Genomic DNA, 57,671 nt, shown 5'->3' on the forward strand with positions numbered 1-57,671 from the left:
CCGGTTTTTGGCGGAACGAGAGCAAATTGCCGCGCAATTGAACATGGAGAGGGAGCTCCCCTTTAGCGGCAGTTCGAATATTTAACGGACTATATCAACGGGGTACGTATTGAATACCGCATCCTGCACAAAAGGAGCTGCATTAAGCATGAAGCAGCTCCTTTTTGTGTTCGTAGATAGGACACATCGGTCTGGAGAAACGCTCTAAAACCAGCTTCGTAGCTGCTGATCAGGCGGGTTTCCGTAGATGGGTGTACGCACTGACGAATAAAACCGGATGAACAAGGAGCGTAAAATCAGTCTAAGCAGCAAAATAGGGGACCCGTGGCAGCTCTTAACGGAAGCGGATACAGCACAGCAGGCCAATTTATTAGTACGGCTTGGTAAGGATGCTCTTCCGTTTAGCGAGAGTGTCAGTAACGTCTTAGGGGTAACAGATGCTTAATTAGATGTTTAGCGAACGCGCTGCATTGTCGGTCAGCTTAAGTTGAATCGTACCTTTGTACTGGCCGACTTGAACCGCAACCTCTTTCATGCTAACCGCCGCTTCCGTAATTTCCTGCGCGCCTTGAATGACATCCTCATTAATTTGCATAAAAAGGGAAACCTTGGATAACCTACGTTAAAGATCAACCTTTTTCGAAAAAATTCATCTTCTGGGGGAGCGCCGCTTGATTAAGAGCCTGTTAAGGCTGCTCATCACAAAACAATTAAACGATCATTCGCAGCCGCAACAGCAGCAGCAGGAGCAGCGTGCCGACATCCTTCAGCAGCCTGAACTTTATAAGGACTTGCAGCAAAACGTGGAGCTGCTTCATACGATTTATGCCCATTGCTCGGACGTTGTTTACCGTTCCTTGCTCATCGGAGGACAAAGGAATGCCATTCTGATCTATATCGAAGGCTTGTCCGACTGCGACCGAATCGAGGATTATGTCATCGCCCCCTTGATGCGGGAGGATACCGAACCATTTACCCAGCTAGGACAGCTCGTCGAACGGAAAATCAACGTAGCGCAAGTGTCGCAATTCACTTCATTTGCCGAGTGCGTTAACTATCTTTCAAGCGGCAATCCCGTCCTGCTATGCGACAATGAGACGATCGGACTTGCTTTAGGACTCGCCAAATGGGAGAAACGCTCCATCGAAGAGCCTGCGGCCGAAACCGGAATCAGGGGGCCGCGGGAAGGCTTTACCGAAACGCTGCGGACCAACACCTCCCAAATACGCCGCATCATCAAGAGCCCTCTGCTCAAAATGGAACCGATGAAAATAGGCGATTACACCCAAACAAATGTCGTCATTGCCTATATCGAAGGGCTCGCGGACACGGCGTTAGTGGAGGAAGTCAAAAACCGTCTGCGCCGCATTCGAATTGACGGTATTCTGGAAAGCGGTTATATCGAAGAAATGATCGAGGACCAGCCTTACTCTCCGTTCCCACAGCTGCTTAGCACGGAACGCCCTGATGTGACCTGCAGCAGTTTGTTGGAAGGGCGGGTGGCGATTTTGGTGGAAGGAACGCCGTTTGCGTTGGTCGCCCCCATAACTTTTTTCTCTTTATTGCAGTCTGCGGAAGATTATTACCAACGCTTCTGGGTCAGTTCCGTTATACGCTGGCTGCGTTATGGATTCGCCTTGATTTCCCTTTTGCTTCCATCGTTATACGTAGCGATTTTGACTTTTCATCAAGAGATGGTGCCGGGCTCGCTGCTCATCAGTATGGCCATTTCGCGGGAAGCGGTGCCCTTTCCGGCATTGTTCGAGGTGTTGATTATGGAAGTCACCTTTGAAGCGCTGCGAGAAGCGGGAGTACGGCTGCCCAAGCAGGTCGGCGCCGCCGTCAGCATTGTCGGGGCGCTCGTCATCGGTCAAGCGGCGGTTCAAGCCGGTCTGGTCTCGGCGCCGATGGTCATTGTCGTGGCCATTACCGGCATTGCCTCCTTTATGATTCCGCGCTATGTCGCGGGGATTGCCATTCGGATGCTGCGATTTCCGATGATATTGCTTGCAGGGACATTGGGACTGCTCGGCATCATGCTCGGGATCATCGCCCTTGTCCTCCATATGTGCAGCTTGCGTTCTTTCGGCGTACCTTTTCTGTCTATCGCAGTTCCACAAAAGAGGGAGCTCAAAGACATTTTGTTCAGATCTCCATGGTGGATGATGGATACGCGTCCGCACCTGACAGGAGAATACGACCGTTACCGTCAAGCATCCGGCCAAAAGCCGGGACCTGAACGAGTAGACAAGGCATAATCCAAGGTGGTGAATAGGTTGGACAAAGGACGAATATCGGCCTTGCAAATGGGGCTTATGCTTTATCCTACGGTGTTAGCCACAGGCTTGATTACGCTGCCGAGCATTTCGGCCCAGTATGCAAAAAACGATCTTTGGCTGCCCCCTCTTCTTGCAACCTTAGTCGGCTTATTAACCATCTATTTGGCGACCCGGTTACACGAGCTTTATCCAAAGCAGACCGTCATCCAATACAGTGGACAGATACTCGGAAAAATACCGGGGAAAATCGTCGGTGTCGTTTACTTTTGCTTTCTTGCGCAGATTACGGGGGTCATCACGCGAGAGTATGCGGATTTTGTTTCGGGCAATTTTCTGTTCACGACTCCCATCCTGCTCATCATTTCCACGATCCTCCTGCTTGCGGGCATAGCTGTCCGCGGCGGGGTGGAGATGCTGGCAAGGAACGCCGTCATTTTCACACCGATCTTTATACTGCCTTTCTTCATTCTGCTGCTTCTCATCCCCGATCTGGATGTGAAAAATATATTTCCCGTTCTGGAACATGGGGTTATTCCTTCAATCAAAGGAGCCGCCATGCCGCAGGCATGGTTCAGCGAATGCATGCTGATGTCCTTTTTCCTTCCCAGCTTGGTAGACCCGCAGAAAGGAAGGAAAGCCGCCGTGCTAGCGTTGATCGCGATCGTGGCCAGTATGATATATATCAACCTTTTTTTATTATTTTTGCTTGGTCCGGATACAGGGGTCAAAATGTACCCGGTACTGGTCGCTTTCCGGTACATCAGCGTGGCCAATTTGGAATCGCTGCTTCTGGCGATGTGGGTCGTCGGAAACTATATTAAAATCGGGGTATTTTACTACGCTACGTCGATTTCGTTCGGGCAAATGATGAACCTGTCGGACTATCGTCCCGCGGTCTTTCCGATCGGGCTTCTTATTGTCGTGTTCAGCTTATGGGATTTGCCCAATTTTCCCCGTTTAGGATTATTTTTAAGAACGGTAGTTCCGTTCGAAATCCCGACCGTCCTGTTGCTGATTCCGCTTCTTTTGCTTGTCGGCGCCCTAATACGCAAAAGAAAATCCTCAGTCCAAGGAGAGTCGTCCCGATGAAGAGATGGCTCGCGTTATTGATCCTGATCCCCCTCCTCACCTTGTCCGGCGGCTGCTGGGACCGTACGGAGCTTAACGATATGGCTCTTATTACCGCGCTTGCCTTCGACAAAGGGGACAACAATCAAATCAAAACCACCATTCAATTTATCATGCCGCAAAATCTCTCTGCAGGGGGAGCGATGGGAGGTGGAGGGGGTAGCGGCGGAGCGCAAAAACGAACAACCGTACGATCGGAGCAAGGATATGATGTCGCCGACGCATTGTCTAAGCTACAGCGGAAAATGCCCCGCAAACTGTTTTGGGGACAATGCAAAGTGTTCATCTTCAGCGATGCGGTAGCAAAAGAGGGGATCCGGCAGCACTTTGATTTTTTGACGCGCCATCCCCAGCCGAGAGAGAGAGCCAATATGTACGTCAGTAAAGGAAAGGCATCAGAAGCGCTTGAGTTGTTCCCTTTCATCGAACGGTCCTCGGCCGAAGTGCTGCGGGAGCTGTCCGATCTCCAGATTGGAATCAAGGTGACGATGGAGCAGCTGAGCATGATGTTGAAAGCAGATTCTCAAGGGGCTGCGCTTCCGCTCGTTTCTATTCTTCCTACATTGAAATCAGCGGAACCGTTTCAGACGATTCCGTATATTTTCGGTACCGCCGTTTTCAAGAATGACAAGATGGTCGGGGAACTTTCGGAAAAAGCAACGCGCGGCGTCCTGTGGGTCAAAAATGAAATCAAAGAATACACCGTAACCTATAAGACGAAAGAAGCGGAGGGACTCGTTTCCTTAAATCCGGTGAAGGCGAATATTAAGCTTATTCCGCAAATTATAGGCGATCAATGGACGATGGTTATCAAAATCAAGACGGAAGGCGATATGGTTCAGAACGGCACCTCGCTTGATCCTATGAATCCGGACTTTATGACCATTTTGGACAAGGCTTTCGGGGATGACGTGAGAGAACGAATAGAATATTCGATCTACGAGTTGCAGCAGCGGTTAAAGGTGGACATTCTTGATTTTGCCAAGGAATTTCACCGAAAATACCCCAAAGAGTGGAGTAAGGCGAAAGATCGTTGGGATGAGCTGTTCCCCCAGGTTCAAACGAAGATTGAAGTGGAAGCGCATATCATCAGACCCGGACTGATCAACACGCAGGGTGGCATACCTAAAGAGGAGGCGAAGGAAAAGTGAGAATGAGTGTGTTCTGGGTCTTTACGATTGCCACGCTACTGATTGTGTGGGTAGAATGGTCGAAGCTGAAACAAAAGCCGTTATGGGACAGAGCGGTATTCGTAGCGCTGCTCCTAGCCGTCTGGCTGTTATCCATGCTGGATTTGCCCCATACGCCAGGCCCTCCTACACTTCTTCAAGCCATCTTTAAACCGTTTAAGCCGTTGGTAGAGCATTAAAAAAAGAAAAAAGGATTGGCTGGATTAAGTTTACAAGACTGCCGAGTTGGAGAAGTACAAAAGTGAAACATCTGCAATCGTAAATGGGAAGGGGTCTAAGCAGAGAGTAGTTTATTACACGATCGTATTTCTCTTGTTATCGTGGAATAGGAGCAGCCTCATTTCCTGTCATCCCGCGGTAGGATGGGAATGGGGATTGCGGCCGTAAAGCCATCTAAATAATATCCTTGAACTGGCTTAGCGTGCGAAATCCGCGTTTTGTTGGCTGAACCCTTCGCGTCTTATAGAAATGGATGCGGATGCGGATTGAGTTGCCCGGCCGTCAGCGGCACTTTCGCATAATCAAGCTCTGCCGGCACCCGAAGTACTCTCTTCAGCCCTGTCAAGCGTTGCAAGTGATGTCCGAACGTCATCGGAAGCATTCCTGGAATGAGAACTTTTACACAATGCAGCCCGTTTCGCAGCGTTTCCAGCGACGACTGATTCACCGCGATCACATCGAGATTTAAGCGGCGAAACACCTCGATCGTATCATTCAGATCATCGGTCAGATTTGCATGACTTGCCTTACGCTTGAACTCCTCGTCAAACGTTCTGAGCGGACGTTGTCCGTCCAGCAAAAAATGTAGCCGTTCTTCTGCTTCCGGAAAACCGTAAAGCATGGCATGATCCTCCATTTGCAATACGAGAAACGGATCGTCGAGCATTTGCTTAAAATGTTCCTGGCCCGCCTCAAATTTTTCTTGCAAGAAGATCAACCTGCCGGCCAATTCGTGAATAGCGCTTTTCGCAGCCCGTACCGGATCCAAATGAGCTCCCGCCGCACAGATAAGATTCATCTTCCCGGGGCTGACGCTTTTCGCGAGCGCCCAAATGCTCGGAATCCCATTCTCCATCGTCATGTTAAACAAATGTACATCGTATCCGGCAACTGCGCGCAGCCTTTCGATCATGAGCCGCAATTCCTGATCGTTAGCGGAATAGGGGTCCAGACGCGGAATAGGCAACTGCGCGTACCAAGTCATCAGGAACGAGTCACGCTCCGCCACTTCTAAAATCCCGTACAAGATGGCTTCCTCCAAGCTTCCGCCTAACGCACACCCGTTGGAGCCTTCCTGAACAAAGCCGCCACCGAATCCCGAACTGTAATAAGCGAGACTCTCCGGAACAAGGATCGGACACTCCCGTACTAGCGAATAGCCCCAGATCCAATCGATCGGGAGGTCTGGATCAAACGGTTCGTACGGGAAATCAGGCTGCGCGTACTGTTTCTTTGAATATAACCCAACCTTGGAGGGGGCGAGCGCTTGATTCGCAATACGGTTGAAACTGTCATATATTACGGTCCGTTTGCCGCGGGGGCTTATACCGCAGAGTCGCTCCAATCCTTCCAAGATCGCGGTCAATTCGCTTTCCGCATAAGAAAAGCTATGGCCTCCCGTTACCTCATCTCCGATCAGAAACGATGGCAGGTTGACCCCCACCCCGGCAAACGGCGACACGAGGTCAAGCATCTTGGCATTAAAAACCCCGGTCCGTGAATCCATATAGTCTTTGTCCAAATGTTGTTTCATGTCGTCTATAGGACGGCAGCGGTAACTGTCGGCGCTTATCTTCGGTCTCGGCTTGAGCGATATGTTGGACGCCGCCGATGAATCGTCTGGCATACGGGCACACACCTGGCAGAGTGGGTCAGGCAGAATGAAATGGAGCGAGCTATTCAGATTTTTCAGGTTAACGATATACATATGCTCCTCCGTATAGGCTCGGCTGCCCTGCAACACTCGTTGCGTCTCGGCAATCAACATGTGAGTTGCATGCCAAAGTCCTGAAGGCGAAGATCTTACGTGTTGTATGTCTCCAGGCGACGCCGTGAAACGCCGGTTATCCGCACACTGGGAGCATCCCGGCGTTCCCGGACGAACCAGAGGCCCGATTATGGCCTCATCCATTGAAATAAAGCCCCGCAACCACGGGATGCCGGCCTGCTGTAGAGCCTCTTCAACCTCGAAGTATCCGGAGGAAGGCCAATCGTCGTGCAGCATTATAACCAATTTCGCCGCTTTCGGTATGTCTGAAGTGAAATCCGTCTGTCGAACGACCTCATAACGATCCAATAGCTCTCTGCATACGTAGTCGGCTAATAAACCTTCTCCGACAACTGATATGATAGCATTCACGCAGTTCACCTCATCTCGCTGCAATACGCACCGCTCGTTTCTGCAGGTTTCTCTACTAATCTCCTCGAGGCTGAAAAGAAGGAACTGCCGGTCGGCAGCTCTTATTATTGCAATTATGGTTTCTTCCCAATAAGATGATTTCATTATATCTTAGTGATGACGCGTATATGCACGTATAGGACAAGGGCTTAAAATTTTTAAATAATAACCATAAAGTCTACTTAACATATTGATCATCAAAAAGGCGGCTGTACCGATTGATTCATTCGGCGCAGCCCCTTTTTATTGAACTTTTATTTAAGGATGGGGTTCCTCGAGTGGGGTTTTTCCTTATGTATAAGACATGAGGGACAAATAGCTGTACATAAAATTACTTGTGAAGAGTTGGGACAGTTCGGGTGTTACGGAGGGGGAATGAAATGAAAAATTTGAACCATTACAATACACATCAACTGCCAGCAGAGATTCTCAAAGAGTATGCTTCTCAAATTGAATTTTTGGACAATTTTGGTAATTTGGGTGCTTACCGGTTTCAGTCCTATCGTCAGGCCAAAGTATTGACGGTCGGCTCTGGTCCATTTTTGATCTCGGTCATTTCTGCGCTGCTTGTATCCGGAATGCCCAAGATTCACGTGCTAGTTTCTGGCTCAGGTCCGACTGACCGGCAACGGATGCTAGAATTGGCGGCACATGCTCGTAAAAAAGACCCCGAGGTGACAATAGAGGAAGTTAAGCTGCAGAAGGAAGGGGTTAGTAGTTGGCGGGAAGCCGTGAGCTCGTTTGATTCAATTTTGTTTGTATCACAGGAGGGTAATATCAAGGAACTGCGAGTTTTTCACACGATTTGTAGAGAGGAGAGGAAGTTGTTTCTTCCCGCAGTATGTCTGCAACAGGTGGGTCTGGCTGGTCCGCTAGTGCATCCGGACTTTGAGGGTTGCTGGGAGTCAGCTTTTCGCAGCCTTCACGAATCTGCAATTTATAAAGACCCTCAGCTGCACACCTTTTCTTCCACAACGGGAGCGATGTTAGCGAATGTGATCGTGTTTGAATTATTAAAAAACATTACGGGAGTGGGCGATGCGGAACAAAGGAATCGAATCTTCCTACTTAATCTGGAGACGTTGGAAGGAAAATGGCATTCGTTCATGCCCCATCCGCTTGTGACCAGACGTACCGCAGCTGAATGGATTCACGATATTGATTCACAGCTCGAACGGAGATCAAGCAAAAGTGAGAACGGATTGCTTCCTTACTTCGGCCGGTTGACATCAACTGAATCAGGGATTTTCCATATTTGGGAGGAAGGAGACTTAAAGCAGCTACCGCTCTCTCAGTGTCGCGTTCAGGCAGTTGATCCGCTATCGGAAGGGCCGGCTGGGCTTCTGCCGGACATTGTTTGTACAGATTTGACACATGAAGGAGCGAGGCGGGAAGCCGGACTGGTCGGGATTGAAGCGTATGTTTCGCGAATGGCCTGCCTGCTCGTTTCTACGCTTCCATCCGATCATGAATCTGAGGGCAACAAGATAGACCAACAACATGAATTTATCGGCGTTGGTGCGGGAGAAACGGTTGCGGAAGGCATCGGACGAGGATTACAACGGACTTTGGCCGAGGTACTGGGCAAGCGAGTTGCAAGTCAGTTGCCTTCTGTCTTTCGAGTACAGTTGTCTACAATAGAAGATAAACACTGCCAGTTTTATTTGCAGGCTCTGACAACGATGAAGGGAGCACCAATGATTGGTTTAGGAGAGGAAGTATCCGGATTCCCTGTGATGTGGGTTGGTACATGTGATCGTTGGTATGGCGGTGTAGGCTTAAATGTGACACTCGCGTTCCGGGATGCTTTGCAGCAGGCTTTGTTGGATGCACAAAACCAACCGGCTGGCCTCACAACGAGAGTGTTGGAGGTATCGAACGTGCATCTAGCTGAACAGTTGCCGCTAATTTGTAAGATCCCTTCATGTGAAGTGACGTTAGAATCGGATGTTCTGCAGTCAGCCTTACAGGTCTTGGAACGTAACCATAACCGACTCTTGGTCTTGGATCTAGCAGTAGAACCGTTTTTGAAAGAGGAAATGGCAGGAGTGTTTGGCGTGTTGCTGCGGCTTCCTTCAGATATCGGAATGTTATAGATGAAGCACGAGAGAGTCCCGTATCACGCGTTCCACTACACGGATGTTTGTATGACGATGATGGCATTCGGCGCGATTCAGTTTCCACAGCTACTCATCTCATATTTCACCCTTCATTTAACAAAAAAGTCACCCTGAGATTAAGATTAAGGGTGACTTTTTCTCTTTGTTCTTTGAATTGGATTAATGTATTACCATACAAATGCTGATGTGATGATAACCAAAAGAATAAAGAGAACCAAAATAGCTGCTGCGCTTGAACCGTAACCTGCACAACTTGCACCATAACCTACTGCTCCCATGTTTACTCATTCCCCTCCGGTGATTTGTCACTACGGTATAAAATATGTTCGTTACATAGTGATTGATTGGACGTATGACCCAAATTGAGTGTTGGAAAAGCCGGCATTCGTTCTACATTTTTCACCCTTCATTTACCATAAAAAGTCACCCTAAGATTAAGGTTGGCTTTTTTATGATTAGAACAACGAAAAAACGGCCCGTATTTATTTCGCGGCCGTTTTTCTCGTTGATTCTTTACGTTAGATTAACGAATTACCATACAAAAGCTGATGTGATGATAACCAAAAGAATAAAAAGAACCAAAATAGCCGCTGCGCTTGTGCCGTAACCTGCACAACTTGCACCATAACCTACTGCTCCCATGTTTACTCATTCCCCTCTGGGTGATTTGTCACTACGGTATAAAATATGTTAGATAATTACTGATTGATTGGACGTATGAACCAAATTTCATTCGCAAAAAAATTCGGATGATCTCTGCAGCAGCTAATTTCGGTATCCGTAGAGAAAGCGGTCAAAATATTTTCTTCACGAAACTTAGCGAAATGACGAAGCTTTCAATTTGAAGCTGTTCATACACGTATCCCAAGCCTGGTTAAATCCTCTCCAGTCTTCTCCTTTCGGTAGAAGCACCGAGCTAATTCCACGTAGCCCCCAATCCTCGTAAATCACGTCTTTGCTTTCTTCCTGGTGATTATTCACGATCAGAAGATGGAACTTGCTATGCGTCAGCCTTTTTAATGCTGCGTGTAGCTCCTGCGCTTCCTTTTTTTTAGAATTGGTTCTAATAAAAAGAATGGGTTGACCTTGAATAGTTCTCAAAAACCGGTCTACGCGTCGATTGAGCTTTTGTTTAAACGCGGGATAAGCTTCCCGCCACCGCTCCGCAGTGAGATAAAGAGGGAAGTCATGGAAAGATATGACATCATTTGTGTTATCTCTTACAACAAAGCATTCATTGGTAGTGCCAATGAGTTCAAGCTGGCTAAGTTCCATAAATCCGTTGAAACGATGATCTATCAAACGAACCACTCCCCTGATCGAATCGGAAACAAACCAATCTAAGGGACCCGCATATTTTCGTAAGCCCAGTCTTTTAAGCTGATATGCTGTTTGACATGTAGAACCCAGACTAATATAGGCCACAGAATCGCGCCATTTCATAATTTTCACTCCCGTTTCAACAACCGATCTCCTCCGCAATGACGAGTAGAATTAAAGTATGCAAAAGTTAAAATTGCGCCTGGGCAAATATACGGCGTAATCCGAAGGTCTTTGCTGACAGACAACTCATATGCAAGTTTAGCCTCAGCATAAGGGTTGAGTAACCGTGGAGTCGCTCCTCTAATCGTTGAGGCCATTCAACGGCTAGCCACCATTGGCTACGTACATGAAGGCGACCTAGGAACTAAGGGACGAGAGGATTTTATTCCTCCCGCAGGCAAATTGGCATCACCTATATGTCTGCAGACCGTTAGGCATACAACGTTGCGGGGTGAAATGATGTGTAGTGCAACCTGTATTATTTCCCTACCTCAGATCGATAATTGAAAAATGAACCCAAAGATAGGCTTATGTCCAATCAATGACTATGTACCGAGCGTATGATTATTTCGTAATGAAATTTTACTTGAGGGGAATGAGCAGATATGAGTGGTGCGAGTTGTGCAGGTTATGGTGTTAACAACGCAGCAGCTGTTTTGGTTCTCTTTATTCTTTTGGTTATTATCTTAATGACTTTTGCAATTTAAACCAACATCACAAAAAAGACAAGAAAAAACGGTCTTATCGCGAAATAGATGCGAATACAGACCGTTTTTTCCTGTTCTTTAAATGAGGGTGATGGGTGAGTTGGATGCGGGCTGGCAATATCCATATAGGGTCAAGTGGATGGTTACGCACTAGGTTGATACCCCTATCGTGATTAATTACCTTCTAGCCAGTTCCAGAGCGCTTTCTTCGATACTTTGGTAACACTCCATTACCGGTCGGAGTCAACGTTATCGTTACGCTAAAGAAAGAAAACGTCATGGCGTGGTCACCAGTAACGTCGGCGCTGGCTCCATTGAAAGATTTAGAGACTTGAGTTGGTGCCATAATTATTAACGATTCACCGTTGATTATGGTCCCTGAGTTAGTGACTACTCTAGAGGCACCGATTATAGAAGCCATCTGCATCCACCCTTATCCTATTGATCTTCCTATTATATGTGGGTCTGACCTTTTTGCTTGGTTTAATGAACATGTCCAGACCCATTTATATGTGGATTTTAGTACAATACAAAAGCCATAGTAATGATTAGCAAAAGAATAAACTGAACGAGAATTGTTGCACTACTAGTGTGATGTTGGTCATAACCTGCAGCTACCTCAACTATAGTTTGACAAAAGCAAGGAGTAGATCTGCTGCATCTGCTATTTGTTTTATTGTAATACAGGAGGATATCTTAGTCGCTTTGTGAATTCTGGCCTCACCCCTTGGACAGGTTGAATGAAGGAATGTGGGAGCGTAGACTCCGTGAGATGTGGGAGGGTTGAACACCATGGGTAAAAGTGCAACCATACTTTACCATACCATCCGTTTTTTACAGTCTACAACTTCATACCATTTAAATGTTATCTGCTAAAAAGTATTGATGGTCAAAAACTGAGAAAACAAGAGTATTTAAGAGCAAAACGTTTCTATTCACGGCCTAGCACGAGAAGGGGTCGATCCCGTATGTTGCGGGCAGCGCTATACCGGGATTTGCGGTCTGCCGCTGCAGCAATTCGAACGGCTGCTGCCGAACATTGAGGAACGACGCTGCTCGGGTTACTTCAGTTCTTGGAGCAGCAGAAGGAACGGATTGAACTTACATGCGAAAGCTCTACTAGTTGAAACGACTTTGGCCATGTGTTATGATGACACCAAACTTAACGATAGGAGTGATTGAATAATGTAATATTTTCTGTCGGTTTTAGAGGATAAAACAAAGCTATTTTGCGTTGTTTTGTTCTTTATTGCCGTAGGAAAAAGTTACTTATTCTTTCACTCTTTTATATACCTGCTTCAGCCCTGAGTAAGGGTTGTCCTGATGTATGTTTTTGAGCTGCGAGAAAAGTAACTTTCTTGCAGCTCATTTATTTTTCTGCAGCTGACAATAGAGTTCCATATTGAATTTTAAAATTATCGCCACCAAAATCGTTGAACTGTAATATAACACAATGCTTATTTAAACTAGGAGGTTGAAAAAATGTTTGAAGTTGTAAATGTTCAGGTGAACCGTTTATTGTCCGTTGGCACGGTTCACGATCATACTAAACGGATGCCGGAGCATTTTCCATCTATTGATAGGTGCACGTAGCGACTATAGCTACAAAGTTCGTGGATTTATATTTAGTTGGTTAATGTAGATTTTAAGCACCCACCCTTTAAAGGTGCTTAAGCCGATTCTCCGGCTTAAAAGGAGAAGACATGAAATCAACTTCGAAATACGAAATGATTCACCACATATTGTCTGAATTGAAACAACCCGCATATCGGTTCCAACAGATCGCGGATGCGATCTTCAAACAACGAATTGGTGAATATGACCGAATGACCATGCTACCCAAGGGTATAAGAAATGAATTAATAAAGAACCTTGGTGAACACGTTTTAAATCTAACTCCTGTCATGCAACAGACATCCAGACAAGTGAATAAAGTGTTATTTTCCATTGAAGGTGGTAACCACATTGAAGCAGTTCAACTAAGCTATGAGCGCGGCTGGAAATCATACTGCATTTCCAGCCAGTGTGGATGCGGATATGGTTGCAACTTCTGTGCTACTGGTACAATCGGACTGAAACGAAATTTAACTACTGATGAAATTACCGATCAACTGTTATACTTTCATTTAAATGGTCAAGCCTTGAATAGTGTATCGTTTATGGGCATGGGGGAGGCTTTAGCCAATCCTACTATTTTCGACACGCTTAAGATTCTAACAAACCCAGGAATCTTTGGCTTGGGGCATCGGAGAATTACTGTTTCTACCATCGGAATTGTGCCGGGTATCGATCGTCTGACTAAGGAATTTTCACAAGTTAACCTGACCTTTTCACTACACTCTCCGTTCGACGAACAGCGAAGTGAATTAATGCCCATTAACAATCGTTTTCCTTTAAAAGATGTGTTGAACAAGTTGGATCAGCATATTCGTGATACAGGTAGAAAAGTATATATTGCATATATATTACTTCGAGGAGAAAACGATTCAAATGAGCATGCGAAAGCTATTGCTGCGTTGTTAAAGCACAGAGGTTCTTGGGAACATTTATATCACGTTAATTTGATTCCCTACAATTCAACCGACGTAGCGCCTGAAAACTTTCATCAATCAGACAAAGATCGGGTTCAAAAGTTTGCCAGTATCTTAAAGTCAAAGGGAATCAAAGTCACTGTACGAACTCAATTCGGAACAGATATTGATGCCGCATGCGGTCAGCTATACGGCAAAAAGCTGCAAATATAAAAATCACTTAAGAATATCTCTATAGAGGAGCAGGGATTATGTCTCAAAACTTTACAGTAACTCATGTTCAATTCCATGCAAAAACAGATATTTGGTGATATTTGCATGGAATAACAAGATCACCAATCATGCTGGCTTTGCTAGTTGAGATATTACATTTATTCAAGGAGTGAGTCTACATGAGATATGTTAATGCTAATGATATTCTCCCAAAAGAACTCGTTGAAAAATTGCAAGATTTCGTACAAGGTGAATACCTTTACATTCCTGCAATAAAAGATCATCATAAAAATTGGGGAGAACTATCTGGTTTTCGGGAAGAGATTGATAGAAGAAACCGTGAAATAATACAAGCATATAAATCTGGTGATTCGATTCAAGAACTTGCAGAATCTTACTACCTTTCTGTTTATGCTATCAGAAAAATAATTTATAACAATAAAAACGGCTGAACTGTGTTCCTTATTACGCTTTAAAAACACTACACTGTCAAAAGGTGATCCCTGTATTCATATGGGATCATCTTTTATTTATTTTAGGGACGTTTATACCAATTATTACAGAACCATATTGTACATAGCTTTATACGATTTTTATCTGATACCATATAACTAAGGGCTCTTCTAAAAAGGAGAAATAATTTATTTGTAAGTGCTCTTGTTCAAATGAATGCGAATCATCTGCTACCGTGTTTTTATTTCAGTGTGTAGAACCCGTGTATACTTCTAAATTTTTATTTGTAGTCGCGGAATAAAATTCACACATTTCAAGCGCCGGTACAGCGCTTTTTTTGTGCTCTTTTTAGTGAGAATCAAGAGTGCAATATGCTGCATCCAGTTAACCATTTAGAAATAATTGAAAATATCCTTAACGAAAGAGGAATATCTATGTCATTTGACGGTTTACTAATGTATCAGCTTGCCAAAGAAATTAAGGCTAATCTACCAATGACAATTATGAAAAAGACAAGTACAACGAGGAGATCATTAATTTCGTAAATCAAAAATAAGTTTTAGCTCACTTTGAGAACCGCTCATTTGAGAAAACGGCGTTTATTTTGAAGAATGGCGGTGCTAGAGATGTTACACCTGTGCCGCTATTGTGTATTCAAGACGGGGATATGGGGCATATGCGCTCACATTAAGAAGAAGCACTTTCGAAGCTTGGTATTAAGGTGGTAAAAGCCTCCATCACGAATAGCTCGGAAGTCAAACAAGCGGCACAAGCTTTAGTCGGGCGAGCCGATGCCATCAAGACAAGGGAGTAAGGTGTTTGATGAAAATGGCGCACTTCATATTTTTAAGCAAAATAAAAGTATAAGCGTCATTTTTGTAGTCGATTGCCAACCACCTAGCTATGAATACGCGTTATCGCATCCTTATGTACAGTTTCAATGGCTACGGCATTGACCGCAGCATGCAGCAGCCCGGAACCGAGCAAACCAGCAGCAACTGGGGGAAGCAGTCAGCCATCCGCATCCGCATCCGCATCCGCTGCTGCCCCAGTAACAATCTCGCTCACACAGCCCGATGGCGGTCGTGTCTGGAAAGACGATAATGCAGCCACCAAAGAAATTGAAAAGAAAGCTAACGTCAAATTGAACGTAACGATGCTTCCCAATAACGACTTTAACAGCAAGTTCAACGTACTCGCTGCTTCTGGCGACATTCCCGACATGAGCAGACTGGGCTCTTTTGACTACCAGAAGTATGTAGATCAAGGCTTGTTCCTAGATCTTACCAAACTAATTGACCAATATGCTCCCAATTTGAAGAAGAACTTGAAGCCGGAACTGTGGGAGTTGACGAAGCACAAAGGCAAGCAGTTCGTCATTCCGTATGAGAATGGCGCTGGTAAGGAAGTACCTGCGGTTCGGAAAGACTGGCTGGATGCTTTGAATATGAAAATGCCTACCAATCTGGACGAGTTCGAGCAGATGCTGAAAGCATTCACGTTCAACGACCCGGATAAAAACGGCAAGAATGATACGTACGGTATGGGCATTGCCAACAGCTTCGCAGAAACTTTCATGCCGATATTTGGAGCGTACGGCATTGCGCCTGGCATGTTTGCCAGCAGTGTGCCTATGAACAGTTATTTGAAAGACAACAAGATTGTACCCGTTGCTGTATCGCCGGAATACAAGGAAGCGCTGGCCTATATCAAGAAGCTGTGGGATGCTAAGGTGATCGATCCGGAAATTTTCATGATTAAAGCAGATCAGGCGCAGCAGAAAATCGCGCAAGGGAAAATCGGCTATTTCACAGCCTGGTGGTCCATCGTTCCGCAAACGCTTACTCAGCAGCTTAAGATGAAGGAGATTGTGCCGAATGTGAAATGGGAGCCTATCGCTCCGGGAATCAAAGGACCGGCAGGACAAAGCGGCATGCTGTCTTTCGGTAACGTAGGCGCGACAATCGCGATTTCAGCAAAAACGAAAAATCCGGAGGCTGTTTTACGCTTCCTAGATTACATGTCCACGGATGAAGGTTGGGAGCTCAACCATTATGGCATTAAGGGGACGCATTATACGAGCATTACGGAAGCGCGTACACCTGAGGGTCAGAAAGCGTTCGACGAGAAATGGCTGGATCCGCTAAGCCAGATCGTGTCCAGAGTAGATATCCAAAACAAAATCAATGCGGCTACGAAGGATCCGATTCAAATTGAAAACAACCGCTATATTGATGCAGCAGCCAGTTATACCTTGATTTCAGACATCTTCTACGGCATCCCGGCAACGGATGAGCAAAATACACTAGGACCTGATGTGGCCAAATATGAAGTTGAGATGTTCCTGAAGTTCGTTACAGGCGGTGAGCCGTTATCTAACTGGGATTCCTATGTGGAGACATGGAAGAAGAAGGGCGGCAAATCATTGTTTGGTATGCGGTGACGAACAGATATCGCCTCATACCATGGACCGTCTAACTTATTATGGCTTGAGCTTGCCCGAAACAGGCTCTTTCATCGTCTTGCTCGTATCCATGGACGAGTACACCAGATTTACCCAGAAAATGCATGAGTCTGAGCGGAATACATTGCTCCTGCGACTGTCTGAAACTCTTCAGGAGGAAGCCTTTGGCAAGATGGGCTATCAAGGCTATCTCGTGGAAGCAGAACCGAACGAAATGGTACTGGCGCTCCATTTGGCGGAAGCGCAAATCGATTCGGAGTTGCTGCCCGACAGTCTTCGCTCCTGGCTGCGTCAACTTCTGACGCTGCTATGCCAGGAATCGACGATGACCTTCACAATTGGCGTCAGCGCTCTGCATACGAGTATCGAAGAGCTCAGTGATTGCTACCAGGAAGCGGGCACTGCACTAAGACAAAAGCTCGTGTACGGGGGCAATACGGTCATTTATTATGAAGCTGTTCGACCGGAAGCTGGAATTGTCATGTACCCGCTTGGTCTGGAGAAGCAAATATTGACGTATTTCAAAACAGGCAACCGCGATGGCCTTGTTTCTGGTTTGAGAGAATTCGAAGCGCATATGATTGCGCATCACGCGAGGCAAATCGAGGTGGTCAGGCATTACTTCCTCCAGTTATTTTCCTCATCGCTGCGCTGTGTTTACGAAATCGACGCCAATCTCGGCTTTCAGCCGGTCATACAGCAGTTGAGACATACCGATCTGCTAGAGATGGAAACGATGCAGAGCATGGTGAGCTATATGCAGGCGCTGTATGAACTTGTGCTCGATCAGCTGGAGCAGAAGCGATCTCTGAAAAATCAGGAGTTGGCGGATAGCATTACGGCGTACATTGACACACATCTTGCGGATGACTTGACTATCGAACGATTGAGCGAAATTTTTGCTATTAGCACTTCTCATATGCGTAAAATTTATAAGGATGAAACCGGCATGACGATTAAGGACAGAGTGTCGGAGAGAAGGATCGCGGCGGCGAGGATGCTTCTTGGCGATCAACGTCTGAAAATCCAGGAGATTGCGGATCAAGTTGGTTATTTGACAGTTCAATCGTTTATAAAAGCTTTTAAAATGAAACCGGAAGGACGCCGGGGGAGTACCGTGCAGAGTTGTTACGTGTCAATGGGTAATGGCAAATCGCGACATGGCTGCCGCACACGATAGGCGATTCATAGTTGGTTGACGATTTTAGAGATCAGTGGAACTAGATAATTAACAGAATAAATATTATGTAAACAATAATAGGCGCTATAAGGTGCTTCTTTTTTTATTGACAAGAAAAGGAAGAGGAGCCGTGCGGCTAGTTAGCGATGTTTTCTCTATTTTAGAAATATTCGGTTAAGTGCTGATAGTTAATATAATACAACAATGGCTTATGGGCTTGATAGGTATAAATTTAAAGAGGTTTGAGATACTGTTATTATATGAAAATTTAGAATATCTGAACTGGGCATGGTCATAAGGGGTAGGTGAATTACGGTGGGAGTTAAATTCTTATGCGTGAATGAGGATAAGGTATACTTAGTTCCAACTTCACAAATTGATAAGAAGCGGAAAATTATATTGCGGGATCTGGCTGGCCGAAACGCACTAAAAATAACTTTAATGTATGAAAGCAAAGGCAGCGTACCAAGTCAGATTATTCTTATTCAATTCACGAGAATATCCTTCGATGAGAACGGAGTTTATGACTTAAGAAAAGCATTAGAATCAGAAGAATCACGTGTCTCTTTTGCGTATGTCAATCGGGAAGTAAACGAAGCGATAGCTAGATTCCAAGGTACACGACCAGATCCGTTACCAATTCCACGTGGCGTAGCAGATCCAACAGAGAATGAGATTCTTTGTATCGAATCTTACTTAAACAGTAATTTTCCTGAGTTGCTTAAAAATTCTCCGGATGCGATCTATCAAGCAATTATTAGGGAGCAACTGGTTCACGATAGGCAAGTTCGTATGATGAAAAACTCATACAAGTCTTGATAATCCAATTACGTCAATTTAGTAGCTCAGATCGAGGTGGGTAATTATTTGGGTTGCGAGGTAAAAATGTCGGTTGTCATTTTAGACATTGAGATTAATTGTAACCTAGGGAAACTTCTAACTTAACATGTCTTTAGTACGTAGATATCATAAAATACGAATCCCCGATCAAAGTCGATCGGGGATTTTAGTATATTAATAATTAAGTACGGTCCGAATACCCGAAATTATTAAATTGGTAAAGAAAAACCCGCTCAATGTACAGTATCTTCTTGCGATTATCGTCATCTGTCGCCCCCAAAACACATGTCCGAGTACTCTTCGTACACACATGATATAATAGAAACTAATTTATCGAGTAGCAGTATGTTTGAAGAAAGCAGCGGCAGAAACCGATCCTAATAATGTGAAGATATAAAACGGAGGGATACATTTCAATGAAACGGAATAGACTTGGCACTTCGGAGCTCGTGGTAGGCGAAGTGGGATTAGGCTGTATGTCCTTAGGTACAGATCAACATCAGGCAATTTCTATGATTCATACAGCGTTGGACCGCGGGGTGAATTTTATAGATACGGCAGATTTGTACGATGAAGGTCTGAATGAACAAATCGTCGGTGCAGCGATTCGTGGTCGTCATCGCGAGGAACTCATTATAGCAACTAAAGTGGGCAATAGACGAATTCCGGGCAAAGAGGGCTGGGTTTGGGACGCCTCCAAAGCGTACATACTATCCGCGGTAAAAGATAGCTTGAAACGGTTAGGTACCGATTACATTGATTTGTATCAATTGCATGGCGGTACGCAAGAGGACCCGATTGACGATACGATCGAAGCCTTTGAACAATTGAAGCGAGAGGGAGTAATTAGATATTATGGTATCTCGTCCATTCGTCCAAATGTTATTCGTGAATATACAAACCGCTCGTCGATTGTTAGTGTCATGAGTCAATATAGTTTGTTGGATCGTCGGCCGGAGGAAGCTGTGCTGCCTTGGCTTGCTGAGCATTCGATCAGTATGATAGCACGTGGTCCAGTGGCGAAAGGAATTCTGTCAAGCGGTGGGGAGAGGAGGCTGCAGGAAACATACCTTGATTACACAGCAGACTCACTTCGTACCCTTTATTCCCAATTACAGAACTTAGCAGAATCAAGTAACCTCAATTTAAGTCAACTTGCAATTCGATATGCACTATCGCATCCTGCTGTAGCTGTGACCATCCCAGGAGCCAGCTCTCTAAATCAATTGTTGGAAAATATTGACGCCGCCGAGGCACCTCCACTAACCGATCAAGAGGTCATTCTGCTAAGGCAGCTGACCCGATCAAATCTATATGTACAACATCGATGAGTGTAGAGAGATATAAGGTAATGACAGTGATATATTACACTTGCATCTATGAAAGTGGACTTGCGGGCACTTGGATTGAGGGGCAGTGAGCAATCCATCCCCCTTGCTCGTTCCCTTTCTTTTATACGATTTTTAAAATAACCTAATTAGAAATGTTGATGATTATGAAAATTGATTTTGAAAACAATACAATAGAATTTAATGTTCTATACGGAGTAAGAAAGAAGATATCGATTCATATTGATTCTGTAGGTTTCATAACGGTTAAAGCTCCTAATAATACTAGTCAGGAGATCGTTACGAGCGTTGTGAAACAGCATGGGAAAAGGATCTTGGAACAATTGCATAAGATTGCTGAAGCTCGGGAAATCCCTAAGACAAGAGAATATCAAGAAGAAGGAAGGTTCCTTCATCTTGGGAGATATTATTTTCTTCATGAGTTAATCGAAACTAATGATCTGAGTGAAGAAGAATTGAAAATTAAGCTTAAGAAGTTTTATTTCGCTAGCTGCAAGAAAATTATTGGGGAACGAATAAAAATATATCAAGCACAACTGAAAGTAAAGCCCAAAACGATTGAGGTGGAAGAATCTAAAACTAAGTGGGGCAGCTGCAGCTCAGATAAAAAAATAACCTTTAACTATCGTTTAGCCATGGCTCCAATTGAAGTTATTGATTATGTAGTAATCCATGAGCTCTGTCATCTCTCTCATATGAATCATGATCGATCATTTTGGAGACTTGTAGGAAGCATTATGCCGGATTATAAAGAAAAGGAAAAATTTTTGGCGAGACATGGTCATGCTATGACACTTTGAGGATCTCACCTCAACCCGAAAGCGGTCATTCCGATTTTTGGGTTCCAGCTGATTTTGAACCGCAAGGGCGGAAACTACCCATTTACTGCTCAAGGGATATCTTAAGTGAAAGCTTCATCTCATACCGAAAAGGAAAATCATAAAGTAATAGGAAATTGTATTTGAATATATTAATGCTAATGATATTGTTGCATCCCCCGATTGTCGTTATGCTTCAAATCAATGTTTACAATACGCTTGTCAAACAGTTGGAAGAAGCTTCAGAAGCATTGGTACAGCTTGATGCACAAATAAAACTGGTCGAAATAATGAATAATATTGAAGATGAATTTACAAAATTGAGTGCGATTACCGAACATTAAGAAAATAGCTGTATTAAAGCAACGGCCATATCCTTCGATGGAGTAAGGATAATTCGGCAGCAGAGGAGCAGGCTGGGGTAGGAAATTTGGCTTCATTGCTAGAGTGGCGAAAGGATTGTTCTGTAGGAATAAAGGAAAGCTGTCCGTGGATCCTCTCCCTGGTCGTCCATGGCCAGCGGAGCCTTGAAGGATAATCAAGCAATGAAAAGTCTTTTCCTGGGTTAACGCGAATAATCCCGATGCGGCTGCAAATTCAACTGCATCGGGATTATCCGTTTAACGCGTACCGCCGGAATATCTTCCGTAAGCAGCTTTATAGATGGACATGTATTGGTCTAAGCCCATTTTATTGACGTTCGCCACATACTTGTCCCAGTCATCGAAGGACGCTGTGCCGTTAATGAGGTTAGCCTCGGTTTCGGTGATGAACTTCTGGATGTCGGCGCCTTTGGAGCTCATGAAAGCCGTTTCCTCTTCCGTAAAGTTAAAGCTGTACCACATCTCTTTAATCAGGTTCTTGGCTGCTTTCTCACCGGCATCGACGGATTCCGGCAAGCTTTCGGAGCCTTTGAAATATTTCTCCTGCACATACCCCGGGTAGCTGCCTCCAGGCCATGTCGTGAATTTGGCCACCGCTTGATCCAGAGTCAACCCGTTCGGATTATTTTTCACTTCGTCTGTGAACTCCAGCTTACCGTCCGGCTTCTGTGTATACGTGACATCTTTCTGACCCATGAAGTAGAAGGTTGCCCCTTCATCTCCGTAGAAATAATCCATCCACCGGAGCGTTGCTTCCGGATTTTTGTTCTTGTCCGTAATGACGAATGCTCCTGGCCATGCGATCGGATTTTTCACAGACACGAATAGCTGATCCCCGTGAGGACCTTTCAGCGCGCCAAGCCCTACATAGCCCTTCTGATTCATGACAGCTTGAGGATGAGGGACGAATGCCGCTCCGAGCAGACCTTTCTCGCCTTTGGCATAGAGCGCCGTATCCTTCAATGTGAAGATTTCTTTATCAATTAACCCTTCCGAATACAGTTTGTTCATGTACTGCAACACTTCTTTGTACTTCGGATCGGTTCTGTAGAACCTCAGATTGTTGGAAGCAGGGTCTACGTCCACGTAAGGATGGGCGACCGCTCCGCGGTTCCCGAAGCCCCATCCGCCGCCGATGTAACGTTGAATCGTTTGGATGCCGAACATTCCGCTTAGCGGAACCTCGTCCTTCTGGCCGTTGCCGTTCATGTCCGCCGCTTTGACAGCCTTCAAATAGTTATAAAATTCCTCTGTCGTCTCAGGCTCTTTCATATTCAGCTTATCCAACCAATTCTTGTTAATCCAGAGCGGCGTGCCGATCAGCATAGGTAAGAATTCGGGACTATAGACGGAAGGAAGGGAATAAATGCCGCCGTCCGGCATGGTCAATCCTTTTTTCAGATCCGGATACTTGTCCAAAAGCTTCTTGAAGTTAGGGGCGTTCTTCTCGATCAGATCGTTCAGCTTGACGAAGACGCCCTGGCTGCCGTACTTCATAAGGTCCGATACAGGAATCCTAGCCGAATAGAAGGCATCGGGATAGTCGCCGCTTGCGAGCGCCAGATTTCGTTTCTCTGTGAGGCTTTCAAACGGGACAAGCTGGAACTCCGCATCGATGTTCGTCATCTTGGCATATTCTTTCCAAACGGTCGTATCCTCGAATTTATTGCCGTTCTGCGGTGATTTACCCGTAAACAGGGTAAGCTTAAGCTTTTCATTCACAATAGGAAAACCGGTGGCATTCAGGTTCTGTGGGGCTTTGTCCTCTGTTTTGGCGGTATTCCCTTGATTGGCGGCATCGCCGCAGCCGCTCAATAATCCAAGCGTAAGTATCGCGGATAGGGCTAAAGCTGTCGTTTTGGTTGCTTTCATATTAGAAACTACCTCCGTTATAATATTATCCTTTGAGAGCGCCGACCATCACGCCTTTGTTAAAATACTTTTGCAGAAACGGATATAAAATAAGAACGGGCAAATTCGCTATGATGACAATCGCGTATTTAATAGATTCCACATCGAGCACGGAGCCCGACAGAGAACCTTCAGATACGTCAACCATATCCTTGGTCTCACCCTGCACCAGAATCTCCCGTAAAATGAGCTGCAGCGGATATTTATCGCGATCCGACAAGTAGATCAGTGCGTTGAAGTAAGCATTCCAGTGGCCGACACTATAAAATAGTACCATAACGGCTAAGATGGGCGCCGATAAAGGGAGCACAATTCTCCACAAAATGGTTAGATTGGAGCAACCGTCGATGGCAGCAGCCTCCTGCAGCTCGAAGGGCAGCCCGTTTTGGAAAAAAGTGCGCACCAGCATAATGTTCCATACCGATACGGCGCCTGGAAGCACCATAGCCCAGTAGGTATTCAATAACCCGAGCTGCTTGATTAGCAGATAGGTGGGGATCAGACCGCCGCTGAAGAACATGGTAAACACCATGAAGCCTGAGATCCAATGCCTGCCAAGGAAATTCCGGCGCGACAGAGGAAAAGCTGCGGCAACGGTTAGCGCAACATTGAGAGCCGTTCCGCTGAGCGTATACAGAATCGTGTTGCCGTAGCCCTGCATGATCTCTTTGTTATCGAACAGCTTCTCGTAGCCCCTCCAGGACAGATCCTTCGGCCACAGCCAGACGTCTCCGTTCAGCACCAGCTGCGGATTGCTGAAAGAGGCGATCAGCACAAAATACAAGGGATACAGCACGATCAGTATGACTACGAGTAAGATGCTATAAACCAACAGGATAAAAATACGGTCCATCAAGCTTTGCTTCATTGATTGTCTCCTCTACCATAAGCTGGTTTCGCTTGTTTTACGGGCAATGGCGTTAACCACAACCAGCATCACGAAATTGATCAACGAGTTAAAGAGGCCGACTGCCGCAGAGAAGCCATATTCCGCTCCGAGAATCCCGCTCCGGTACACATACGTAGAGATTACGTCGGACGCCTGACTATTCAAAGAGTTTTGCAGCAAATAAATTTTCTCGAATCCGACGCCAAGTACCGTCCCCATATTTAGAATAAGTAAAATAATAATAGTGGGTCTGAGTCCCGGCAAATTAATATGCCAGATACGCCGAAGTCTGCCGGCACCGTCCATTTGCGCGGATTCATGCAGATGGGGATCGATGCTGGCCAGTGCTGCGAGATATAGGATGGAGTTCCAGCCCATTTGCTGCCATACGCCGGAAGTCACGTACATGCTTTTGAACCAGTCCGGATTCGTCAGAAAAGCAATGGGTTCGAAGCCCATCCAAACCAGAACGTGGTTGACCAGTCCGTTTTCCTGCGAAAGGAAGATCATCATTAACCCTACCACGATAACGGTAGATAGAAAATGTGGAGCATACAGAATGGTTTGAATCCATTTCTGGAACTTCTTGCGTCCAATCTCATTGACCATCAGCGCTAGCAGAATAGGTACAGGGAATCCTGCGGCTATCTGATAAACCCCAATGGAGAATGTATTGGACAGAATCCGCCAAAAATAGAAGCTTTCAAAAAAGCGCGCAAAATGATCAAGTCCGATCCACGGGCTCCCCCAAATTCCTTTGGTCACGAAATATTGTTTGAAAGCAATCTGCAATCCGTACATAGGTACATACTCAAATAGGACGAAGAAGACAATCACCGGAGAGATCAGCACATATAAATCCCAGTTCCGCGTGATTTCCTTCCAGCGTTTTCTTTGGCGCTGTCCGAGGGAACTTTTTCGCGAATGTGTCTTGCCTACCGGCTTGATGCGATCCAAGCGTCACACCTCCTTTCTTCGTTTTCATGGTTGATCATAGACCGTGGCTGGCAGAAAAGAAATTGACTCTTTTTTAGGCAATAGACTGATTCTTTGATTTCCAGAGCGGAAGAAAGGGGATAGTTCCTTACAGGACTTGGTTTGAACGGTTTTTTTTCAGCGGATGATAAGGTTTTGTAAAGGTGTTGATTGTTGCTTTTACGACCTGCTAGCATGGTGTTTAAGAGATTAAGAGGATAAGGAGGGGCGTCATGGAACTCTTGAATAAGAAGAGCAAATCGTTTCTCGTCCGCATATTTATCAGTTTTTTGACCATCATTATGCTGTTATCGGTTTTTAATTTCGTCCTGTTTTCTTTTTTTAAAGAGAATATCAAGCAGGAAATCATTCGTTCCAATGAGCATATGCTGAACCAGGCTGCGGAGCGCTACAACAGTCATTTCAACCGTCTGAGAACCGTACTCTTCCAGATGTATCACGATAACTCGATTACCAAATTTAACGCGCAGCTGACTGCGGGCGAGAACGGCAACGCCAATTACTATCTTGTAGTCGATATGGTGCGTCAGCTGAGGGAAACTGCCGGTAACCCGCTATTCTACATGGATAATCTGATGGTGCTGTACCGCTCGAATGGGTTCATGGCGGACAAGGAGGGCAGCAGCACGGAGGTTGCCCTGAATTCCCTGACGAACTTTCATGCGCCTTACGACCTCGCTTATTGGAAAGAGGAATTCGAGCGTCCAAGGAACTATTATATGCACCCGGCCGAGGCGTACCCGCTCGATAATTTCAGCAAAGAGAACAAAACTTACATTCCGTTCTCGTTTAAGCTGCCTAATGCGAATTATGCGCTCATCGCGATGCTGGACGCAGACAAGCTGAACCAGGCGCTGCTGGGCGATGTTCCGTTCCTGATTCAAACCGAGGAGGGCGGGAATCTCTACCGCTCAAAATCTTTTGCATCGATAGAGGAAATTCCGGTGTTCGCTGCAGGCGAATCGTACCAGTTATTCCAGAATCGCTATTTCTTCATCCACGAGGACGCGGAAAATCACCTGCGCTATGTGACGGCTGTTCCCTATGCGAACATCGCCGCGCAGATCTATAAGCTAAGGGTTACGCAGATTGTCGTTCTGGTTATTTCCATTGCCATCGCGATGGTGATGTCTTACTGGTTCAGCCGTCGGCTTCAGTCACCGGTGAAACGGATTATCGCTTCCCTGCAGCACCCCGAAGGACAGCCGCTGCGGATGGAATCTCCCATTCATGAGTTTGAAACGATCAGCAAGCACATTGACAAGCTGACGGAAGAACGGACAAGGATTCATGACAAGTTGAGAAACAGTACCTCGCTGCTGACCAATTACGGCTATATCGCGAAGCTGAAATCGCTTCATGTGGGCATCTCGGAATGGCGCGAATTTGCTCAGGCGGAGGGACCCTTCTCGCTCATTCTGTATCAGCTGAATGCGAGAAATATGGAAGGGCTGGGCGAGGATATTAAACGGTATATCGGGGAATACATTGAAATCGTCCTCTCCGAGCATGAGCTGAATGCCTATACGTTCCAAATCGAGAATGATCAGATCATCTCCGTTGTCTTCCGGCAGAATGAGACGGACCGAATGCCGGAGGCGCTGCAGCAGCTCAAGGAAACATTGGATAAAGACCGTCAAACCTGCCTGATCATGATGGCCGTCAGTTCTGTTTTCGAACAGAGCGCCGAGCTGAATACCGCTTATGAACAGGTGTCGGGTATGCTGAAACAGGCCCGTCCGCAGGATGAGTCACAAATTATTCTCAAGCAGGAGGCCGCTAAATTTCAGTATGTTTTTACGACGGAGCAGGAGCAGGAATTGTACGCGCATCTTCAAGCCGGCAATGGGAGAATGTGCCTCCACGCCGTACATCGCATGCTTGAAGCGATGGCGCGAAGTCAGGCGACGTTGGCTCAGTTTCGCCAATTCAGTGAAGCCTGGGCTTCCCGTATGCTGAAATCATTGGAGCAGCAGGAAGCGGAGAGTACAGTCAGGAACGAAGTCGTAAGACTGAGGAAGGAACTGAATACCAGCTTTACGTTAGCGGAATTTAAAGGGATTTTTGACGCGCTTGTGCCTGTTTATGCCAACTGGGTGCAAATGAAGAAGTCGGATAAAGACGACGTGATCGAGTATGTTCTGACAATGACGGAAACCCAATATTCGGAGGACATCTCGCTGGATTTGATCGCGGAGAAGCTGGACATGTCCAGTGCTTACTTGTCGGTATATATTAAGGAGAAGACAGGGGCGAATTTCAGCGAGCATATGAACCGAGTTCGGATTCAGAAGGCTAAGGAACTGCTCGTCGGTTCCGACCTCAGCATTCAGAACATCGGGGAACAGATCGGCTACCGTAACGGCACCTCGTTCATCAGGATGTTTAAGAAAATGACCGGAGAAACGCCCGGAGAGTTCCGGCGCTGCCATACGGTATAAAGGTTCAGTAATCGTATAAACAGGCTGGCGCAGAATTTTGGAGGCAGCCTGTTTTGCATGCCATGCAGGCAAAAAATCATCAAGTAACACAGTTTTCCTGAAAGTTACTCTTACGTGAGAGAAATGCCGATACGAAGGTTCAAACATTCACTGGGGAAGTAAAAGTGGCGCTGTGACGACAGGCAAATCCAATATAGGGCTTGACAGCGAATTCAGATGTGCTTCACAATGAAGATACAACTTGATGTCTAGAGGAGTTGTTCTTTGTTATGCAAGTGAAACATGAATGGGTCAAACAATCCCTCATGGAGATGATGGATTCCGGCAAGCTTCGAATCGGTGAGCGTTTATCTTCCGAGATTTCGATGGCCAAAGAGTTCGGTGTCAGCCGGGAGACATTCAGGAATGCCGTCAAGATGCTTGAACAGGAAGGAAGACTGCTCGTTAAGCATGGCGTGGGGACGTTCGTGATTCAGCCGCTTCCAACGATTCCAAGCTCGCTGGAGCGCCTATCTAGCATTGGGGCAATGATTCAGACAGCCCAATTGGACCAAGGAGAAAGCCGCATTTCATTCACCAAAGAGGGCTGTACGATCGAGGCCTCCGCAGCACTCGGTCTTCAACCGGGCGATCCTGTCGTTAAGATGGAACGCGTCCATACCGCCAACGGCGAGCCGGTTGCTTTTTCCATCAACATGATCCCGAGCGAAATTGCAGGCGATTCCTTTGATCACGATGAATTTCAAGGTAAGCTGCTGCTATTTTTTGAGAAACGGCTGGGTCGTAAAATCGTGACCGCTGACTCTGAAATTTGTGTCCCTCTGCACATCGACCGCAACAGCCAGCGACTGCTTCAGCATCCGCAGACGACCGTATTGCTGCTGAAGCAAGTGCATTACGACGAGACGAATATGCCGGTCCTATACTCGTTAGATTACTTGCGCAACGATGTGTTTACATTCAATATCCGGCGGACGACATGAGCGCACGGGCCATGGCGGAGAACCCCAATCTTTCACAGATTGGGGTTCTTTTCTTTACAAAACTATTATGTCCAGTTGACGATCATTTAACGATAGCCATGTATGATCAGATGAGTAAGATGTCTATACCTCTTAGGAGGCGAAAGGAGCGCATATGAGTTGGAAGCTTAGAGCTGTCTCTTACAAAGCATGGATGGAGTGGGCGATTCTTCTCCTTTTTATCCTTTTTTTTATGGGACCGCTGATTAACTTATTAGTTCTGGCTTTTTCCGGTAAATGGCAATATCCAGCCGTACTGCCTCAGGAGTGGTCATTTACTTGGTGGGCATACGTGTTCAAGCAGAACGAAGTCATTGAATCGATTTCACTCTCGTTCGGTATTGCGACCGTAGTGACGCTGTTGTCCATTGTGATTTGCTTGCCTGCCGCCTACGCATTTGCCCGAATTCGATTTCGGTTAAGCAAGATGTTCCTCTTCTCATTCTTGTTAACCCATGCCTTCCCCAAAATGGGTCTGTATGTGTCCATCGCTGTGCTTTTTTTTAAGTTGCACCTGATGAATACGTTTATAGGCGTTGTTTTGATCCACATGGTCAATACACTCATGTACATGACATGGATTCCCGCAGCAGCGTTTAAGAACGTGCATCAATCCCAGGAAGAATCCGCCCGTGATGCAGGCGCTGGACCGTTTCGGGTTTTCTGGTACATTACCCTGCCCATGGCGCTTCCAGGCATCGTGGTGGCCTCCATCTTTACCTTTCTTTCTTCCCTGGACGAGGCGCAGGGCACTTTCATGGTAGGGATTCCCGATTTCCGTACCATGCCGCTCATTATGTATACAATTGTTCAAAACTACCCGACTACCGCCGGCGGCGTCTTTTCCATCATTTTGACACTGCCGACGATTCTGCTCCTGCTGGCAGCGCGCCGTTTCATCAATGCGGATGTGATGTCCAGCGGATTCACAATGAAATAGGAGGCGCCGGAACGTATGACAATGGAACAACCACAGCTTTCGATTCGGAATTTCCACAAAATATTTAAAACAGGGGATGGCGTGAAGGGGGTAAGTCTGGATGTGTTCAAAGGTGAGCTCGTTACCCTGCTGGGACCGTCCGGTTGCGGCAAGACCACCGTGCTGCGGGCTGTTGGCGGCTTCCTGGAGCCGGATAGCGGCGACATCCTCATTGAAGGCCAAAGCGTCTTGAAGGTTCCGCCGGAAAAGCGGCCGACCGCCATGGTCTTTCAAAGCTATAACCTTTGGCCGCACATGACGGTCCACGACAATCTTGCATTCGGCTTGAAAATCAGAGGCTGCAAGAAGGAAGAGATTCGGTCGGCCGTCGATAAGGTGCTGCATCTAGTTCGCTTGCCCGGCACGGAGAAAAAAATGCCCAGTCAGCTGTCCGGCGGTCAGCAGCAGCGAGTCGCCGTCGCCCGCGCTTTGCTCCTGGATCCGGCAGTGCTGCTCCTCGACGAGCCCTTCTCCGCACTTGACGCCAAGCTGCGTCTGGAAATGCGCGAGGAGCTGCGCGAGATTCAAGCGAGTACAGGGCTGACTATGGTATTCGTTACGCATGATCAAGAGGAGGCTCTCTCCATCTCCGACCGGATCGTCGTCATGAACAGCGGGCGCATCGAGCAGCTGGACTCGCCACAGCGCATCTACGATCATCCCGAGTCGCTGTTTGTAGCGCAATTTATCGGTCGAATGAATTTCCTGTCCGCTCAAGGCGAAGGCGGAGTCGTGGATATTCAAGGCCGGCGGTTTGCCGTCAAGCGTCCGGTCGAAGGGGCCGTTACAGCCGCCATCCGACCTGAAGACATCTGCTTATTGGACGCCGTTCAAGCGCAGCGGCAGCCTTCGTTTCAAGCTTCAATCCGTCAGGTCATGGTGCTTGGTCATTATGCCGAGGTTTCGGCCGATACCATAGCGGGGACAGTCAAGCTGTTCGTACCGAGAGAACAAGCAGCATCCATGGAGCATGGTCAATCCATTCCAATTGGCTTTATGCGGGTAACCGCATTTTAATTTTAAATTCTAAGGAGGCATTATCGTGAAGAAATGGATGAAGAGGCTGTTAAATGGCAAGAAACTGGTGATTGGCGGACTGGCAGTGGCCGTTGTGCTAAGCGGCTGCGGCAAGGCAGCCGAGCAGACAGCATCGGGGTCGGCAACCGGCCAGGCGCCAAGCGCGGCGCAAGGGGACAAGAAAGACGCGAAGCCGGTTGAACTTAATTTTTATTTCTCAGGTTCAGCCAATGTGAAAGAGATGTGGGAAACGCTAACGCCGCAATTCGAACAAGCCAATCCGGGCATTAAGGTGAAGCTGGTGCATCTGCCGGATGGACAAGCGGAAAGCGCGGCGATCGATAAAGTGCTGGGCGCTAAAAAAGCGGGGCAGAAGAGCATTGATATCGATCTGTTCGAAACGGGTCTAAGCAATTTGACCAAAGGGGAAAAAGACGGGGTATGGATGAAAATGGACACCTCGCTGATCCCTAACTTGAGCAAGGTGGATGCAGCCTATATGAACGATGTGCATCAACTGGCTGTGCCTTACCGGGCATCCTCCGTTGTCCTGGCTTACAACAGCAAGAATGTTCCTATGCCTCCGAAAACGGTGGATGAGCTGTATGACTGGATTCGCAAGCATCCCGGCAAGTTTGCCTACAACGATCCGGCAACCGGCGGTTCCGGCTCCTCCTTCGTCCAAACGGCGATTTATAACTTCCTGCCGGCTGAGGCGGTTCATAATCAAGATCCGTCGATCATGAAGGAATGGGATAAAGGCTTTGCACTGCTCAAAGAACTAAGCCCTTATATGTATCAAAAAGGGGTTTACCCAAAGAAAAACCAAGGTACACTCGACATCCTTGCAAGCGGTGAGGTCGATATGATTCCGGCTTGGTCGGATATGGGACTTGAGCAGATCAGCAAGAAAACACTGCCTGATACTATCAAGCTGACGCAAATCGAGCCTGCTTTTACAGGAGGACCTTCTTACATTGCTATTCCGGCTATGTCGGAGAAAAAAGAGGCGGCTGAAAAGTTCGTCAATTACGCGCTGACTCCGGAAGCACAGACGGTCGTGATTAACAAAATGTACGGATACCCGGGCATCAAATGGTCGGAAATGCCTGCGGATCTGCAGAAGAAATTTGAAAGTGTGGCCAAAGGCTACCGTACGTTCACTATTGGCTCACTTGGCGATGAAATCAATAAGCGCTGGCAGCGGGAAGTGGCTGGAGGCAATTAATACCGGTGATGGCAAATAAACAACGTAACCTGTTGGGGATAGCCATGGTTATCCCCTCTTTTCTCATACTTCTGCTCGTCGTTGTGATTCCGATCCTCCTGGCCGTTCAGGAGAGCTTTAAGGACGATAATACCGGAAGCTTTACGCTAAGTAACTATGTGTTTCTATTCACAGATCCTTTCATGCAGCGCAATATAAGCTTTACGCTCAGCCTGACGATCGTATCCATGATAATTGTAATTGTCGTCAGTTACATGCTGGCTATGTACTTGCGGTTCAACCAGGGTAAAATTATGGATTGGATCAAGAGACTGTATTTTATCCCCATGTTTATTCCATCGGTTATTGGAACCTATGGCATGATCTCGATGTACAGCAATCATGGCTGGCTGGCTAGGTTCGTGTTACTGGCGGGCGGGGAGTATTTTCCGAAAATCATATACAGTTACTCGGGGATATTGCTTGCCAACTTGTGGTTTAATATTCCGTTTGCCACCATGATGCTCAGCTCAGCGCTTTCGGGGATACCGAATTCGATCGTGGAAAGCGCCAAGGATGCCGGTGCCGGAAGGCTGCAGATCCTCCTGCGTTTCATTATTCCGCTGTCTTACAAAACGATGCTTGTCACCATGACGTTCGTCTTTATGGGTATTATCGGCGGCTTCACAGCACCGTTTCTCATGGGACCGAATGCGCCGCAAGTGCTGGGGGTTGCCATGGAACAAATGTTCGGCGTATACAAGGAGATTGGCAGAACGAGTGCAACGGCGGTGTTCATGTTCGTGCTCTGCTCGTTCATGGGGTATTTCTACATTCGCAGTATGATTCAAGAGGAACGCTCATAGATTAGGGAACAATGATTTTCGCTATGCTAAGAAAATCCGGGAAAGGACTGCCTAGAATGGAAAGTACGAGATTCCAAGAAGTGTTCCAGCAATTAACACGCCATACACAATGGAAACAGACCGGGCGATTGCGACTGCCGTTTCAGATCTATCATCCCCAAGGCATGGTTTATAGCGGCGGCTTATTTTATTTGTCATCCGTAGAACTGTCAGAAGCTCCTGTTCCAACCGGCGAAGCCGGGCACGGCTACGATCGTACAGCAGGTAAGGGAACAGGGCACCTTTATGTCATGGATGAGCAAGGTCAGCTGCTGCATGACATTCAATTAGGGGAAGGGGCTATGTACCATCCAGGCGGAATCGATACGGACGGACGCCATATCTGGATTCCGGTAGCCGAGTACCGGCCCCATAGTCAATCAATCATTTATAAATTAGACATGGAGACACTGGTGGTTGAAGAGGCTTTCAGGTTCCCTAATCATATCGGCGGCTTGATCTGTAACCGTCACAACGGCACACTAATCGGCCAAAGTTGGGGATCACGCAGATTTTTTACATGGACTCCTACAGGGGACTTGCTGCAAGAGGCACCGAATTCGAGCCATTTTATCGATTATCAGGACGGACAATATGTGGGCGGAGGCTGTATGCTGCTTAGCGGTATCGCGGAGCTGCCCGCGTCTATAAGCCGTAGTGTGACGAAGTATGAATTGGGCGGATTAGCTTTCGTAGATATGCAGACATTCCAACTCATTCACGAAGTGCCGGTAGCGGAATTTTCGCCACAAGGACATGTTATTACCCGGAATCCGGTCTATGTGAAATTGACAGATCAGGTATTGAGGCTTTATGCCGTACCCGATGATGATTTTGGTGATTTGCTCGTTTATGAAGTAAGAATTAGTTAGGGATTCCCATATCAGTAGAACCCCCTTCGACGTTTTAAGAAAACGGAAGGGGGTTCTTTGATGCTGTTTGCGATTTAGGAGCCAGATCCGCTTTACAATTACAAGCCTCTGGATGAATTAACAAATGACGAGATCAATGACTGGCTAGAAATGACATTCATGAACTGAAGATACTCCCCTTATTCGTAGGAATGTATCATCCGAACTGGAAGTTTGCTCAAGATTTGTGCATCAAACTTTCACAACACAAAGACGCCTCGTTGAGAGCAAATGCCATTACCTAATGTTGTAAATGTAGACGTATTCAATCATAATATTGTTGCGAACTAAACTGAATTTTTGAAACTAATCCATATATCCACGTCAATGAATTCGAGTTATTTAAGTCTCTTTAATGAGCAGTTTTGTATGGATAACTGAGTGAAGATTTTGTAAAGCATATTCGTGAATAAGGTGGTTTTAGTATAATTATCCAATTGGGATAATAACAAAGGTTATATAGAGAAAGGTGTATGTGTATGAAAAAAGTTGTTAAATATGCAGTGGCGATGTCAGTATTGTACGGTACGTTCAGTTTTTTAGGCACCTCAGCGAACGCAACAATCGATTTGATGTCGAATAGACAGCTAGTCGTTCTATCCGAGACGAAACTGTTGGATGATTATAGAAATCCAAATTCTATTGCTGGCTCAATTTCCGGTATGCAGATGGTAGAAGTGGCTTGTACTCTGAATGATTCGAATTGTTTAGCAAACATCCAAGGTAAAGAATATATACGTATAAAAACCTGGATCGGAGAAAAATGGATAGAGGATGATAGCAGAATTACTGCTGGCGGCTATTGGGAGGAAGACAGGGACATTACCCTTGTTGAAGATATGAAGTTATATGACCAACCCGATGTCGGTATTTTTTCCAACTCAGAATCACCTAAAGATATAATTTCGCCACAAAAAGTACATGTTACTGCCATTTATAATTATTTATACAAAGGGGCTCATACGGGAAAGGCAATGTTGGAAGCTCCTATGTGGTACCGAATTTCTACAAAACAACAGGGGGAGAAGTGGATTGTCGATCCTTTTATTCCGGAAAACTTTCAGACCAAGGAGAGATCAACCGACAGAGTCATTAAAATGACTGGGAACGAATTGCTTTATGATCAACCCTATGTAGTTCAGGGTAAAGGTGTGAAAGCAACTCCTGGAATAGTTCAAGCGGTTGCAAGTTCCGTTTTTAACATCAAGACTCAAATTTATAGCTGGTTCAAAATTCAAACACATGATGGAACTTATAAGTGGGTTAAATCGTATCCTTTATTTGAATCTGAGAGTGGTCCGTTAATGCAATCCGATTTAGATAACGAAAAAATTATACTCCGAACAGCCACACGTTATTTTGACATCGACGGTGGGTCAAGCATAAGTTTGCAAAATTGGTTGCAACCAGGAACATATGCAGCAGACAGAATAAATGAAGGCTGGGCACGTATTCAAACCCCATTCGGTTGGAAAGTGGTCAACCTTGATAGAGCACCATTGGAAAGACCTCATGGCATTACATTAACACAAGAGAAAATACAATTAACCTCAGAAACAAAAACCTACTTCTTCCCACTAACAGGAGAGGTTGCCCATGAAGCAGGGGCCTTTAAAGATCAGGAAGCCCTTTCTTTTGAAAAATGGATTTCCCCAGAGGGGACCAATTGGTATCATATTTCAACTTACAGTGGGATCGTTTGGGTACCAGATAAACCGTTGTAGAAATCACAGCAGCAGCCGACCCATATTGTGCTCCCCATACAACAAACAGGTTTTATTTTTTCACCTGTCTACCGTAAGGGGAGCATATCAACGATCGACTGCCGTTTCCACGCTAACGGGCAGATTACTTGAATGACCTGTGGTAAATTGATAATATTTCGTTTCTAATTGTTAATAATTAAAAAATTTGCATATTTTCCGATTTCTGAATTACAATTAACTTGGTTAAAATTGGAATGGGGATTTGAGAATCCAAATGTGGCAGACCGTGAAGCCCACTCAATTTCATAGCTGCACTCATAGCGGATTGACTGGAGCAACAATTCATGATTAACGATCCATCCAACGCAGAAACGCATCGTATCAGAAGGATTTGAGACGTTTCGGAGGATGCTGTTGATTCTATCGTTAAGTTATAATGTCTTGTATTAAGCAAAAAAAGAAAAGGAGCCCACTATGAAAGCACTCGTTACTGGCGCAAATAAAGGAATCGGTTTCGAAATCGCTCGAAGTCTTGGTAAGCGTGGCTATGACATTCTCGTTGGAGCGCGTGATGAAGCCCGTGGGCAGGCAGCAGTCGACAAACTTGCCGCAGAAGACATATCAGCAACGTTCATCAAGATTGATTTGAATAATCTTGACAGCTTGCACGCAGCGGCTAAAATGGTTAACTCGCTCGATATTTTGGTCAATAATGCTGGAATTCCTGATAGTGTCAAGCCTGGGCGCGCGGCACTCGACCTCGCAAAGCGCACATTTGACTATACAACTGAGGATTTACGTACGACGATGGAAACGAATTTTCTCGGCACACATGAGCTCATCAAAAGTCTGCTGTCATCTCTGACAGACAACGCGAAAATCGTCAATATCACCGTTCCGATTTCGCCGACTGACTTTTGGCACCCGCTCGCTTACATTACAAGCAAAGCAGCACTTAACGTGATGACACTGACTTATGCTTACGAATTTGAAAAAATGGGCAGCCATCGCCAGATTTTCGGCATCATGCCTGGCGCTGTCGCAACCGACTTGAACGGCATGGAAGCGGGTGCGCACGGCGGATTTGTCAAGTCTCCCGAAGCCGCTGGGCAGAAAAGTACCGACATTATCCTGTCTAATAAGAATCAAAATGGCCAAATTATTCAGTACGATGGAAAGATTGTTACAGATTATGAGATTCAGCTGAGAGGCTAGAAACAACAAGCTCGGTCAGTGGTACTACTTCGACTGGCACTTTAGTTACAAAGGGCTAGTCACAGCCAATAGGACAAAATTTCGTTTCAATCGTCACGTTCGAGCACTTCAATAGGGAATACAAGTTTATCCCAGGCATCACGGCCTCTAGCGCCACGAAGGGACCAATCCTTTCGTGGCGCGTTTTTATGAATGCCCCCCTGGTAAATTGAACGACTATTTCATTGATAGATAAACCATTTGTCTGGATTTCTTCATACAAGTCTGTCAGCGTTAGCCGAGTCACGGATCATGAATTCGGTCGTTACCTTCGCTAACGGAGAACGATAGTGCAAAAATAGGGGACAGATCGCCGCGCTAGGCAGCTGTCCCTTGTTTCATTAAAGTAACGGGCAGCATTACGTTAATGAATAATGCCGTTAATTCCGAACTATTATATGGTTTACAAAAAGATATCCATATGCAAAACACTTTTTTCTAAGTGTCAAGTGTATGTCTCGTGCTTTCCTATAACATTGAACAGATACCTTTTCCGAAAAATGATTATGGTGTAGGACAGTTTTATAACTTTCATACGTACGATGTTGAGTTGGCACATAACCTGCTGCGGCAGCGAGAAGCCAATGTTGGCGAGATTGAGGAGTTCGACGGAATGCGAGGAATTTCAGTTCAGGATCCTGATGGGAACAGATATGGGGTAGTGACTAAGGCATACAAACAAGCTATATTGACGTTCCGTTGAACTAACGAAGGAACGCTTGTTGAATAAACATAATTAGAGAAGCTGCCATAAGGATTGGCAGTTTCTTGGTCTTGTATCAGTCCCAGCTGACCAGGAACCTCCGTATCAACGAGGATGACTTCCTACGTCCCACAGCAATGCCGCGTTAACGGTGAACAGATTCCCATTCACGTCCATATCCCAAATAAGCGGTTGAATGCCCGTTTGATCTGCCATTTATGCACCTCCGGAATATTTGCCTAACCCTGTAATTCCATTGTATGGGCTGACACTGGCAAGAAATAATTTTTACTTAAATTCCACCTTAAGTATAGATCGGATTTATCCCTAAGGATAATAGGTTATCGCAAAGAAATTCGTTACAGTACGTTTATGGCCCCCGATAAGAATATAAAAGGAAGGAATGTTATCATGATAATTCAACCTACAACGACAGCTGACCGGATTTCATTAATTGACATTTTGCGGGGATGGGCTGTGTTCGGGATTTTTTTCGTTAATATTATTTTTATGAGTACTCCTGATTTGTTTTACCAGAAAAATGGCGTGCTGCCGGAGGAGTCGGCGGTTAATCAAGTAGTAAGACTCTTAATCGATATGTTTTTCTCGGGAAAATGTTTTCCGATTCTTTCTCTGCTATGGGATACCGCGAAACATGCTTGACTTGGCGATCATCTTTCAACTCGGTGAAAGCTATTTGCCCGGAATCCCTAAATATGTACAACAGGGACTGTTTGGATTTCTCTATCTGATCGCCAGACGCTTGGGCATCAAAGAACGTCTCTATCAAATTTATTGTACGGAAGACTGAAGCCGCGTTAGATTCCATATCGAAAAACCCGCCATAGAGCGGGTTTTCACCTTATTAAATCTATTTGGCATTCATCCCCCATGTGTCAAATACATTCGAAGTAACTGGGTTCTATTGCTAATTCGGAGTTTTTCGTATACGGATTTAAGATGCTTCTTAACGGTTACTTCAGCTATAAATAGATTTGCGCCAATTTCAGCATTTGATTGCCCTTGAACGACGAGTTGTACAATTTCTTTTTCCCTCGCTGTTAGTATATCCGTAAAATCCGCTTCTTTCAAAGTCGTGGATTGGGTATCAGGCTGTGACGTTTCTTCGTCTGCTGGTGCCAAGTCCTGCATGCCGCTTTTTTGTAATAGGCCCTCCAACAACAACTCAAGCTTGTTTCCCCTTGTGTCTAGCACATAGGTTGATGTTGGTGTCACACCGTCATAATAACAGTGTTTGACGTTGGGAACTTCCTGAAAGCCCATGTCCAGATGCGGCTGGATGAACAACGGATGTGGAGGTGGGGAGGCAATCAAAAAGCCACCGGAAATCATGAATGAGAACAATAAAGAAATGGCTTCCATCGTGAGTGTCGCATCCTCTGAGTTAGCAATATCGATGATCCGAATAAACCATCCAGCTGGCCGATGGGCAGGTACAAGGAAATGTTCCAATTCTGAAGGAGTAAGGCTTTTAAAAAAAGGTGAAGCCAAGGGATCAGCGAGCAGGTAAGGCATTGTTTCTGAATGGATCGGAAAAATCACCGATAATCCGACGATCTGGCCTTCATTCGTCCGAAGCAGTTTAACAATCTCATGATCTATGTCAAGATAACTTCGCAGATGAATCGAATCTAATTTGGATAAATCGAAATGTATGTCCATTTTCTGTTCGATGATTTGATCGGAAACAGGATCAACTTCGGTTCTAACCACCGGAAGAGCCTCGGCATACCTGCGCCTAATGTACCGCTCCCCTTGGATCACATTATCCTCCGTTATTGGTTCCCAGTAATATTGCCCTTTTGCTGAAGGAGAGAGGATCCAGCGAATGGTGGCATTGCCAATGTACCAAAAGAGTTCCCCTAACTCCCATGAAACGCTTCCGTCTCGAGGAGACTGGTTTATTCGCGACTTATAATAAGCCGCGCAGCGTACAAGTAAGCTCTTGTACCGTGAAGGGGATCGTTCCTTTAACATCTTGCATACGGCATCCCTCATTAGGTCATGAAGCATCCATCCTCTAGCCGCTTTGCGGACAAACGATAATCGGCATAATTGGGTAAACATGTCAGATGAAATCGACTTCCCGCTAATGAAAGACAAAGATTCTTGATCGAATTTGCGCAGAACAGAAGCAGACTCGACCCACTGCCGAATGTCCGGATCTGGCACCTCCCTGAACCAAAGCTCTACAAGCTGATCGAACCAGTCTTCCCCGCCAGAGTCCTCCCAATCATCCGTGTTCCCGGAGAACGCCGAGACTGACAATGATAATGCCAGCGGATGTCCTTTCGTGAGGGACCACATTTTCTTTTGCTGATCCAATGAGGAGATTCCGCATTTGCGTAAATAGGCGAACGACTTCTGACGGTCGAAATAACCGAGGGGAATTCGTTTGACCCGCTCTCTCCATGCCGGTGACAATTGCCAATGTCCCTTTAACGGGGTGCGGCCGGCAATAACAACTAAGACTTGATTCGGAAGCCACTGAATCAGCTGTTCCCGCAGCCATGTATCGAGATCATCCATTTCTTCGTAGGTATCAAATGCGATGGTTACCCGAGCGCTCTGCGAGAGCTCTTGTATTGTGGATATAAAGGACTCGCTTGGATTGGCGCCATCCTTATTTTGAGTTAAAAAAGGGGACGGGCATTGCTGCAGCAGTCGTTTACAAAGTTCGTCATGAGTATGATGAAAATCACGGCTATCTAAATATAAAAAAACACAGTCTGGTCGTACGGACATTCTTCGCATGGTATCCAACAGGGTACTTTTGCCTACGCCTCCTGTACCGAAAAGATTCCAAATGTTTTTATCATCTACCGTTTCACCTTTTAAAAAGCGGAGGTATTGCTCGGTTTCGCTGTCACGGCCGACAAGAAAGTCATTCTCTTTTTGTTGAACACGGCTCAACAGATCCTTCATCTTCATCCCTGCCTCAGATGGTAATACGATCAATATTCAACCTAAGTATATACCGTTTTATCCCTAAGGATAATACCTCGCTGGAAATTATTTCGTTATAGTTGCTTTACTGATGCATAGGAGGATTGGTTAATATGTTTCTAAGAAAAAATCAAAACATTCGCAACACGATTATTGGTTCTGTTATGGCTGGATCGTTGTTATTTTCGGGCATCGCCTTCGCATTCGGTGAAACGTCTCCAAGTGGAGTATCCTTCAAGGAGTTCAGCCTGCTCGATACAGCTACAGACGTTGTCGGCAGCGCGGATTTCACACCAGAAGGCAACAAGGACGGCCATTTCCGCCTTAAGCTCAGTCTGACTGAGAAAAAGACGATCAAATCCATCGTCCTTCGTTCGACCGACGCTTACGGCAAAGATAATTATCAAGGGGTTTGGCGGACGAACCGCGCTACCACCGGATGGCTGCTAGGGATCGTGCAGGACAAAACAGTTACGAAATCGTCGGGCACGACCCATGAAAGTGAAATCATTAATCCGGGTTTTCGGAAAAACGTGAACGAGCCGGTCGGCGAGTTCAATGGTGAACTTACCTTTGATTTATATGCCAGCAATAACGGCACGATCAAGGAAACGCAGTATTATGTGCTGGAAATCGAGACGCCGCAGGGCACGATCGTATCCAAACCAATCAAATACATGAATCCAATGATAACGGATGGAACAGCTGCTCCTTCAACAACAACGGTTCCAAGTCCGACTCCTGTTCCTATCCCTAGTCCAATGCCTTCACCAACTCCGACTCCAGCTCCTGTTCCTGCTTCGGCGGAAAGCTCGAAGGATATTGCAATCCAAATATTTTTTAAAGGAACCGAGCTTCATTTTGAAGATGCACAGCCTATCGTAAAAGAAGGCCGCACCCTAGTTCCGTTCCGCAAACTGTTTGAAACTCTCGGTTTTACTGTGCAATGGGTGGAAAATGATGGCGACCGGAAGGCAATCGGAACGAAGAACGGCCTCTCCATTGAACTTACGATCGACAGCAAGAATGCAATCGTAAACGATAGCCATATTGCTCTTGACGTTCCTGCCCAGATCATTGACGGAAGCACCATGGTGCCTTTGCGCTTTGTATCGGAGAATAGCGGCTACCGAATCGACTTCTCCAGCAGCGGTAATGTATGGAAGATTCGAATCGAGGACGCCGGCGGTACAATGAATCCTGAGCCAAGTCCGATCCCGACTCCAGATCCTACACCTGCACCGACGCCTGCCCCAACGCAGGGGGCGCCTGAGCCATATGTCGTGAAGGGACAAGTGCACGACGCAAAAGGCAATCCGCTGTCAGGAGTCGTTGTGTATGCGGATAACCAACTGCTCTACAACAGCAATTTAGCAGGTGTCACCGATGACAACGGGAACTATCGGATCGAGCTGACTCAAATCGCCACAACCTGGCATTTGACAACGAAAGTCACTCAAGAATATAACGACAAAGAATTCAGCTTTGACTTAAATGCCGACGTTGATAAGCCGTTCGCCGGAAGCACAGGAGCAATTCGTGATTTTACCTGGAAAAATTTCGATGGAAAAATTTATGTATATCCATATTTCACTTCTCCTTACGAAGAATCCATGCCTGAGTTCGAGATGACCGATGTAGAATTTACGCTCACGCCTGTCGGCCCTCTGCTTAACGGAAGCGCAGGCCAAACGATAACGAAGCGTGGTGGCCCCGTGCCGGGAGGTGCCGGTCTAAAAGACATACCGATCGGCAAGTACAGAGCAACAGCTAGATGGGTGCCCGCGGGGCACGCGCCGATGCCTTTGCAGATGAAATGGGAAGACCATGACGATGCTTTCGCCGATTCGATCGTATTCGAATTTGAAGATACTGACGGAATCTCATCCGTCTATCGAACCGAGCTTGAAATCAAGCTTCCATAGATTTTTATTTACTTCCTGCTAAAAGCATAAAGCTGTCGGACGACTGATTCGGCAGCTTTATGAATTCGGTATCACATCGCGTCGATTGGCTTCATTCTCTAACTCGTGAGAGCTGGGTTTGTGATTTAACCACTTGTAGTAGCTTGAGCGTGCAATTCTAGTAATTTCGCAGAGATGCTGAATACTCATTGATTCATCCTTGTGAAGTGCTTGAATGGCAAGGTAAACCGTTTCTTGTCCGCTTGGAGTTTAAGTTCAGCGCTGTAACTTTGGTACTGTGTACGGCTCTTCAGACCTTCATATCCATACAGCTTGTAGCGGCGCTGCCATTTCATCAAAGTTGTTTTGTTGATCTCATATTTCTTAGCAGCAGCTAGAAAGCCAATCTCTCCCCTTGACACTTCTTCAAGTATATTGAGTTTCTCTAGCGCATTATATTTTCCTTTAGCCATGAAAAAGCTCCCCTTACAACAAACAGGTTTTATTTTTTCACCTGTCTACCGTAAGGGGAGCATATCATTCCAGCGGCAGTCGCCCCTTTTAATGTGAGCGTTATGCGCAGCTTCTTCGCGGCTCTTCCTAACGAACTTAAGGAATCGGCGAGAATAGTTGGCTGTGGGGAGTGGAGGATGTTCGCAACAATTATCCTGCCTTTGGCGAAACCGGCGATCGCAACGTTTACCTTGTTTTATCTTGTTGGGAACTGGAATACTTATTTTTCTGCCGTTATCTATTTAAATAACGATTCAAAGTGGCCGCTTCAAGTATTCTTAGGACAAATGTTGATCCATAATGATGAGAAAACCGATTACGGCTCGTCATCTATCCGTTTCTTCAGAAGCATTTCAATAAGGGGATGTTCGTAGGTTCAGTTAAAGGATGACTGTTTACGCAAAAAGAAGAAGGAAATATATTAAAAGGATTTAGAATTTTTTCTAAAGAAGATCCTAGTATAGACCTTCATTTTCTGTATCAGCAGAACATCATCAAAGGACAATTGTTAAGAGTAATATAAATAATGAAAAGTGCACCGTTAATGAGAGAATTTTTAAGCAGAATATTAACAAAGGAAATCATGGCCAGCACATTTCTGTGGATAACTAGGGCTCTCCAGAAAGTATCGGAAATTTCTTCGAGGGTTCACCAGATCATAGGGAAAATCGTAATAATTCAACCCAATCGTCATTTTTCTGTCCTTACCAACTCGTGTCATGTATAGGAAAATAGAACAAACACGAGCAAGGAAGGATGGAGTGAAACGATGACAACCGTATCCAAGGACAGAGAGAAGCTGCAGAGATTGATAGAACGGGCTAATGATTTGCTTCGAGAGAGAGGAATGTATTTCACGAACGGGGCCAAGCTGGCTTTGACGGACATGGTTCGCGAAGCTCAACGCGCTTTAAAGGGCGAGAGTGTTCTCCCGTTTATGCGCAACCGCCAGTTTTATACACCAAGAGAGGAGGAAGCCATTCATTTTGCAACCAAACGGTTTACGATGGTTCCTCCCTTTGAGCAAGAGGGCAGCGTGTACACCTATTATGGCTTGGAGCCGGCTTTGGCATGGTTTGAGAAGCAGGATGTCTTTTACGAAGGGAAAGAAAAGCTTCCGCAGAAGGCAAGCTTTGTCATGCAAAAAGCAAGCGAGCTGCTCCAGCATGCCAGGCTGGGGACGGATATAGGAGCCCACGACGTAGAAGCTTGTGACAAACTCAAGCGTTCGCTGGCTGCGGTGGAAGAAGCGGATCGCCGTTTCGATCCAGAGGCAGAAGGGTGCTGCGAGGAGCTGGCTCTGGCTATTGTGGACTGCTTTGACCGTGTAAGGGATTTCCGCCATTCCCGTGTATGGAGAACCGATGTGGATCGGGAGACGTCGCTCTATTTGACGGGCGCCGCCTTCGAAGAAGTAAAGAGTGTTATCGCAAGCGATCCGTTGATCCGTGAGCAGTACGATCAGATCGCCCGTATTGCCGGTACTTACAGCCTGGATTATATTCAGAAAGCTGTTGAGATGCTTATGAATCGGCAAGCGGATTACAACGACCTGAATGAGCATTTTTATTTATGGAGCTCTACCGATAAAATCGTTAACTTTAAGCCGCCTTTAAGTGCGGTGAAAGCGGCTATATCCTTCATACTGCCAGCCGAAGAAAATGAGCAGGACGGTCTCGGCCACGTATGGATCGATAATTTGGAGATTTTATCGGCAAGCGGGGGAAGCCTGGATATTCAAAACGCCGGCTTCGACGAGGGCGATCAAGCTCCATTTCACTGGGTGCCTGCTGCGCTGCAGGGCAATCCGGTTATGAAGTGGGAGGATACATATCCGTATTGCGGAGGCGGTGAGCGCTACGCTTCGGAGCCTGCTAACCCATCGTCACAAACGGCACATTATCATAAGGAAGGGGATTCCAAGCATTCGCTTTACATCTGCAATCCCACTCCGCAGGACGAGGGGACCTGGACCTATGGGCTGGATTTTGCGGTAGAAGGTGGTGCAGGGTATACGCTGACATTCGCCGCCAAAATCGACGGCAAGCTCAAACGCGGCCTGAAAACGCTCATCACCTACAAGGATGAATCGGGACAGATCGTCGGTGAATACGAGTACTTCTTCAATCGGAAATCTTCGATTCCGGGAGGCAGGTTTCAATTAGCCATGCAGTGCGATGCCATTCAGTATGCAATGACGAAGGATATCGTCTTCGCCCATAAGGTAAAGCATCAAGCTCTGTACATCCTTCACGATTTCTGTCAGGGTGCTGAGCATTGGATGGCCACAAATTTGCGCCCGGAAGGCTGCGACAGCTACGGTGCCGTGCAGGGAGGCAGACTGCTGTGCAGTGCTGCAGTCAGTTACTCTTTCATTAAGGAAGCCGGGGTGTTTTCAGTGGAGGAGAAGGCGCGGTTTTACGGTTTGGTGGAATACATGCTCAGGTACATGCTGGATCTGCGGGACCGGACGGAGATGACGCCGTATGAAGCGCAGAGGGGATGCAGCAATTGGCAGACGGATATGTGTGCCGGCACCGGTTATATGATGATGGTGCTAACTGATTTTCCGAATCGGCATACTTGGCTGTATAACGCGAACATGATCCTCAAAGCTCAGCTGGAGCTTAATGTGAATCCGGATTCCTCATGGCCGGAATCAATCAGATACCACCATGCGGCGCTCGAGCGGTTTGCCGGGTATGCCAAGGTTGCCCAAAATATCATGGGAGACAATTGGTTTGAGACGACACCTCTGGCAAGGATGTTCGGCTACAGTATCGACATGCAGACCCCGGGGTATGCGTATTTCGGGGGAAGAATCGGTACCCCGCCGTTCGGCGACCATATGCTGAGCGGAGGCGCTGAATTCGGAAGCTTCGCTGCATATGTGTCGGATATTGCCGCCATCGACCGCGATCTCGCCGACCGGATGTATCATACGTGGGTGGCGGCGGGCAAACCGTTCAAGAAGCTGTGGGGAGAAGGCATCGTATTGGAAAATATGTTGAGTAAGGGTGAATGTTATACCCCCTTGAAGCCTCTGCAGCTAAGCTCCACCAAGGAGTTCCCGAATGCGGGGATCTCTATTTTCCGCAGGGGATTTGGCAGCTCGAAGACAAGTTACTTTGCCATTATGTCCAGTGAAAAGCCAATCGGGCACGGTCATCTGGACCAAGGCTCGTTTATTTTGTATAAAGATGCGGTTCCTCTGGTCATGGACTCGGGCATCGAAGGGTATTTCGACAGCAGCACCAGCTGGCACATCAGCTCGTATTCTCATGCATGTGTGCAGTTTGCCACGAAACGTACCGGCATTCCGAAGGATTCTAGCGGGAGCATCAATCTTTCCGCAGGAACCTACAGCCTGGAGCGCGGCTGGGTGGATGGGCCAAGATCAAGCAGGGTCTTGGACATCAAGCTGGGAGACACCGTGGACAGCATTACGATTGAGATCAATAACCCTGAGGGTTCAGGCCGTCATATCCGGCATGTAACCTATGTCAAAGAGCCGGATTTGTATGTGATACGCGATACGGTGGAGGATTTCGAGGGACAGGTGCTGTTCAGTTTGCCTATAGCGGCGAAACAATCCGTTGTGGAGGACGGCAGAGTGTATTCGGCAGGAGCCTATGAATTTGACCTGGAAACGGTGTTCTTAAGCCCGACCAGTTCAATCCGGCTGGAGAAGGGACGTTCGACACCGTTCTTTGACAGTGGAGATATCGGCGTTTCGATGATGACTTATATTCGTGCTGTTGCCGATGCGAAGGACGGATTCCTCACGGTGCTGTATCCAAAAGAGAAGGCTGCGCAGAGGATTACAATTACCGTACAGGAACAAGCTGATGGCTTCGTTACATTGTGTACGGAACAACATTGGATTCAGGCGGATCTGCATACGGAGCGTTACAGTGTAGTGATTACTGAAGTTGCTAGGGAAGGAGCAGGGAGACGATGAAAACAAGTATTGATCTGCTGAAGGAGTGGAGTGTGCTGGGTGAACGAAACGGACCGAGTGATCAAAGCGGCCAAAGCGGACAGAGCGATCAAAGCGGACAAAGTGTACAGAGCTACAGCCTTCGGAATGAGCTCCTCATCGAGTTTCCTGCTCCGGAGAACGCTGTAGGCTGGTATCCAATCGGCTTTGAGCAAGGCAACGATCGCGCTCACGATGCAATGGGCTGTTATGGCCTGATCCTCCGATTTCATACATGGGAGGACGTTTCGGACATTCAAATACATGCGGATTGTATTAACCACCGCAGTGTCTCAACAAGTATAAGGCTGGCTGGAGCCGGTTTCCATGAGGTGCGGATCAGGCTGGACGACTTTGATATCGAATCGGCCAAGGCCAACATTTGGCGTTTCCTCAAAGGGTTCAGGCTGCACGGTAATGCGGAGCTGGAAGCTGCACTGCTGAACCGAGGGGAAAAATTATTTGTACAAGCGGACGTAAAAGGAAAGTCCGGTGTTGCGGGTGAAGCTGTCGAATATACGATGACCGTATATAACTGCACGGACGAACGGCAGCATGTGGCGGCGAAGCAGCGATTCAAGGGTTGGGAATCGCTGCTGGCTAAGGTAACGCCGCTGCAGTTCATACTGGAACCATATGGCAGCCAGGAAGTCAAGGTTGATTTGGAGGTACATGACCGAATGGTTCCGGGCGGGCACGAAACGACCGTGTTAAGCTTTACAGCCAACGGGGATGGGGGCAGTGCGGCCCAGGTGGAGCTGAAGACGCTTAGGCGGCTGCCCCATCCCTACATCTATCTGACGAAGAAGCAGTGGGCGGAGCGTAAAGCGCTGATTGACCGGCATGACATTTTCCAGCCCGAATACGAACGCATATTATCGGACGCTGAGGCTTGGACGGTCAAACCGCCTGTTCCCGTGAAGGAAAGGGATTACTGTTATGACACCCAGGAAGAGCATTATATCATGTCCGCCGCTTATGCCTATGCGCTGGCGGGAGAACTCAAGTATGCCGAAAAGGTTGCCCAGTTTCTTCGTTTCTTGATCGACGATGAAACCGGATATCCGAGAAAGAAGAAGGGCTGTAGTCAAAGCTATGTGCAGGAAGGGCACTTTTTTCAGCATTTAGCCATCCCCTATGACATTATCCATGACGCCGGAGTTTTAACTCCTGAAGAGCACCGCGGAGTCGAGAAGACGTTTCGGATTTATATGGACATATTAGATCACCATATTCAGCGGGGACATATTTCCAACTGGCTGGTGTCCGAGATTACCGGTGCTTTTTACTGCGCATTGGCCATAGAAGATATGGAAAGGGCGCTGCGCTTTGTGTTTGGACCGGGAGGCTCCATTGAGCAATTAAAGTACGGTCTGTTCAATGATGGCTGGTGGCACGAGTGTTCCGTCGGCTACAACACGTGGGTCTCGTCGATGTACATCCATACGGCCCACGCCCTAGTGCCTTTTGGTATCCATATTTTGCACGAGCACTTCCCGATTCCGTTCAACGACGAAGTGAACAGCACTTTCGGAGGTCAAGAAGCCGAGGTTCGATTCGGCATGTATAACAAAAAGTGGGGCGGCAACCGAAAAAGCTATGTCTGCATCAAGGATATGTTCGATGCGACGATTCCTTTCCTGGATTATAGAGGGGTCCTCTTCGGTATCAGTGATTCCGATGAGAAAAAGCTGGAGGGAGTCCATTTCGGTTCTACTTTCGATTTGGCTTACACGTATTACAGGGACCCGGAATACATTCCGGTCATTCGGATGAATAACGTCGTTGACCCGATCTTCGGCCACGCTGAGCTTCCCGAGTATGAGTCGGCCTATGTGAGAAGCAACGCCTATTCGGATAATGTCGGAGTGGCCATGTTGCGGAGCCAAACGAAGGGCAGGGAACAGAAGGACCAGATCCAGGCGGTTGTCCGTTACGGCTCTCACGGCTATGCGCACGGCCATTTCGACCGGACCGGGCTGCTGTCGGTAATGCGATACGGCCGGAGCTTCTTTAATCCGGAGCATGTATGGTGGGGCTACCCCCATTTTATGTATAAGTTCTATGTGCAGAATTCGATGACCAAGAACATGGTGACGGTGGATGATAAAATGCAGGTTCCTGCCGACTCCAAGCGAACCTTGTTTTACAGCGGCAGCGCCATTCAAGCGGCAGCTGTGGAGACGATAGCCCCGTGGGCTTATCCTCCGTATGGCGGGATGGTGTACCGGGAGGATGAGACACTCGAAGAGCGCTGCGCCATGAATGCGAGCTCTTTGCCGCCAGCTCCGGAGGGGGCACGGTATGGACAGTTGTCGGATTTTACAGAGCCTGTCCGGCAAAAGCGGGTGATAGGGGTTACGGACGATTATATGGTCTTATTCGATTACATTGAAGGAGGACAAGAACATCAATTCAGCAGCTTGTTCCAGATCAAGGGCTTCAAGGGGCTGGAGGCAGAGCACTTGACCTATGTGAAGCATACGAGCCAGTGGACGGACAATGGGCTGTCGGATGCACAATTTATTACGGATTGTCATTGGTATGAAGCAGAAGGGACGAGCGTGGCCCGCTTTGAGACTGTCTTCGGTGAAGGAGAAGATCTCCGTGGGACCCGCACTCATTACAACACCCCCGGTTTGCTCAAGATGGATGTTCATACCGCTTGGCCGCGGCAAACGGAGCTTGTCATCGGGCGCGCAGCGGAATACCACGGGATTACAATTCCGATGGAATACAGAGTGGAGGCCGACGGAGAAGTGAAGGCGGAGGGAGGCTTCGGAGCCTGGCTTCTAGGCGAAGGCAGGTGCGATATTGATCTTCACGGTGTCCGGACTTTAACGGTCCGGGTGAAGAATAATCCTACGTATACGGAGCAAAAGTATCCGCAGAAGACGAAACAGGGCTTGTTCTGGGGGGAAGCCTATGTGCTTACGGCTGATGGCGCGAGGCATCATCTTAGTGAGTTAAATCCGGTTTATGTGAATGTGGATCCCGGCTTCGGCATTGGCAAGGACTACGAGGACGGAAGAGTTACGATCGTAGGAAACGAGTACCCGCACGCAATTCCGACCAGTCCTTTGGATCATGACCGGGAAGCTGTGATTCGTGTAGACCTTTCCGACATTGAGGCCGTCCGATTCATCGGGCTGATCGGTGCGGATGCCTTCCCGGGTGATGAAGACCAGAGACGTATGACTTATGGGGTCCGAACAAAAGGCCGTACCGGCAGATTTATTACGGTAGTGGAGCCCTATGAGGAGCAAAGGATGATCAGCTGCGTTCACGCCCAGGATGAGAATACCATCCGGGTAGAGCTGCTCGACGGCCGGACTCAAAGGATTACCGTGCAGCAAATTGAATCCGATCAGGCCGCTTTGCTTCTTCAAGAGTACCGGAACGGAACTCTTGTCCGGGAGGAGCGAACCAGCTGAAGCTTATCATCCTGACAGGCAACCCGCATTCAAAAAAGAAGGCATGAAGCATCCACTTCATGCCTTTTGATTTGCAAAGTTCTAAAATAACCGCATAAGAAACATAAAAAACAGCATACCGGACGGGGAGAGGATTTTCCTATAATGAAAGTTATTCATGTATGTTAGGCGGAGGATAAGATGAAATCGGTCCGAATGTTTTTGCTGGAAAAAAATGTATTGATCCGAATCATCCTTTCGTATCTTTTTATCGGCTTGCTGGTGATCGGTGCGTTGACGCTGTTGATTACAGCTAAGGTGTCAGAGAGCTTGAAGGAGGAGCTGACGGCTTCCACGGATCGCGCGTTAGAGCAATCCTACAATACGGCTAGTATTTTGCTAAGCTCGTCGTACCAGCATTTTGCAAACGCATACAGCTCAGCGGATATTCAAGCCGGGTTTTATGCAGGTGAATTCGACACAGGCATCATGGGGCGCATCGGTAGTAATTTGACCGATCTGGTGAACACGAATCCGATGGTTCATTCGGTTTATTTGGTGAATACCCGGCAGCAGCTCGTTTTTTCTTCGCTCACGACGGTTCGGGAGTTCCGGGACTTTTACGATCAACAAATCCTCCAGTTGTTGGAGCATACCGACACGCTGCGCGGCAGCATCTTCATCCCCCGCAACACGTCATTTGTTCATGATACGAAGCGGTTTGAAGGCAATCTTATCTCCATTGCGTACATGAGTACCCGGGACGATAAGGTGATTAACGGTGCGATGGTGGTAAATTTGGACCAACAGTTGCTGCAAAATATGATTATGAACGGGGCGGGCAGCAAGTCGTTTCAATCGATGATTCTGAATCGTCAGGGGACGGTCATTTCCCACACGGACCATCAAATGATCAACACCGATTTGTCTGGAGTCGGGGTCATACAGTCCATTCTTCAGTCTAATACACTTAAAGGAACGATTGAAGCCGAGATGGATGGAACAAGCCATAGGTTCTTTTATATAAAATCCGACAGTCTGGGATGGATATTCGTCGGCGATGTCAATTATGAGAATTTGCTGAGCAAGGTGAATACGAACAAACGTTATATGTTGACGGTGACGGGAGCTATGCTGTTCATCGTCGCGCTAAGCGGGTTCTTTTTTACAAGAATGATTTATGGACCGATACACCGATTGATCAAGAGCTTGGGTGTTGTCGGTGCTCAAGGAGACGGCGGACGTGCTGCTAATGAGTTCGATCTGTTGTCTGAGGCGTTCCGCTATTTGGAGCGGAAGGTTCGGGATTTGCAGACGAGCGTAGCCGGGTATCAATATAATGAACGCAGAGAGGTGCTCCGCCAACTGACAACGGGGGGATGGAGCAGCGAAGCTGAGCTGATGAGAATAATGTCTCAAATGGGGATTGAGCTCCCCTCCTACGGCTTCCAGGTATGTATGCTTCGTCTGGACTCTTATATGGAAATGACCGAGGAGTACAGCCCGAGCGACCTGTCTCTGCTCAAGTACGCGGTTACGAACATTGCCGACGAGGTTGGTACCGCAGTTTATCCGACCTACAGTTTCGATGGCGGAGAGGATCGGGTCGTTATTTTGTTTCTCAAGCCGGAAGGCATGGAGGATCAGCTGCAGCATCTGATCAGAGATATTCAAAAGAAAACGGAGCAATATGTAAGACTCAGTGTCTCGGCTTCAATAGGCCAGCATGCCGCCAACCTGCAGCAGGTACCCAAGTCTTGGCAATCCGCGTATAACCATTCACGCTATCGATTGATAGGCGGGCGGGGCTGCCTGATACCGGCTGATTTTGAGCAGAGTCGCGAACCCATTTCCGACAGCTTGTCTACCACCATGGAGAAGCTAATAACTGATAGTATGAAGCTCGGTGTTGCGGACAAAACCATTGCTGCTCTAAAGGAATATTTCAATATGCTCCGCGGAGCCCATTATGAGGAAGTGCTGCTGCTCTTAAACCAGCTGCTGTTTACGGTTACGAGGACGGCCAAATCGATGGCGTCCGGGGACCTCAGCGGGTTTAGCACGGACATCGGAACACTGGGACAACAGCTATATAAATGGGAAACATTGGAGCAGGTGGAGGAATGGTTCGCAGGGTTAGTTGAAACGGCGATCAGCCTGCGGGACAAACAATCGTCTCTGAAAAATGTTTTGATCGTGGAAAAGCTGAAGCAGCACATTCATGAGCGGTATGCAGACCCTAATTTGACCGTAGAAGCTCTGGCAGAAGTTGCCGGTCTGTCCGTCAATTATTTGAGAAAGATTTATAAGGATATGACCGGCATCTCCATCAACCACTACATCACCGAATTTCGCTTTGAGAAAGCGAAGGAGCTACTGCTGAGCACCGACTTGCCAGCTAATAAAATCGGAGAAATGGTAGGCTGTGACAACGCCAAGTATTTTTATATCTCCTTTAAAAAGTATAGCGGAAAAACACCCGATCATTTCCGAAAAAGCAGCAATGACGAACGGATGCTCCTCGAATAGGTAAGTTTCGATACGATGATTAAATTTTATACCCTGCTATTCCATAAAATGCAGGCTTTTTATGCGGTTTTTGAGCTTTCTGCGTCTGGATTGCATTGAGTATAGTGAGGGTGTTATCGAAACAGCTATCGAGGAGGATCAGAATGAGTGAAAGTGTTGTACACCGTACAGGGCAGTTGAACCGCCCTTTCAGGAAACAAACGAGTTCAGTCGGGGCATTCTTTTATGAACTGGCTAAAAACAAATTTTTGTATTTCCTAGCACTCCCGGGCATGATATGGTTTTTCATTTTTGCTTACTTGCCCATGGGCGGGATCGTCATTGCTTTTCAAGATTTCAAAGCAATGAAAGGGATAACCGGAAGTGAGTTTGTCGGTTTGAAAAATTTCCGGTTTTTCTTCCAGTCCAAAGATTGGGTCCAAATTGTAACGAATACAGTGTTTCTCAATGTGCTGTTTATCGGCTTCAGTACGCTTGCTGCCGTCACCATAGCCATCATGGTAACAGAAATGAGCGGGAAGTGGTTTAAGAAGGTGACTCAGTCGGTCATGATTTTTCCCCACTTCTTGTCATGGACCGTTGTAGCCATGTTTGTTATGGCCTTTGTTGCTACAGACGGAGGCTTTGTCAATCAGATTCTGGCTGTTTTCGGCATTCCGCCCGTTCAGTTACTGTCAGCTCCCGAATATTGGCCTTCCATCCTTGTGCTGCTGAAAATCTGGCACAGCGCGGGCTTCAGCTCAATCGTATACATGGCAACGATCTCCGGCATCACTCCCGATATCTATGAATCGGCCTCGATCGACGGAGCCAGCAGATTCCAAAAGATCAGATACATTACCTTGCCGCTGCTGAAGCCGACCGTAATTCTGCTTTTGATTTTGGCTGTGGGCGGGATCTTCAACGGCGACTTCGGGATGATCTATGCGATTATCGGGCGAAATCCTCTGCTGTATCCGACTACAGATGTCATCGACACGTATGTGTTCCGCGCCATGATGGATCTGGGGGATATGAGTATGTCGGCTGCGATCGGCTTCATGCAATCCTTGATTGGATTTATCCTCGTCGTAACGGTTAACGCCATTGCCAAAAAAACAGCGCCGGAATCGGCCATCTTCTGAAGAGAGAAGGAGACGTATCATGGTAAAAGAAAGTACATCGGATCGGCTGTTGAAGGCAGCCTTTACTTTGGCTATTGGCTTGTTTTCCGTTTATTGTCTGGCGCCCTTCTGGTCCGTCATTGCCAGCTCCTTTGCCAGCGAAGCTTCCATTTTGAAGGATGGCTATACGTTTTGGCCGACGGATTTCAGTCTGGACGCTTATAAGCTGATCTTTAAAGATAACACCATTTACCGAGCCTACGGAGTTACGACGTTCATTACGATTGTTGGTACGGTCATGTCCATGATTCTGACAAGCGCACTGGCCTATGCTCTGTCGGTGAAATCCGTGAAGTATCGGAATCATATCGCGTTCTATGTTTATTTCACCATGCTGTTTCATGGGGGGCTGGTTGCCTCTTATCTCTTGATTTCCAAGTATCTGCATATGAAGGACACGATTTGGGTGCTGATCATTCCCAGCATGCTGAGCGCATGGAATATGTTTCTTCTCCGAAACTTCTTCGCTTCCATCGACGATTCGCTGGCGGAATCGGCCAAGATGGACGGTGCGAACGACGCTTACATCCTGTTTCGCATCATTTTACCGATCTCGCTGCCGGCTATGGCGACAATCGGATTGTTTTACGCGCTCGGCTACTGGAACAAATGGTTTGACGCCGTTCTTTATATTAATGATAAGGACCTGTATCCGCTTCAATATTTAATTCAACGCATTATGAACAATTTGGATTATATTAACCAGATTTCGGCTGACGTCAGTATTCCGAATTTTATTCCGCCGGCCATGACCGTCCGATTAGCGACGACTGTAGTCACGATCGGCCCGATCATATTTTTGTATCCGTTTCTTCAGAAGTATTTTGTTAAAGGTCTTATGGTTGGTGCCGTAAAAGGCTAATTCCGCTTAAAAAGCGGTTTAGTATAGAGATGCCTACAGACAAAGGGAGGACTTATATGAAAATGAAACGTATGGCCACAGCGGTATTATCCGTTGCGCTGGCGGTTTCGACCGCTGCATGTGGCAGCGAGACGAGCACGAACGATAGCGGATCTGCGGGTACGTCAGAAGCGGCGAAGCCGGTCACCTTGAAGGGGATGCTTTTCGGTGATGCACCGAAAGATATGCCGTTCGTCTTGCAGGAATTCGAAAAGCGGACACAAGCTACGCTGAATACGAAGCTGGATATTCAATGGAACCCGATCAGCGACCACAAGCAAAAGGTGAAGCTGATGATGGCCGCAGGCGAAGAGGTCGATTTCGTATTTGACGCCGATTTCCAAAACCTGAGAGAGCTTATTCCGCAAGGCGCCTACGCACAGCTTGACAAGTATTTCAATAACGATGCTTATCCGGGATTGAAGAAAGCGTTTTCCCCTGAGTACATCGAGATGAACAAGCGTTTTGACAACCATCTGTATACCATTCCGTTTACGCAGTATTTCTATGATATTCCGGTCATTTTCATCCGCAAGGATTTGCGGGAGAAGCTGGGCTTCGCCAAGCCGATTTCCAGCTATGACGAACTGCAGCAATTTTACGAGAAAGTGCTTCAATCTGAAAAGGGGATGACCCCTCTAGCCGTAAAAGGCAACGGCGGCTTCCAGGAGGTGCTGGCTCCCGATCGGCCAGAGCTCGGTACCGTGCGTCCTCTGAACCTGGGCGGTATTGTGTATCAAGTCCACCTGAGCGATGACCTGAAAAAGGTGAAGGAAGTTGTGGCCTTCGGTGATCCGGAATCGGAATGGGCGAAACTGCCTGCGCCGTTCAACACAATGAAGAGCGCCTTCGTACAGTATGACAAGTGGGCCGAATGGAGCAAGTATTTGGAAAAGGATGTCTTAAGTCAGAAGGATCAGCAAGCTTACTTCATGTCCGGAAAAGCGGCATCCTACTACGGGACATTGTCTGGATATGCGGCGGCGAAAAAAAAGCTGAAGGATACGATTGCAGGAGCTGACCTGGAGTTCTTCGTCCTTAAGGAGAATATTCGCAATATGAAGCCGAAGGCAATCTCCACCAATTACAAGGCGAATAATTCGCTGGCGATACCGGTATCGTCCCAAAATATCGACAGAACGATGAAGTTCTTTGACTGGCTGTTCCAGAACCGGGAGAATCATGATTTGTTCGAATACGGTATACAGGGTAAGCATTGGGAGCCGGTTGGTGATAACCAGCTGAAGCTGCTCGAAGAATCCAAGAATTATACTTTCCCTGGATATGAATTCACTTGGAATCCGAATATGATCCGTCTGCCTGACGATTTGGACGAAACGGCTAAGAAATACTTTGAGTATTCCGCAAAAGCCGATACGTATTATGCCGCCGTGCTGGCTGCATTCGCTTTTGATACGAGCAATGTGAAAGCGGAATTTGCCAATGTGCAATCCAAGGCGGATCCGTTTATTCAAACGCTCAAGGCCGGCCAAATGAAGGATTGGGAGACTCAAGCCGTGAAGCTGAACAGCGAGCTGAAGGCTCTTGGTCTGGATAAGATCCGTGCGGAAATAGCTAAGCAGGTTCAGGAGTATTTGGATAAGGGCGGCAAATAGTCGATTGGATACGGAAAGGCCGGTCGTTGTAGGAATATATAGCGGCCGGTTTTTTTCATGGATTTAGCAAGGCATATAACCATGAAGCGACTGGAGGAGTATTCATGCTTTCAAGAAAGTTAATCCTTAGCCTACACGGCATGTTCTTAAAAAAGGACACTTTCTTCTAAAGAAACCGCATACCACTCGCAGAGTGAGTGAAATAAAATGTACACATACCACGAATGAAGAGAAAGCGGGGACTTCTGATGCTGCATACCTTACAAGCCCATGATCGAGAATGGGTACAAAAAACGATTGAGAAGATAAAAGTCAAAATGGATTGGGTCAGCGAGAAATCCAAATATAAAATTCCCTATACGGCGGTAAACGGGACACATGATGACCGGGCCAGCCATAATCCAAGCGGATACGACGCCGACGGCATTTGCTGGTGGACCAATGGTTTTTGGGGCGGCATGATGTGGCTGATGCACCACGAAACCGGCGACGAGAAATACAAGGAGATCGCGGGCATCTCGGAAGCGTACCTGGATCGGTGCTTTCAAGAGTTTAACGGACTGCATCACGATGTAGGATTTATGTGGCTTCCCACAAGTGTGGCGAATTACAGGGTCACTCAAAACCCGGAGTCGCGCAAAAGATCCCTGCACGCTGCCAACCTGCTCGCGGGACGCTTTAATCTGGCGGGCGGATTTATCCGCGCGTGGAATGATCTCGAGGAAGGCGATACGAGAGGCTGGGCGATCATTGACTGTATGTTCAACATCCCGCTTTTGTATTGGGCTTCGGAAGAAACGGGGGACCCGCGCTTTAAGCAAATCGCCATGCGGCATGCGGATACGTCGATGACGGCCTTCGTCAGACCGGACGGCTCTGTGAATCACATTGTGGAATTCGATCCATTCCAGGGCGGCGTAGTCCGTACCTACGGCGGGCAAGGCTTTGCGGAAGGCTCGTCCTGGACAAGAGGGCAAAGCTGGGCACTGTACGGTTTTATGATGAGCTACATTCATACGGGCAAGGAAGAGTACCTGCAAACCGCCATGCGGATCGCTCATTATTTTATCGCGAATATTCCGGCGGACGGAATTATTCCGGTGGATTTCAGACAGCCTCAGGAGCCTAAGCTTCAGGATGATACGGCGGCGGTCATTGCTGCATGCGGCCTGATAGAAATCGCCAAGGCGATAGGCGAGTACGAGCGGGATCTCTATTTGAACACAGCGCTGAAGCTGTTGAAAACAGTGGAAGAATCCCGCTGTGATTGGACAGATGCCAGTGACAGCATTTTGCAATACGGCTCGGAGGCTTACTTCCGAAACTCCCATCACCATCCGATTATTTATGGGGACTATTATTTCATGGA

At 46.9% G+C, this 57,671-nt stretch carries 43 protein-coding genes and 2 pseudogenes (1 of these 45 cut by a window edge); 35 read left to right on the plus strand and 10 right to left on the minus strand.

Annotated features, from left to right (window positions below):
* Positions 1–277 precede the first annotated feature (277 nt).
* Entirely contained in the window at positions 278–445 is a 168-nt protein-coding gene (locus J2X61_RS06385) for a hypothetical protein (RefSeq protein WP_310186652.1), read from the plus strand.
* Here the strand turns inward: J2X61_RS06385 and J2X61_RS06390 are convergent, their stop codons facing one another.
* On the minus strand, positions 446–595 hold the full coding sequence (locus tag J2X61_RS06390) for a hypothetical protein (RefSeq protein ID WP_310186654.1): 150 nt from the start codon (positions 593–595) through the stop codon (positions 446–448). It lies immediately after the preceding gene.
* 76 nt (positions 596–671) lie between these two features.
* On the opposite strand from J2X61_RS06390, the gene J2X61_RS06395 reads away from it, so the two are divergent.
* The 4 genes from J2X61_RS06395 to J2X61_RS06410 are packed head-to-tail and all read left to right on the plus strand — an operon-like array spanning position 672 to position 4,776.
* Complete coding sequence (locus J2X61_RS06395; RefSeq protein WP_379241225.1) at positions 672–2,258, plus strand: spore germination protein; 1,587 nt, start codon at positions 672–674, stop codon at positions 2,256–2,258.
* Positions 2,259–2,267: 9 nt separating this feature from the next.
* Complete coding sequence (locus J2X61_RS06400) at positions 2,268–3,368, plus strand: GerAB/ArcD/ProY family transporter (protein ID WP_379241231.1); 1,101 nt, start codon at positions 2,268–2,270, stop codon at positions 3,366–3,368.
* Positions 3,365–4,558, plus strand: a complete 1,194-nt coding sequence (locus J2X61_RS06405; protein WP_274473061.1) for a Ger(x)C family spore germination protein — start codon at positions 3,365–3,367, stop codon at positions 4,556–4,558. Before J2X61_RS06400 ends, J2X61_RS06405 begins: the two co-directional genes overlap by 4 nt.
* Before the next feature lie 2 nt (positions 4,559–4,560).
* Complete coding sequence (locus J2X61_RS06410; RefSeq protein ID WP_274473071.1) at positions 4,561–4,776, plus strand: hypothetical protein; 216 nt, start codon at positions 4,561–4,563, stop codon at positions 4,774–4,776.
* A 281-nt stretch (positions 4,777–5,057) separates the two neighbouring features.
* Here the strand turns inward: J2X61_RS06410 and J2X61_RS06415 are convergent, their stop codons facing one another.
* On the minus strand, positions 5,058–6,956 hold the full coding sequence (locus J2X61_RS06415; protein WP_310186656.1) for a TOMM precursor leader peptide-binding protein: 1,899 nt from the start codon (positions 6,954–6,956) through the stop codon (positions 5,058–5,060).
* A gap of 398 nt (positions 6,957–7,354) precedes the next feature.
* On the opposite strand from J2X61_RS06415, the pseudogene J2X61_RS06420 reads away from it, so the two are divergent.
* Positions 7,355–9,091, plus strand: a pseudogene (locus J2X61_RS06420) (putative thiazole-containing bacteriocin maturation protein); the annotation flags it as partial.
* Between the two features lie 191 nt (positions 9,092–9,282).
* Here the strand turns inward: J2X61_RS06420 and J2X61_RS06425 are convergent.
* The 3 genes from J2X61_RS06425 to J2X61_RS06435 form a co-directional block, all read right to left on the minus strand.
* On the minus strand, positions 9,283–9,393 hold the full coding sequence (locus tag J2X61_RS06425; RefSeq protein WP_163954161.1) for a YjcZ family sporulation protein: 111 nt from the start codon (positions 9,391–9,393) through the stop codon (positions 9,283–9,285).
* Between the two features lie 253 nt (positions 9,394–9,646).
* Positions 9,647–9,757, minus strand: coding sequence for a YjcZ family sporulation protein (locus tag J2X61_RS06430; protein ID WP_274473058.1), 111 nt, complete (start codon positions 9,755–9,757; stop codon positions 9,647–9,649).
* A 174-nt stretch (positions 9,758–9,931) separates the two neighbouring features.
* Positions 9,932–10,558, minus strand: coding sequence for a DUF1796 family putative cysteine peptidase (locus tag J2X61_RS06435; protein WP_310186661.1), 627 nt, complete (start codon positions 10,556–10,558; stop codon positions 9,932–9,934).
* Positions 10,559–12,848: 2,290 nt separating this feature from the next.
* On the opposite strand from J2X61_RS06435, the gene J2X61_RS06440 reads away from it, so the two are divergent.
* From J2X61_RS06440 to J2X61_RS06480, 9 genes and pseudogenes are all read left to right on the plus strand, one after another.
* A complete protein-coding gene (locus tag J2X61_RS06440; RefSeq protein ID WP_310186662.1) occupies positions 12,849–13,889 on the plus strand; it encodes a Cfr family 23S rRNA (adenine(2503)-C(8))-methyltransferase in 1,041 nt (346 codons plus the stop codon).
* A gap of 179 nt (positions 13,890–14,068) precedes the next feature.
* Entirely contained in the window at positions 14,069–14,341 is a 273-nt protein-coding gene (locus J2X61_RS06445) for a CD3324 family protein (protein WP_274473055.1), read from the plus strand.
* A gap of 692 nt (positions 14,342–15,033) precedes the next feature.
* Positions 15,034–15,141 (plus strand): annotated as a pseudogene (locus J2X61_RS06450) (sugar ABC transporter substrate-binding protein); the annotation flags it as partial.
* A 141-nt stretch (positions 15,142–15,282) separates the two neighbouring features.
* The gene (locus J2X61_RS06455) at positions 15,283–16,785 is read left to right on the plus strand and encodes an extracellular solute-binding protein (protein WP_310186663.1); all 1,503 of its coding nucleotides are present in this window, start codon (positions 15,283–15,285) and stop codon (positions 16,783–16,785) included.
* A gap of 22 nt (positions 16,786–16,807) precedes the next feature.
* Positions 16,808–17,986 (plus strand): helix-turn-helix domain-containing protein, encoded by a 1,179-nt coding sequence (locus tag J2X61_RS06460; protein ID WP_310186664.1) that lies wholly within the window; start codon positions 16,808–16,810, stop codon positions 17,984–17,986.
* 336 nt (positions 17,987–18,322) lie between these two features.
* Positions 18,323–18,805, plus strand: coding sequence for a hypothetical protein (locus tag J2X61_RS06465; protein WP_310186666.1), 483 nt, complete (start codon positions 18,323–18,325; stop codon positions 18,803–18,805).
* 437 nt (positions 18,806–19,242) lie between these two features.
* Positions 19,243–20,157, plus strand: coding sequence for an aldo/keto reductase (locus tag J2X61_RS06470; RefSeq protein ID WP_310186667.1), 915 nt, complete (start codon positions 19,243–19,245; stop codon positions 20,155–20,157).
* A 164-nt stretch (positions 20,158–20,321) separates the two neighbouring features.
* Positions 20,322–20,975 carry a M48 family metallopeptidase gene (locus J2X61_RS06475; protein ID WP_310186668.1) on the plus strand — a complete coding sequence of 218 codons (654 nt, stop codon included), beginning with the start codon at positions 20,322–20,324 and terminating at the stop codon, positions 20,973–20,975.
* Between the two features lie 209 nt (positions 20,976–21,184).
* Positions 21,185–21,337, plus strand: coding sequence for a hypothetical protein (locus J2X61_RS06480; protein WP_310186670.1), 153 nt, complete (start codon positions 21,185–21,187; stop codon positions 21,335–21,337).
* Between the two features lie 276 nt (positions 21,338–21,613).
* Here the strand turns inward: J2X61_RS06480 and J2X61_RS06485 are convergent, their stop codons facing one another.
* Genes J2X61_RS06485 through J2X61_RS06495 form a run of 3 tightly spaced genes read right to left on the minus strand, consistent with a single transcriptional unit; the run spans position 21,614 to position 25,052 of the window.
* On the minus strand, positions 21,614–23,248 hold the full coding sequence (locus J2X61_RS06485; protein ID WP_310186672.1) for a type 2 periplasmic-binding domain-containing protein: 1,635 nt from the start codon (positions 23,246–23,248) through the stop codon (positions 21,614–21,616).
* A gap of 25 nt (positions 23,249–23,273) precedes the next feature.
* Positions 23,274–24,155: a carbohydrate ABC transporter permease gene (locus J2X61_RS06490; protein WP_310186674.1), complete on the minus strand. Its 882-nt coding sequence runs from the start codon at positions 24,153–24,155 to the stop codon at positions 23,274–23,276.
* Positions 24,156–24,167: 12 nt separating this feature from the next.
* Positions 24,168–25,052 (minus strand): ABC transporter permease, encoded by an 885-nt coding sequence (locus tag J2X61_RS06495; protein WP_310186774.1) that lies wholly within the window; start codon positions 25,050–25,052, stop codon positions 24,168–24,170.
* Between the two features lie 332 nt (positions 25,053–25,384).
* On the opposite strand from J2X61_RS06495, the gene J2X61_RS06500 reads away from it, so the two are divergent.
* The 11 genes from J2X61_RS06500 to J2X61_RS06550 all read left to right on the plus strand — a co-directional run bounded on the left by J2X61_RS06500 (position 25,385) and on the right by J2X61_RS06550 (position 38,128).
* Complete coding sequence (locus J2X61_RS06500) at positions 25,385–27,613, plus strand: helix-turn-helix domain-containing protein (protein WP_310186675.1); 2,229 nt, start codon at positions 25,385–25,387, stop codon at positions 27,611–27,613.
* Between the two features lie 269 nt (positions 27,614–27,882).
* Positions 27,883–28,596 (plus strand): GntR family transcriptional regulator, encoded by a 714-nt coding sequence (locus J2X61_RS06505; RefSeq protein WP_310186677.1) that lies wholly within the window; start codon positions 27,883–27,885, stop codon positions 28,594–28,596.
* Between the two features lie 154 nt (positions 28,597–28,750).
* Positions 28,751–29,575, plus strand: a complete 825-nt coding sequence (locus J2X61_RS06510; protein WP_310186678.1) for an ABC transporter permease — start codon at positions 28,751–28,753, stop codon at positions 29,573–29,575.
* 15 nt (positions 29,576–29,590) lie between these two features.
* Positions 29,591–30,631 carry an ABC transporter ATP-binding protein gene (locus tag J2X61_RS06515; protein WP_396135405.1) on the plus strand — a complete coding sequence of 347 codons (1,041 nt, stop codon included), beginning with the start codon at positions 29,591–29,593 and terminating at the stop codon, positions 30,629–30,631.
* A 25-nt stretch (positions 30,632–30,656) separates the two neighbouring features.
* Positions 30,657–31,859, plus strand: a complete 1,203-nt coding sequence (locus tag J2X61_RS06520; protein ID WP_310186680.1) for an extracellular solute-binding protein — start codon at positions 30,657–30,659, stop codon at positions 31,857–31,859.
* 8 nt (positions 31,860–31,867) lie between these two features.
* A complete protein-coding gene (locus J2X61_RS06525) occupies positions 31,868–32,704 on the plus strand; it encodes an ABC transporter permease (protein WP_310186781.1) in 837 nt (278 codons plus the stop codon).
* A 23-nt stretch (positions 32,705–32,727) separates the two neighbouring features.
* Positions 32,728–33,615 carry a DUF6454 family protein gene (locus tag J2X61_RS06530; protein WP_310186682.1) on the plus strand — a complete coding sequence of 296 codons (888 nt, stop codon included), beginning with the start codon at positions 32,728–32,730 and terminating at the stop codon, positions 33,613–33,615.
* A gap of 518 nt (positions 33,616–34,133) precedes the next feature.
* Positions 34,134–35,378, plus strand: a complete 1,245-nt coding sequence (locus J2X61_RS06535) for a hypothetical protein (RefSeq protein ID WP_310186683.1) — start codon at positions 34,134–34,136, stop codon at positions 35,376–35,378.
* Positions 35,379–35,834: 456 nt separating this feature from the next.
* Positions 35,835–36,575: an SDR family NAD(P)-dependent oxidoreductase gene (locus J2X61_RS06540; protein WP_310186685.1), complete on the plus strand. Its 741-nt coding sequence runs from the start codon at positions 35,835–35,837 to the stop codon at positions 36,573–36,575.
* Positions 36,576–37,728: 1,153 nt separating this feature from the next.
* Positions 37,729–37,980 (plus strand): hypothetical protein, encoded by a 252-nt coding sequence (locus J2X61_RS06545; RefSeq protein ID WP_310186686.1) that lies wholly within the window; start codon positions 37,729–37,731, stop codon positions 37,978–37,980.
* Complete coding sequence (locus J2X61_RS06550; protein ID WP_310186687.1) at positions 37,973–38,128, plus strand: hypothetical protein; 156 nt, start codon at positions 37,973–37,975, stop codon at positions 38,126–38,128. The genes J2X61_RS06545 and J2X61_RS06550 overlap by 8 nt, the downstream gene beginning before the upstream one ends.
* 71 nt (positions 38,129–38,199) lie before the next feature.
* On the opposite strand, the gene J2X61_RS06555 is transcribed toward J2X61_RS06550, so the two are convergent.
* Positions 38,200–40,263, minus strand: a complete 2,064-nt coding sequence (locus J2X61_RS06555; RefSeq protein ID WP_310186688.1) for a response regulator transcription factor — start codon at positions 40,261–40,263, stop codon at positions 38,200–38,202.
* Between the two features lie 134 nt (positions 40,264–40,397).
* Here J2X61_RS06555 and J2X61_RS06560 point away from each other — a divergent pair, with 134 nt between their 5' ends.
* Positions 40,398–42,209, plus strand: a complete 1,812-nt coding sequence (locus tag J2X61_RS06560) for a stalk domain-containing protein (RefSeq protein WP_310186690.1) — start codon at positions 40,398–40,400, stop codon at positions 42,207–42,209.
* 185 nt (positions 42,210–42,394) lie between these two features.
* Here J2X61_RS06560 and J2X61_RS06565 read toward each other — a convergent pair whose 3' ends face one another.
* Positions 42,395–42,661, minus strand: a complete 267-nt coding sequence (locus tag J2X61_RS06565; RefSeq protein WP_310186692.1) for a helix-turn-helix domain-containing protein — start codon at positions 42,659–42,661, stop codon at positions 42,395–42,397.
* A 102-nt stretch (positions 42,662–42,763) separates the two neighbouring features.
* On the opposite strand from J2X61_RS06565, the gene J2X61_RS06570 reads away from it, so the two are divergent.
* The 8 genes from J2X61_RS06570 to J2X61_RS06605 form a co-directional block, all read left to right on the plus strand.
* The gene (locus tag J2X61_RS06570; RefSeq protein ID WP_310186784.1) at positions 42,764–43,075 is read left to right on the plus strand and encodes an ABC transporter permease subunit; all 312 of its coding nucleotides are present in this window, start codon (positions 42,764–42,766) and stop codon (positions 43,073–43,075) included.
* A 395-nt stretch (positions 43,076–43,470) separates the two neighbouring features.
* On the plus strand, positions 43,471–46,662 hold the full coding sequence (locus J2X61_RS06575; RefSeq protein WP_310186694.1) for a heparinase II/III domain-containing protein: 3,192 nt from the start codon (positions 43,471–43,473) through the stop codon (positions 46,660–46,662).
* Complete coding sequence (locus J2X61_RS06580) at positions 46,659–50,114, plus strand: hypothetical protein (RefSeq protein ID WP_310186695.1); 3,456 nt, start codon at positions 46,659–46,661, stop codon at positions 50,112–50,114. The genes J2X61_RS06575 and J2X61_RS06580 overlap by 4 nt, the downstream gene beginning before the upstream one ends.
* A 180-nt stretch (positions 50,115–50,294) precedes the next feature.
* Positions 50,295–52,622: a helix-turn-helix domain-containing protein gene (locus J2X61_RS06585; RefSeq protein WP_310186696.1), complete on the plus strand. Its 2,328-nt coding sequence runs from the start codon at positions 50,295–50,297 to the stop codon at positions 52,620–52,622.
* A gap of 143 nt (positions 52,623–52,765) precedes the next feature.
* On the plus strand, positions 52,766–53,746 hold the full coding sequence (locus J2X61_RS06590; protein WP_396135406.1) for an ABC transporter permease: 981 nt from the start codon (positions 52,766–52,768) through the stop codon (positions 53,744–53,746).
* A 19-nt stretch (positions 53,747–53,765) separates the two neighbouring features.
* Positions 53,766–54,647: a carbohydrate ABC transporter permease gene (locus tag J2X61_RS06595; protein ID WP_310186697.1), complete on the plus strand. Its 882-nt coding sequence runs from the start codon at positions 53,766–53,768 to the stop codon at positions 54,645–54,647.
* Between the two features lie 56 nt (positions 54,648–54,703).
* Entirely contained in the window at positions 54,704–56,302 is a 1,599-nt protein-coding gene (locus J2X61_RS06600; protein ID WP_310186699.1) for an extracellular solute-binding protein, read from the plus strand.
* A gap of 224 nt (positions 56,303–56,526) precedes the next feature.
* Positions 56,527–57,671, plus strand: the 5' portion of a protein-coding gene (locus J2X61_RS06605) for an AGE family epimerase/isomerase (protein ID WP_310186701.1). It continues 43 nt past the right edge of the window; only the first 1,145 of its 1,188 coding nucleotides appear in the window; its start codon is at positions 56,527–56,529; its stop codon lies beyond the right edge, outside the window.

Origin of the sequence: Bacillus sp. 3255 (assembly GCF_031456485.1) — a bacterium.
Lineage (GTDB): Bacteria > Bacillota > Bacilli > Paenibacillales > NBRC-103111 > Paenibacillus_E.

Excerpts from the sequence above, each read along its gene's own strand:
- J2X61_RS06385 (WP_310186652.1), top strand. The coding sequence starts at position 278 with ATGAACAAGGAGCGTAAAATCAGTCTAAGCAGCAAAATAGGGGACCCG.
- J2X61_RS06390 (WP_310186654.1), bottom strand. The coding sequence starts at position 595 with ATGCAAATTAATGAGGATGTCATTCAAGGCGCGCAGGAAATTACGGAA.
- J2X61_RS06405 (WP_274473061.1), top strand. The coding sequence starts at position 3,365 with ATGAAGAGATGGCTCGCGTTATTGATCCTGATCCCCCTCCTCACCTTG.
- J2X61_RS06410 (WP_274473071.1), top strand. The coding sequence starts at position 4,561 with ATGAGTGTGTTCTGGGTCTTTACGATTGCCACGCTACTGATTGTGTGG.
- J2X61_RS06425 (WP_163954161.1), bottom strand. The coding sequence starts at position 9,393 with ATGGGAGCAGTAGGTTATGGTGCAAGTTGTGCAGGTTACGGTTCAAGC.
- J2X61_RS06430 (WP_274473058.1), bottom strand. The coding sequence starts at position 9,757 with ATGGGAGCAGTAGGTTATGGTGCAAGTTGTGCAGGTTACGGCACAAGC.
- J2X61_RS06435 (WP_310186661.1), bottom strand. The coding sequence starts at position 10,558 with ATGAAATGGCGCGATTCTGTGGCCTATATTAGTCTGGGTTCTACATGT.
- J2X61_RS06440 (WP_310186662.1), top strand. The coding sequence starts at position 12,849 with ATGAAATCAACTTCGAAATACGAAATGATTCACCACATATTGTCTGAA.
- J2X61_RS06445 (WP_274473055.1), top strand. The coding sequence starts at position 14,069 with ATGAGATATGTTAATGCTAATGATATTCTCCCAAAAGAACTCGTTGAA.
- J2X61_RS06455 (WP_310186663.1), top strand. The coding sequence starts at position 15,283 with ATGGCTACGGCATTGACCGCAGCATGCAGCAGCCCGGAACCGAGCAAA.
- J2X61_RS06460 (WP_310186664.1), top strand. The coding sequence starts at position 16,808 with ATGGACCGTCTAACTTATTATGGCTTGAGCTTGCCCGAAACAGGCTCT.
- J2X61_RS06470 (WP_310186667.1), top strand. The coding sequence starts at position 19,243 with ATGAAACGGAATAGACTTGGCACTTCGGAGCTCGTGGTAGGCGAAGTG.
- J2X61_RS06475 (WP_310186668.1), top strand. The coding sequence starts at position 20,322 with ATGAAAATTGATTTTGAAAACAATACAATAGAATTTAATGTTCTATAC.
- J2X61_RS06480 (WP_310186670.1), top strand. The coding sequence starts at position 21,185 with ATGCTTCAAATCAATGTTTACAATACGCTTGTCAAACAGTTGGAAGAA.
- J2X61_RS06485 (WP_310186672.1), bottom strand. The coding sequence starts at position 23,248 with ATGAAAGCAACCAAAACGACAGCTTTAGCCCTATCCGCGATACTTACG.
- J2X61_RS06490 (WP_310186674.1), bottom strand. The coding sequence starts at position 24,155 with ATGAAGCAAAGCTTGATGGACCGTATTTTTATCCTGTTGGTTTATAGC.
- J2X61_RS06500 (WP_310186675.1), top strand. The coding sequence starts at position 25,385 with ATGGAACTCTTGAATAAGAAGAGCAAATCGTTTCTCGTCCGCATATTT.
- J2X61_RS06505 (WP_310186677.1), top strand. The coding sequence starts at position 27,883 with ATGCAAGTGAAACATGAATGGGTCAAACAATCCCTCATGGAGATGATG.
- J2X61_RS06510 (WP_310186678.1), top strand. The coding sequence starts at position 28,751 with ATGAGTTGGAAGCTTAGAGCTGTCTCTTACAAAGCATGGATGGAGTGG.
- J2X61_RS06515 (WP_396135405.1), top strand. The coding sequence starts at position 29,591 with ATGACAATGGAACAACCACAGCTTTCGATTCGGAATTTCCACAAAATA.
- J2X61_RS06525 (WP_310186781.1), top strand. The coding sequence starts at position 31,868 with ATGGCAAATAAACAACGTAACCTGTTGGGGATAGCCATGGTTATCCCC.
- J2X61_RS06530 (WP_310186682.1), top strand. The coding sequence starts at position 32,728 with ATGCTAAGAAAATCCGGGAAAGGACTGCCTAGAATGGAAAGTACGAGA.
- J2X61_RS06535 (WP_310186683.1), top strand. The coding sequence starts at position 34,134 with ATGAAAAAAGTTGTTAAATATGCAGTGGCGATGTCAGTATTGTACGGT.
- J2X61_RS06540 (WP_310186685.1), top strand. The coding sequence starts at position 35,835 with ATGAAAGCACTCGTTACTGGCGCAAATAAAGGAATCGGTTTCGAAATC.
- J2X61_RS06545 (WP_310186686.1), top strand. The coding sequence starts at position 37,729 with ATGATAATTCAACCTACAACGACAGCTGACCGGATTTCATTAATTGAC.
- J2X61_RS06550 (WP_310186687.1), top strand. The coding sequence starts at position 37,973 with ATGCTTGACTTGGCGATCATCTTTCAACTCGGTGAAAGCTATTTGCCC.
- J2X61_RS06555 (WP_310186688.1), bottom strand. The coding sequence starts at position 40,263 with ATGAAGGATCTGTTGAGCCGTGTTCAACAAAAAGAGAATGACTTTCTT.
- J2X61_RS06560 (WP_310186690.1), top strand. The coding sequence starts at position 40,398 with ATGTTTCTAAGAAAAAATCAAAACATTCGCAACACGATTATTGGTTCT.
- J2X61_RS06565 (WP_310186692.1), bottom strand. The coding sequence starts at position 42,661 with ATGGCTAAAGGAAAATATAATGCGCTAGAGAAACTCAATATACTTGAA.
- J2X61_RS06570 (WP_310186784.1), top strand. The coding sequence starts at position 42,764 with ATGCGCAGCTTCTTCGCGGCTCTTCCTAACGAACTTAAGGAATCGGCG.
- J2X61_RS06575 (WP_310186694.1), top strand. The coding sequence starts at position 43,471 with ATGACAACCGTATCCAAGGACAGAGAGAAGCTGCAGAGATTGATAGAA.
- J2X61_RS06580 (WP_310186695.1), top strand. The coding sequence starts at position 46,659 with ATGAAAACAAGTATTGATCTGCTGAAGGAGTGGAGTGTGCTGGGTGAA.
- J2X61_RS06585 (WP_310186696.1), top strand. The coding sequence starts at position 50,295 with ATGAAATCGGTCCGAATGTTTTTGCTGGAAAAAAATGTATTGATCCGA.
- J2X61_RS06590 (WP_396135406.1), top strand. The coding sequence starts at position 52,766 with ATGAGTGAAAGTGTTGTACACCGTACAGGGCAGTTGAACCGCCCTTTC.
- J2X61_RS06595 (WP_310186697.1), top strand. The coding sequence starts at position 53,766 with ATGGTAAAAGAAAGTACATCGGATCGGCTGTTGAAGGCAGCCTTTACT.
- J2X61_RS06600 (WP_310186699.1), top strand. The coding sequence starts at position 54,704 with ATGAAAATGAAACGTATGGCCACAGCGGTATTATCCGTTGCGCTGGCG.